This window comes from Agromyces sp. Marseille-P2726, from assembly GCF_902809835.1.
Classification (GTDB): Bacteria; Actinomycetota; Actinomycetes; order Actinomycetales; family Microbacteriaceae; genus Agromyces.
In genome coordinates this window covers 114,507-170,178 of record NZ_CADDWM010000010.1, presented here as the reverse complement: position 1 = coordinate 170,178, position 55,672 = coordinate 114,507, and the positions used below count along the sequence as shown (strand labels likewise).

Sequence of the window (55,672 nt, the reverse complement as noted above, 5' to 3'; positions counted from 1 at the left end):
ACATGACCTGCCGGCCGCCGCGGTACACGATCACGCCGCCCTGCTTCGTGACGCGGTAGTCGAACGGGTCGCTGAGCAGGCGTCCTCGTTCGTCGGATGCCTCGTTGCGTCCGCTCATCGTCAGAGCAGGCTCTTCGTGTGCCACACCGTCTTGGTCTCGGTGAAGGCGCTGATCCGCCCCAGCGAGGGCGCCGCGGCATCCGCCCCCGACTCGGGACGCAGCACGCGCTTCAGCGTGTCGGCCGCGTCGATCTCGAGTCCGATCCAGTCGAGATCGCCGGCGCCCACGAGGTCGATGGCATTGACGTCGGAGTGGCTCGCGAGCCACGGCGCGATCTCGGCCGGCGAGCCCGTGAGCACGTTCACGACGCCCTTGGGCACATCGCTCGTGGCGAGCACCTCGGCGAGGCTGATCGCCGACAGCGGGTACCGCTCGCTCGCCACGACGACGACCGAGTTGCCGGCCACGAGCGGCGGTGCCATCGCCGAGACGATGCCGACGAGCGACGAGTCCTGCGGCGCGATGATCGCCACGACGCCGGTGGGCTCGGGCACCGAGATGTTGAAGTACGGACCCGCGACGGGGTTGGCGTTGCCGGCCACCTGGGCGAACTTGTCGGTCCACCCGGCGTACCAGACCCAGCGATCGATGGACTCGTCGACCTGCGCGGATGCGGCGGCGCGCGAGACGCCCTCGGCGTCCTCGATCGCGGCGACGAACTGCGCGCGACGGCCCTCGAGGAGCTCGGCGATGCGGTAGAGCACCTGGCCGCGGTTGTACGCGGTGGCGCCGCCCCAGCCGCCGACGGCGCCGCGAGCCGCGACGATCGCGTCGCGAGCATCTTTGCGTGACGCCTTCGCCACGTTGGCCAGGAACCCGCCGTCGGCCTTCATCACCTCGTACGTGCGGCCCGACTCGCTGCGCGGGAAGGCGCCGTTGATGAACAGCTTGTACGTCTTGGGTACCGCGAGGCGGCTCACTTCTTCGATCCCTTCGTCGCGCGCTTGGTAACCCGGCGCGTCGGCGTCGCTTCCTTGGTCTCGAGACGGCGCTGCGCGCCACCTCGACCCGCGGACAACGCCGCCTGGCCGATCGGGGCCGGCGAAAGGTAGGCCGCGAGTCCGTGGCGACCGCCCTCGCGGCCGTAGCCCGACTCCTTGTAGCCGCCGAACGGGCTCGACGGGTCGAACCGGTTGAACGTGTTGGCCCACACCACGCCGGCGCGGAGCTTGTCGGCAACGGCGAGGATGCGGCTGCCCTTGTCGGTCCAGATCCCCGCCGAGAGCCCGTACGGAGTGTTGTTCGCCTTGGCGATCGCCTCGGCGGGCGTGCGGAACGTGAGCACCGACAGCACCGGACCGAAGATCTCCTCGCGAGCGATGCGACTCGAGGTCTGCACGTTCGTGAAGATCGTCGGGGCGTACCAGAACCCGTTCTCGGGGATCTCGCACGGCACGCTCCACCGCTCGGCGCCCTCTTCGACGCCCACGTCGGAGAGCATCCGGATTCGCTCGAGCTGCTCCTTGGAGTTGATCGCCCCGATGTCGGTGTTCTTGTCGAGCGGGTCGCCGAGGCGCAGCGTCGACAGGCGCAGCTTCAGGCGCTCGACGACCTCGTCGTGGATGTTCTCCTGCACGAGCAGGCGCGAGCCCGCGCAGCACACGTGGCCCTGGTTGAAGAAGATGCCGTTCACGATGCCCTCGATGGCCTGGTCGATGGGCGCATCATCGAACACGATGTTCGCGGCCTTGCCGCCGAGCTCGAGCGTGGCCTTCTTGTCGGTGCCGGCGATCTGCTTCGCGATCGCGCGACCGACGGCGGTCGATCCGGTGAACGCCACCTTGTCGACGCCCTCGTGGGCGACGAGGGTCGCCCCGGTGTCGCCCGCCCCGGTGATGATGTTCACCACCCCTGGCGGGAGGTCGGCCTGCTGGATGATCTCGGCGAAGATGAGCGCCGTGAGCGGGGTGGTCTCGGCCGGCTTCAGCACCACCGTGTTGCCGGCGGCCAGCGCCGGGGCGATCTTCCACGCGAGCATCAGCAGCGGGAAATTCCACGGGATCACCTGCGCGGCGACGCCGAGCGAGCGGGGGTCGGCGCCGAGGCCGGCGTAGTCGAGCTTGTCGGCCCAGCCCGCGTAGTAGAAGAACCACGCGGCGACGAGCGGGACGTCGACGTCGCGGGACTCCTTGATGGGCTTGCCGTTGTCGAGCGACTCGGCCACGGCCAGCTCGCGGGAGCGCTCCTGCACGAGGCGGGCGATGCGGAAGAGGTACTTGCCCCGGTCACGGCCGCTCATCTTCGACCAGGTGCGGTCGTAGGCGCGACGGGCTGCCGCGACGGCCGCATCGACATCGGCCGCGTTCGCGTTCGCGATGGTCGCGATGTGCTCCTCGCTCGCCGGGGAGATGGTCTGGAACGGAGTGCCGCGACCGTCGACGAACTCGCCGTCGATGAAGAGGCCGTAGGTGTCGCGCAGCGACAGGATCGCCCGCGACTCGGGTGCGGGTGCGTATTCGAGGAAGCTCATGATCTGGTGCTCTCGTCTCAGTCGATCGTCACGTAGTCGGCGCCGGAGTAGTGTCCGGTGGTCATCTTCTGGCGCTGCAGCAGCACGTCGTTGAGCAGGCTCGACGCCCCGAACCGGAAGAGGTGCGGTTGCAGCCACTGCTCGCCCGCGGTCTCGGCCACGGTCACGAGGTACCTGATCGCGTCCTTCGATGCACGGATGCCGCCCGCGGGCTTCACCCCGATGCGGTGACCGGTCATCAGGTGCCAGTCGCGCACGACCTCGAGCATGAGCAGCGTCACGGGAAGCGTTGCGGCGGGCTGCACCTTGCCGGTCGACGTCTTGATGAAGTCGCCGCCGGCGAGGATCGAGAGCCACGACGCCCGGCGCACGTTGTCGTACGTCACGAGCTCACCGGTCTCGAGGATCACCTTGAGACTCGCGCTCGTGCCGTCGGGCCGGCGGCACGCCTCTTTCACGGCCGCGATCTGGTCGAACACGAGCCCGTACCGACCGGCGAGGAACGCTCCTCGATCGATGACCATGTCGATCTCGTCGGCTCCGGCGGCGACCGCGTCGGCGGTGTCGGCGAGCTTGATGTCGAGCGACGACCGTCCGCTCGGGAAGGCGGTGGCGACGGCGGCGACGGAGATGAGCCCGTCGTCGGGGTCGCCATGCGCGCCGCCCAGGGCGTCGACGGCGTCGGGCACCAGGTCGCCGTACACGCACACCGCGGCGACCCGCGGCACCGTGGCATCCGTCGGATCAGGATTCACCGCCTTGGCGACCAGCGAGCGGACCTTGCCGGGCGTGTCAGCGCCTTCGAGCGTCGTGAGGTCGATCAGCGAGATGATCTTGTCGAGTGCCCACATCTTCGAGCTCGTCTTGATCGAGCGCGTGGCGAGGCCCGCCGCCCGCTGCTCGAGGCCGACGGCATCGACACCGGCGATGCCGTGCAGGTAGCGGCGGAGCGTCGCGTCGTCGGGTTCACCGCCGAGCACGGCGAGCGCTCGCTCGCGGGCGGTGACGAGGGAGGTGCCTGCGCTTGTCGGAGCTGGCATGGTCTTGACCTGGCTTTCGTTGTGTGGTGGTGCGTGACGGCGGGCACGTCGGAGCGCGCTCAGCCGTCGAGGAGATGGAGTGCGGTGGCCTCATCGGTGACGAGGACCGAGCAGAGACCGCTGCGGACGACCGCATCGGCGACCGGATGCTTCGACGTGCCCGCGATGACGGCGATCGCGAGCGGCGCCGAACGGAGCTCGTCGAGGGTGAGCCCGACCGTGCGGGCGTCGAGGGCGGGGTCGACGATGTTGCCGTCGGAGTCGATGTAGCGGCCCACCACGTCGCCGACGGCCCCCTTCTGCACGAGCACGTCGACGTCGGCCGTCGAGAGGTATCCGCTCTCGACGTGCACGGAGTTGTGGTCGGCCGCTCCGGCGCTGAACAGGTAGGCGTCGGCCGACCGGGCGAGCTCGATCACGCCGGCGACGACCCGGTCGGATTCGATGGCCTCCTTGGTGGCGAGGCGCTCGAGGATGGCCGGGCTCGGGAGCAGCGTGGCGCTGCCGCCGCCCTTCTGGGCGATGCTGACCGCGGTCGCCGCGGCGGTGCCCGCACGACGGTTGAGGCTCACGCCGCCGTTGATCTGCACGACGTTCACGCCGGTCGCCCAGCCGTTGCGCAAGCGCTGGGAGATCTCGAACAGCGTGCGACCCCAGCTCACGCCGAGCGTGCGCGGCACGGGCCGAAGCGCGGTGAGGTAGTCGGCCGCCGCCTGCGCGGTGCGCTCCTGGAGCTCCTCGGCGGACCGCACGCCGGCCGTCGACACGACGATCGCATCGCTGAGGCGCCGCTCGTCGCGGAGACGCCGTTCGAGCGGCAGGCGCCTGGCCCGAGGATGCAGGATCTCGATGCGGATGAATCCGCGCTGCTTCGCCTGCGCGAGGAGCCGGCCGACCTTCCACCGAGTGAGGCGAAGCGCCTGGCCGATCTCATCCTGCGTCTTGTTCTCTTCGTAGTAGAGCTCGGCCGCCCGGATGGAGAGGAGTTCGTCGGTCTCGTCCACACGTCTCCTTCCGCTCTCCTCCAGCGTAGGCAGCGCGTCCCACATCGGCAACAGTCGCGGGGAATCCTGCTCATATGAGCAGGCAGTGATCGGATGCCGCGCACCTATGCTGGTGCAATGCCCCGCCCCCTCGCGCTCGCGGTCGACTTCGGCGGCACCAAGGTGGAGGCCGCACTCGTCGACGACGACGGCCGGCTCCTCCTCGGATCGCGACATCGCCGCCCGACCGGCGCCGCCGCCACGAACGAGCAACTCGAACGGCACGTCGGCGACGTCGTGATGGCCGCGCGCGAGGCCGTTCCCGCCGATGCGGCCATCGCCGGCATCGGCATCGGTGCGGCCGGCCCCATCGACGTCGAGCACGGCCTCGTCTCACCGCTCAACGTGCCCGCCTGGCGCGACTACCCGCTCGCCGACCTCGTGGCGAGCCTCGTGCCCGATGTCCCGGTCGCGCTCCGCATGGACGGCCTCTGCATCGCCCTCGCGGAGCACTGGGTGGGAGCGGGCCAAGGCGCCGAGAACCTCCTCGGGATGGTCGTCTCGACGGGCGTCGGCGGCGGCCTCCTGCTCGGTGGCCGGGCTGCGCCGAGCCCGACCGGCAACAGCGGGCACATCGGCCACGTCGAGGTGGGCGGGTTCGACGACGCCTGCGCCTGCGGCGGTCGCGGATGCCTCGAAGCGGTCGCGTCGGGCCCGAACACCGTGGCCTGGGCCCGGGCGCAGGGATTCGCCGGTACGACCGGGGAGGATCTCGCCGCAGCCCACGCCGCCGGCGATCCGATCGCGATCGCGGCGGTCGAACGAGCCGGCACCGCGATCGGCCCGGCCGGGGCATCCGCCGCGAACCTCGTCGACCTCGACGTCGCGGCCATCGGCGGCGGGGTCTCGCGCGTCTCCCCCGCGCTGTTCGACCACGCACGCGCGGCGCTCGCGGCGCGCACGGCATTCCCCTTCGTCTCGCGAGTGCGCATCGTGCCGTCAGGGCTGTCCGACGAAGGACCGCTCATCGGGGCGGCGGCACTCGTTCACCGGCCCGAGTCGTCGACCTGAAGCCGGGCGCCGCGAGTCGCACGCTCGTCCTCGAGGTACGGCGGCCGTGCGACGACCGCGCCGCCGGTCGCCGCCGCCACCGCCGATCCGAGGAGGAACACGAGCGGCCACACCCACCCGTCGGTCGCCTCATGCAGCAGGCCGAACGCGAACGGGCCGACCGCGACGATGAGGTAGCCCACGCACTGCACGAACCCCGAGAGCGCGACCGCACCCGAATGCGTGCGGGTCCGCAGGTTGATGAGCACCAGCGCCAGCGGGAACAGCATGGGGCCGATGCCCGCGAGCACCACCCAGAGCCAGGTGACCGCCCCGGGCACGAGGAGGAGGCCGAGGGTGCCGACGACGAGCGTCGTCACCGCGATCGCGATGAGCAGGCGCACCCGCCCGTACCGCGCCGCTACGATCGGCACGATCAGTCCCGCCGGCAGGCCCATGGCGGCGTACAGCGAGAGCAGCGCCCCCGCTTCGGCGGGCGTCGTGCCGGCGATGTCGTGGAGCATCGGCGGCATCCACGCGAACATCGTGTACGTGTTGAAGCCCGATACCGCGAACACCACGGCGAGCGCCCACGCGAGCGGTGACCGCATCGCGTAGCGCAGCAGGCCCGGCTCGGCCTGCTCGGGAAGCGTCGGGGGCGCCTCGCGCTTCGGGTGCACGAGCAGCGTGACCCACGGGACGAGGCAGAGCGCCGCCACGATCGCCCACTGACCGAGGGAGATCCGCCAGCCCGCGGCATCCGCCACCGGCACTGCGACGAGCGCCGGAATGAAGGTGCTCACCGACATGGCGGTGACGTAGATCGACGTGAGCAGGCCGACACGATCGGGGAAGTACCGCTTCACCAGCGGCGGCAGCAGCACGTTGGCAACGCCGATCGCCGCGAACGTGAGCGTCGACGCGACGACGAGCCAGACGGCGTCGCCGGCGAGACCTCGTCCGGCGAGTCCGACGGCCAGCGCGACGATGGACAGGATGAGCGTGACCTCGAGTCCGAGGCGTTTCGCGAACAGCGGTGTAACGATCGCGAACACCGCGAAGCACAGTGGCGGCAGCATCCCGAGGAACCCGACGACGATCGGCGCGAGCGCGATGTCGCGTTCGAGCTCGGTGAGGATCGGCGACAGCGTCGCGACCGCCGTACGCAGGTTGAAGGCCACGAGCACGATGCCGATGAGCGCGAGGGCTCGGCCGGCCCAGAGCGGCCGGCGATCAGTCAACGAGGATCTCGCGTGCGCGCTCGACGTCGTCCTGCATCTGGTCGACCAGGTCGGGGATGCTCGTGAACGCCTCCATGCCACGGAGCCGGTCGACGAACTCCACCTCGACGAGGTGGTCGTACAGGTCGAGCTCCCGGTCGAGCACGTACGCCTCGACCTGCTTCTTGCGGACGCCCTCGAACGTCGGGTTGTCGCCGACGGAGATGGCCGCCGGGTACCGCGCGCCGGCGTCGGTCAGCCAACCCGCGTACACGCCGTCGGCGGGGATGAGGCCCTCGGACTCGGGGCTGAGGTTCGCCGTCGGGAATCCGAGCTCACGGCCGCGCTTCGCACCGTGCACCACGATCCCTGTCACCGTCGGCGTGTGGCCGAGCAGTTCGCCGGCGTGCCGAACGTCGCCCTCGGCGAGCAGCTCGCGGATCCAGGTCGACGAGACGCGCCGTGATCCCTCGGGCGTGACATCGTCGACGACCTCGACGGTGAAGCCGAACTTGTCGCCCAGGTCGCGGAGCAGGGAGACATCCCCCGCGCCCTTCGCGCCGTAGCGGAAGTCGTGTCCGACCAGCACGGCCCTGGCGTCGAGGGTGTCGACCAGGACTCGCTCCACGAACTCGGTCGCGGGCACCGAGGCGAGCGCGCGGTCGAACCGGAGGAGGAGCGTGGCATCGACACCGGTGCTCGCGAGGAGATCGAGCTTCTGGCGGACGCTCACGAGCGATTCGGGGCACTTCTCGGGCGCGAGCAGCTCGAGCGGGTTGCGGTCGAAGGTCACCACCACCGACGAGAGATCGTCGTCGGCGGCGATGTCGTGGATGCGGTCGATGACGGCACGGTGCCCGCGATGGACGCCGTCGAACTTGCCGATCGTGACCGCGGAGGGGCCGTAGCCCTCGGGCACCGCGTCGAGGCCCTTGAAGGTCTTCACGCGGCATCCGCCGCCCGGTCGGGGCGATGCGTCGCCAGCCACCACATGCCGAGCAGCGGCAACACGAGCGGGATGAACAGGTAGCCGCGCCCGAACCACGACCACACGGTGTCGTGCGGGAACAACTGTGGGTACACGATGCTCAGCGTGCCGATCACGAGCACCCCGGCGAACTCGAACAGGATCGTCGCCCAGGCGATGCGGTACCAGCCGCGCCCGGATCGCACGAGGGCGATCGTCGCGACGACGTACACCACTGCGGCGAGTGCGGACAGCGTGTACGCCAGCGGGGCCTCGTCGAACTTCGAGACGATCTGCACGAACGAACGGCCGAGCGCCGCGAGGGCGAGGACGCCGTACACGGCGACGAGCACTCGCCCGATGCCGCTCATCCGCCAGCCGCGCCGGGTCTCGGGCCGGGCACTCCGCACGTCAGTCATGTCGTTCGATTCTCTCAGACGTCGATCAGGCCTGCTGCACGGTCCAGATCTGCAGCATGCGGTACACCATCACGGCCACGGCGAGGGCGGCGACCCCGAGCACGACGGTGCTCCAGCGAGTGCGGTCGAGCAGGCCCCAGAAGATCGCGGCGGGGGGGGTGAGCAGCGCGCTGATGAGGGACACATAGAACTCGAGCACGCTGCCGGTGGCTTCGTTGCCGAAGGCCGGAGCGGCGATTGCGAAGACGAGCTGGACGACGAGCAGAAGCTCGACCAGCGCGAGGGCCCCGTTCGTGAGGTCGTTCGGCACGCGTCGCGCGAACCCGAGCACGAGGCAGAGCAGGCCCGCCGCGACGGCGACCGCGACCTGTACCCACGCGAACCACTCGATCATGCGCCGGCCTCCGTGTCGGGGAATCCGGCCACGACCTTGAGTGTCTCGCCGCGCCGCTCGACGATCGCGACGAGCCGGCCGTCGGGGGCGATGGCGCCCATGGGACCGCCGACGGTCGGTTCGGGCGCGTCGATGCGCTTGCCGTGGCTCAGGTCGCCCGCCTGCTGCGCGGTGACGTCGACGACCGGGAGCGTTCGCCTCGCGGCAGCCGCGGGACTCAGCAGCGATGCCGTGACGTCGAGGTCATCGAGACCGGATGCCTCGTCGACACCGAACGCCCCGATGCGCGTGCGGCGCAGCGAGGTGAGGTGGCCACCCGTGCCGAGGCCTGCGCCGAGATCGCGAGCCAGCGCGCGGACATAGGTACCAGACGAGCACTCGACCCGGACGTCGACGTCGACGAACCCCTCGCCCGCACGCGACGACCGGAGGTCGAACGCCGACACGGTCACGGAGCGAGCGGCCAGCTCGACGGTCTCCCCCTCGCGCACGCGGCGGTAGGCCCGCCGGCCCTCCACCTTCACCGCGCTCACCGAGCTCGGGACCTGGTCGATCACGCCGGTCAGGCTGCTGATGCCGCGGCGGAGCGCCTCATCGTCGAGCCTCGCGAGGGCAGCCGCGGCACCGTCGACCGGAAGCGGCTCGCCCTCGGCGTCGTCGGTCGTCGTGGCCCACCCGAGCCGGATCGTGGCCAGGTACTCCTTGTCGAGCCCGACGAGGAAGTGCAGCAGCCGCGTGGCGCTGTTCACTCCCAGGATGAGCAGCCCCGTGGCCATCGGATCCAGGGTGCCGGCGTGCCCGATCCTGCGGGTGCCGGCGAGGCGGCGCATGCGTGCGACGACGTCATGACTGGTGAGGTGCGGCGGCTTGTCGACGAGGAGGATGCCGCTGTTCACGCCGTACAGGCTAACAGCCGGCTCGACCGGCGCCGCCCGTCCGAAGCCGACGTCGGCCGCGCCTACGCTGAGAGGATGAGGATCGGCATCATCGGCACCGGCGCGCTCGGCGGCACCTTCGCGGCGTTGCTCACGCGAGCGGGTCACGAGGTCGAGGTGACGGCCCGCGGCGCGGGGCTCGCGGCGATCCGTGCCGACGGCATCCGGCTGTCGGGCGGCTACGGCGACGTCGAGGCTCAGGTGGTCGTCGGCGAGACGCTCACGACGAAGCCCGACCTCGTGCTGGTCACGACGAAGGCGCACGATGCCGCTGCCGCCATCGAGGCGAACGCCGCCGTGATCGATGGAGCGACGGTGGTGGTGGTGCAGAACGGCCTCGAGGGCGTCGACACGGCTGCCAGGCTGTTGCCGCACTCGTCGTGCATGGGCCTGCTCTCGATCATCGCGGCCAACTACACCGAGCCCGGCGTCGTGCGGGTGACCACGACCGCCGCAAGCTACCTCGGGCGCGGCGATGGGCCCCCCGATACCGAGTGCGTTCGCGTCGCCGGCATCCTCTCCGAGGCCGTTCCGGTGATCGCGATCGCCGGGTTCCGCGGTGCGCAGTGGACGAAACTCGTGGTCAACATGTTGAACGCCGTGCCGGCGATCGTCGGTCGGAGCGTGCAGGACGTCGTCGACGACCGCCGCCTGCGCCGGGTCGTCGCCGCGTCGATGCGCGAGACCGTGCGCGTCGGAATCGCCCGTGGCGTGCGCTTCGGGCGGCTGCAGGGCCTCGGCAACCTCCGCCTGCGCCTCTTCGCGCGCATGCCGCTCGCGATCGGCCAGGTCCTGCCGTGGCTGATGCGGGTGCGCATGGGTGGCGTGCCGAACCTCGGGTCGACCCAGCAGAGCGTGCGACGCGGCCAGCCGACCGAGGTCGACTTCCTGAACGGGGCCGTCGTGCGCGAGGCATCCGCCGCCGGGCTGACGGCTCCGGTGAACGCGGCCCTCACCGCGCTCGTGCACGAGGTCGAGGCGACCGGATCGCACGTGCCAGCCGCACGAGTGCTGGCGGAGGTGCCGGCCTGACCTGGCCGCACCCTCAGTGGCCGTCAGCCACGCGACGCGGGTGGTCGGGGTCGCTGTTGTCGACGACCGCCGACGCCACGCGGCGCGGATCGCGCTCGCGGTAGGCGATCACGTCGGCGTCGTCCTCGGGTTCGCCGTCGATGGCGATGCGGTAGTCCCAGAGGTTCGCGAGGCGCTCCCGCAGCACGAATCGACCGTCGATAACCAGGATCGCGTCGGCCGGGCCGGTGAGCCATTTCGGCTCGATCCACGCATCGCGCGCCGGGTCGAACACGGCCGTGACGAACGCGGTGGAGCCGCCCATGCGGAACGGCTCGACGAGCACCCGGCGAAGCGCCGACTCGTCGAAGCCGTACCGGTAGTAGCGACTCGCCGTGTCGTCGCCGAACTCGGCCTGCGCGGCGCGCGAACGGTGGAACCGCTCCATGCTGGCACGGAACACGGCGTGCCCCCGCTCGCGGAGCACCGCGGCGAGGTCGTCGGCGAACTCGGTCTTGCCGCTCTGCAACGGGCCGTCGACCGCAACGATCATGCGTCCGCGGCCGGAGTGGGCAAGGATCTCGTCGACGAGCGTGCGGAGGAACGCGACGCGGGGCGTCGTGACGAGTTCCATGCCCCCAGCGTAACCTCGCGGCATCCCGCCGGAACCTGGGCTGGAGGCCGACCTAGGGTGGAGGAATGCCGAGCCAGCCCACCGCCGACCTCGCCAGCGACCTGAACGCCTGGTTCGCGGATGCCGCGCGGCCGCTGCCGTGGCGTGCCGCCGAGGTGTCGCCGTGGGCGGTGCTGGTCAGCGAGTTCATGCTGCAGCAGACCCAGGTCGCGCGCGTCGTGCCGTCCTGGGAGGCGTGGATCGCGCGCTGGCCGACGCCCGCGGCGCTCGCGTCGGAGCCGGCGTCGGAGGCGGTGCGCGCCTGGGGCCGGCTCGGGTATCCCCGGCGAGCCCTGTGGCTGCACCGTGCCGCCGTTGAGATCGTCGAGCGGCACCACGGCGAGGTGCCCGAGGAACTCGACGATCTCCTCGCCCTGCAGGGCGTGGGTCCGTACACGGCGCGGGCGGTGGCCGCATTCGCATTCGGAAGGCGGCATCCGGTGGTCGACACGAACACCCGCCGCGTGCTCGCCCGCGCCGTCGCGGGGCAGGCGCAGCCCGGCCCGCCGTCGACGTCGCGCGACCTCGCGGCGATGTCGGCGGTGCTTCCGGAGTCGGATGCCGCGGCGCGCGTGTTCAACGCAGCCGCGATGGAGCTCGGCGCGACCGTCTGCACCGCACGCACGCCGCGGTGCGCCGCCTGCCCGATCGCGAAGCGGTGCGCGTGGCGTCTGGCCGGATACCCGCCCCACGACGGACCCCGGCGCGCCCGGCAGGCTCGTTACGAGGGCTCCGACCGGCAGGTGCGCGGCCTCGTCATGCGCGAGCTGCGCGGCTCGCATCACCCGGTCGGGCGCGACGAGCTGGCCGGCGCATGGACCGATGCCGCGCAGCTCGAGCGTGCGATCACGAGCCTCCTGGCCGACGGGCTCGTCGTCGTCGACGCCGACGGCGCACTGGCGTTGCCCGACTCCTGACCGCGGTGCCCGAGCGCCGGCGACGGCCGTGCACGAGTGTGTCAGTATGCAGAGGATGACCGTCACGCCGCTGCCGGGGCGCCGTCCGAGCCCCGACGACCTCCTCGTGCTGCTCGCCGTCGCACGAGCGGGCCGGTACACGGCGGCGGCGTCCGAGCTGGGGCTCAACCACACGACGATCGCCAGGCGGATCGGGTCGCTCGAGGATGCGCTGGGCGGTCGGGTGCTCGCTCGTGGCGCCGCCGGGTGGGTGCTCACCCCGCTGGGTGAGCACGCGATCATGGCTGCCGAGGGTGTCGAGCGGGCGCTGGGATCGCTGGCGCCCGAGGCGCCGCGACTGTCGGGCGTCGTACGACTGTCGGCGACCGATGGATTCAGCGGGTTCATCGCGGCACCCGCGATCGTCGCCGTGCGCCGGGAGCATCCCGACGTCTCGCTCGAGATCGTCGCCGCCACGCGACGTGCGGCCCAGCAGCGGGTCGGCGTCGACCTCGAGGTGGTCGTGGGTCGCCCCCACGTGAAGCGCGGCGAGACCACCCACCTCGCGGACTACGCGCTCGGAATCTACGCGAGTCGCGAGTTCCTCGACCGCAACGGGGCGCCCGACTCCCCTGCCGCACTCGAGGGCGCTCCACTCGTGTACTTCATCGAGTCGATGCTGCAGGTCGACGCCCTCGACGATGCGCGCCGCGCGACGCCCGAGATGGTCGACGCCGTGTCGAGCACGAACGTGTACGTGCACGTCGACGCGACGCGCGCCGGCGCCGGGTTCGGGCTGCTGCCCGCGTTCCTCGCCGACCGGCACGACGACCTCGTGCGCCTCTTCCCCGAGGAGATCGACACGCGCCTGCCGTACTGGCTCGTCTCGCGACCCGAGGCGCTACGCCAGCCCACCGTGCTCGCGTTCATCGAGGCGATGCGGGCGCGCATCGCCGCCGTCGAAGACGACCTGCTCGGCCGTCGTTCCCGTGGCTCGGCGCCTGGCAGTACGCCCGGATGATCGGCGCCGCCGGTCGGAGGTGCGGTCGCGGCATCGATGGGACGAGGTGGTGCTCGAAGGATCGCCGGACCCCGCACGTCGGGGTCCGGCCGGAATGCTCGTGCGGGGGTGGGCAGAGGTCGCTACGGTCGAGACGACAGGAGGGAGACACCATGGAACTGTTCGACATCGACGACACCCGGCGCATGAGCCGCGAGGAGGCCGCCGCCACGCTCCGCACCCTCGCCGACGCCATGGCGAAGAACAACTCGGTCGAGTTCTATCGGGCGGGGCGACGCATCACCGTCCGCATCCCCGACGAGGTCGACCTCAAGGTGGAGGTGGAGGTCGGCGACGAGGGCGACAACGAGCTGGAGGTCGAACTGACCTGGTGACGACGACTGGCCTACCCGACACGCGGCCTTGCTTGGCTCGCTGGTGAGCGGATGCCTCAGCGGGGGCCGCCGAGCTCCGCGTCGTCGGAGAGGTCGGATGCGTCGTCGTCGAGCTCGTCGACGTCGTCGTCCTCCTCGTCGAGGTCGCGTGGCTTGACGTACGGGTCGGCGTCTCCGGCATACGTCGCGTTCGAGGCGAGCATGCTCGTCTCAGCATCGCGAGTGCGCGCCTCGCGCAGGAGCGACTCGATGTGCTCCGCGTTCTCGGGGATCGCGTCGAGGATGAACTCGATCGAGGGCGTCAGGCGCGCGGTGATGTTGCGACCGACTTCGCTGCGAAGCATGCCGGTGGCGGCCTTCAGTGCGAGCGCCGAGTCGCGCCGTTCCTGCTCGCTGCCGTACACGGTGTAGAAGATGCTCGCGTGCTGCAGGTCGCCCGTGACGCGGACGTCGGTGATCGTCACGAACCCGAGGCGCGGGTCGCGCAGTCCCTTGTCGAGCCTGCGCGCGACGATCTCCTTGATGCGGTCGGCCAGCTTCCTGGCCCGTGCCGGATCCGCCATGTTGTCCTCCCTCTCCCCCAGATCGAGTAAGCGAGAAGCGTTGCTCGACCCGCGGGGCTTCGGATCTTCCCTTCGGGTGAATCGGGGTGAAGGGGCCCCCGCTCTTCACCCGAAGGGAAGATCCGGAGGCCCCGTCCACGGGGAAACTAGACGCGAGGCTTCTCGCGCAGCTCGATCGTCTCGATCTCGTCGCCGACCTGGATGTCGTTGTACTTGCCGAGGCCGATACCCGCCTCGAAGTCGGTGCGGACCTCGGTGACATCGTCCTTGAATCGGCGAAGCGACTCGATGGCGAGGTTGTCGCCGACGACGACGCCATCGCGGATGACGCGAGCCTTGGCGTTGCGGGTGATCGTTCCCGAACGCACCACCACACCGGCGATGTTGCCGAACTTGGAGGAACGGAACACCTCGCGGATCTCGGCGACACCCGACTGCACCTCTTCGAACTCGGGCTTCAGCATGCCCTTCAGCGAGTTCTCGATGTCGTCGATGGCGTTGTAGATGACCGAGTAGAAGCGCACGTCGACGCCCTCGCGGGCGGCGCGTTCGCGCGCCTTCACATCGGGACGCACGTTGAACCCGATGACGATCGCGTCGTCGATCGTGGCGAGGTCGATGTCGCTCTCGGTGATGGCGCCCACACCGCGGTGGAGGATGCGCAGCTGCACCGACTCGTCGACCTCGATCTTCATGAGCGACTCCTCGAGCGCCTCCACGGCACCCGACACGTCGCCCTTGATGATGAGGTTGAGCGCCTCGACCTTGCCCTCTTCGAGCGCACGGGTGAAGTCCTCGAGCGAGATGCGCTTGCGAGCCTTCGCAAGCTGGGCGTTGCGCTCGGCCGCTTCGCGCTTCTCGGCGATCTGGCGGGCCGTGCGGTCCTCCTCGGTGACGAGGAAGGTGTCACCCGCGCGCGGAACGCTCGAGAGGCCCTGCACCTGCACCGGACGCGACGGGAGCGCCTCGGTCACGGGTGCGCCGTTCTCGTCGGCCATCGCGCGCACACGCCCGTAGGCCGTGCCCGTGACGATCGCATCGCCGACACGGAGCGTGCCCGACTGGATGAGCACCGTCGCCACCGCACCGCGGCCCTTGTCGAGCTTCGCCTCGATGGCGACACCGCGGGCGTCCTTGTCGGGGTTCGCTCGCAGGTCGAGCCCGGCGTCGGCGGTGAGGAGCACCGCGTCGAGCAGCTCCTGGATGCCGATGCCCTCGCGCGCCGAGACGTCGACGAACATGACGTCGCCGCCGTACTCCTCGGCCACGAGGCCGAACTCGGTGAGCTGCTGGCGCACCTTCGCCGGGTTCGCCTCGGGCTTGTCGATCTTGTTCACCGCGACCACGATCGGCACGTCGGCCGACTGGGCGTGGTTCAGCGCCTCGATCGTCTGCGGCATGATGCCGTCGTCGGCCGCGACCACGAGGATCGCGATGTCGGTCACCTGGGCACCACGGGCACGCATGGCGGTGAACGCCTCGTGACCGGGGGTGTCGATGAAGGTGATCGCGCGATCGGTGCCCTCGTGCTCGGTGTGCACCTGGTACGCGCCGATGTGCTGGGTGATGCCGCCGGCCTCGGCCGCGACGACGTTCGCGTTGCGGATCGCGTCGAGGAGGCGCGTCTTACCGTGGTCGACGTGGCCCATGACGGTGACGACGGGCGGACGTGCCACGAGGTCTGCATCGGACTCGTCCTCGAGCTCCTGGTCGAGGTCGATGTCGAAGCCCTCGAGGAGCTCCTTGTCTTCGTCTTCGGGCGAGACGACCTGGATCTTGTAGCCCAGCTCGGCGCCGAGTACCTCGAACGTCGCCTCGTCGAGCGACTCGGTGGCCGTCGCCATCTCACCGAGGTGGAACAGGACGGTGACGAGCGAGCCGGGGTTGGCATCGATCTTGTCGGCGAAGTCGGAGATGGATGCACCACGGCGGAGTCGGATGACGGTGTTGCCATCGCCGCGGGGAACGCTCACGCCGCCGAGCGACGGCGCCTCCCGCATCTCGAATTCCTGCCGCTTCGTGCGCTTCGACTTGCGGGCCTTGCTCTTGCCGCCGCCACGACCGAACGCGCCGGCCGTGCCGCCGCCCGGACCGCGACCGCGGCCGCCGCCGCCCGCCGGACGCGGGCCGCCGAAACCGCCACCGGGACGCTGGAACCCCCCGCCGCCGGGGCGCCCGGCGCCTGCGCCGCCGCCGCCCGGACGCTGGAAGCCGCCGCCACCGGGACGGCCTGCGCCGCCGGGACGTGGTGCGCCGGGACGCGGGGAACCAGGACGCGGCGCCTGCGGACGCGGGATGTTGCCGGGCGTCGGTCGCTGGCCCATGCCCTGCGAGCTCGAGAAGGGGTTGTTACCCGGGCGCGGCTGGGCGGGGCGCTGGCCCATGCCCTGCGAGCTGGAGAACGGGTTGTTGCCGGGGCGCGGGCCACCGGGCCGCGGAGCCGGACGCGGAATCGCGGCTCCGGGCTTCGGGGCGGGCTTCGCGACATCCGATGCGGCGGGAGCCGCGGGAGCCTCGGCCGGCTTGGCCGCGGCGGCCTGCGCCGCCTTCTCTTCGGCCTGGGCCTGGCGCTCGGCCACGCTCAGCGGGGCGTCGGCGGGCTTGGGAGCCTCGGCCGGAGCGGCGGGAGCCTGCTCGGCGGGCTTGGGCGCGGGCTTGGGACCGGGCTTCGCCGCGGCCTTCGCAGCGGGCTTCTCGGCCGTGGCCGTCGCCGCCTTGGCACCGGCCCCGTCGGCCTCGAGCGCGGCCCTCAGCCGACGGGCGACGGGAGGTTCGATGGACGACGAAGGTCCCTTGACGTATTCGCCCATCTCCTTGAGCTTCTCAAGGGCGATCTTGCTGTCGACACCGAGTTCGGATGCGATCTCGTGTACGCGTGGTTTGGCAGCCACTTCTCTCCTGTTCCGGGCCCTCCCCGAAACAGGGGGACCATCAATGGCGGACGGGTCTCATTTCGAGCCGCTCATGAGTTGTCCATTAGCCGTTCAGCCTGTTCTCTACGTTGCTGGTGTCCACCTCGCCGCGGATGCGGAGCGCGCGTCCGAAGGCGCGTCGCCGCACGGCGAGTCGGTAGCACTCGAGCGTCGGATGCAGCCACGCACCTCTGCCCGGAAGCACAGCCGAGGCATCGGCCACGACGTGGGAACTCTGGGAGACGACCCTCAGAAGCGAGGACCGCGGGGCGCGCGAACGGCATCCGATGCACGTTCTGACGGGTTCCATCCTACACCTCCGGGCTGTGGCCCCGGTCGCCGCAGGTCGAGGACTCAGTTGGACTCGAGGATCGAGTCGGGCTGGATGTCGATCTTCGCACCGGTGAGCTTCGCCGCGAGGCGCGCGTTCTGGCCCTCCTTGCCGATCGCGAGCGACAGCTGGTAGTCGGGCACGAGGGCGCGTACCGCGCGCGTCGACTCGTCGATGACGTACGCGCTCGTCACCTTGGCGGGCGACAGGGCGCTCGCGACGAAGGTCGCGAGATCGTCGTTCCAGTCGACGATGTCGATCTTCTCGTTGCCGAGCTCGGCGGTGACGGCTCGGACACGCTGGCCGAGCTCGCCGATGGCTGCGCCCTTGGCGTTCACGCCCGGCTGGTTCGCGCGCACGGCGATCTTCGTGCGGTGACCGGCCTCGCGGGCGAGCGACACGATCTCGACGACGCCCGACGCGATCTCGGGGACCTCGAGTGCGAACAGCTTGCGGACCAGCGCCGGATGGGTGCGGGAGACGGTGATCGACGGGCCCTTCTGACCCTTCGAGACGCTCGTGACGTACACGCGGATGCGCTGACCGTGCGGGTACTCCTCGCCGGGCACCTGCTCCTCGGGCGGCAGGATCGCCTCGACGCTGCCGAGGTCGATGTGCACCATGCGCGGGTTCGGCCCCTGCTGGATGATGCCGGCCACGATGTCGCCCTCGCGCCCACGGAACTCGCCGAGCACGGCGTCGTCGGCGAGATCGCGCAGGCGCTGGTTGATGACCTGCTTGGCGGCGAAGGCGGCGATGCGCCCGAAGTCGCTGGGGCTGTCCTCGACCTCGCCGATGACGTTGCCCTCTTCATCGAGCTCGGGCACGTACACCGACACGTGACCGGTCTTGCGGTCGAGGTGTGCACGGGCACCCGAGGGGTTCGCGTGACCGTGCTGACCGGGATTGGTGTGCTTCAAGTAGGCCATGAGGATCGCCTGCTCGATGATCTCCACCAGTTCATCGAACGGGATCTCCTTCTCGCGCTCCATCATGCGAAGCACGCTGAGGTCGATGTCCATCGCCGGCCTCCTCTATTCAGCTCTCAGTGCCGCTTCCCCTCGTGCGGACGACTCTCTACCGTACCGGATTTCCCCACCGGATCGCCGCGTCGGCGCGGCGATCAGGGCGACGGATGCCGCGGCATCCCCGCCGCCATAGTGCCGCAGACCGGGCCCGCGCAAGGGGGCGGCATCTGCGAGCGCTCGTCGCTAGCGTGTGCGGCATGAGCTCGGACACCGTCAGATCAACCGCCGGTGCAGCCCGGGATTCGCGAGCGCTCCGTACGCTCGCCAGGGTCGGCTACGCCGTGCTGGGAGTCGTGCACGTCGTCATCGGCGCCATCGCCATCTCGGTGGCGATCGGCGGGGGCGGCGGTCGCGCCGACCAGAGCGGAGCGATGGAGCAGATCGCGCGCGTTCCCTTCGGCGTCGTCGTGCTCTGGGTGATCGTGCTGGGACTCGCGGCCCTCGGGATCTGGAAGATCGTCGAGGCGTTCCTCGAGCGGGACTCCGACGCGAAGAAACGGTGGGGCCATCGCGTGACGAAGGTCGGTACGGCGATCGCCTACTTCGCGATCGCGGCCACGGCCCTCGTCTACGCGCTCGGCGGCAGGTCGGACTCGTCGCAGTCGACGACGTCGCTCAGCGCGAGTGTGCTCGCGGCGCCGGGAGGCGTCGTACTGCTCGTCCTCGTCGGCCTCGTCGTCCTCGGCGTGGGCGTCGCGTTCTTCGTGCGAGGGATCCGGAAGGACTTCGAGCAGCACCTGTCGCTTCCCGCCGGCAAGGCGGGCGACGGCATCCGCGTGCTCGGCACGGCCGGATACGTGGCCAAGGGCATCGCGGTCGCCGTCGTGGGCGTGCTGTTCGCCTTGGCGGCGCTCACGCACGATCCCGACAAGGCGGGCGGGCTCGACGCGGCGCTGAAGACCCTCGCCGAGCTGCCCTTCGGCCAGGTCATCCTCTGGCTCGTCGGAGCCGGCCTGATCCTCTACGGCCTCTTCTGCTTCGCGCGCGCCCGGTACGAGCGACTCTGACGGTCAGCCCTGCAGGGCGGCGACCACGCCGTCGATGGGGACCGTGGTGCGCTCGCCCGTGGCACGATCCCAGATCTCGACGTCGCCGTCGGCCACGCCCCTGCCGGCGATCACGATCTTCGGCACGCCGATCAGCTCGGCGTCGCCGAACTTCACGCCCGGCGAGACCTTGGGGCGGTCGTCGTAGAGCACATCGAGTCCTGATGCCTCGAGCTCGGCCGAGATCCGCTCGGCCGCCTCGAACACCGCGTCGTCCTTCCCGGTCGCCACCACGTGCACGTCGAACGGCGCGACGGCCGCCGGCCACACGAGGCCCTTCTCGTCGTGGTGCCCCTCGGCGATGATCGCGAGGATACGCGTGACGCCGATGCCGTACGACCCCATGGTGACGGTGACGAGCTTGCCGTTCTCATCCAGCACCTTCAGGCCCAGCGCGTCGGCGTACTTGCGGCCGAGCTGGAAGACGTGGCCGATCTCGACGCCGCGCGCGAGGTGAACCGGCCCCGAGCCGTCTGGCGCGGGATCGCCCTCGCGCACGTCGGCGGCCTCGACGACCCCGTCGGCGGTGAAGTCGCGCCCGGCGACGAGGCCGAACACGTGCTTCTCGTCGAGGTTCGCTCCGGTGATCCACTCGGTGCCGTCGACGACGCGAGGGTCGACGAAGTATCGGATGCCGGTGGCTGACTCCTCGCCCAGCACCGCACCGTCGGGCGACCACGGGCCGATGTAGCCCTTCACGAGGCCGGGGTGCTTCGCGAAGTCGGCCTCGGTGGCCGCCTCCACGTCGTCGGCGGCGAACGCGACGCCGACCCGCTTCGGCTCGATCTCGCGGTCGCCGGGGATGCCCACGACGACGACTTCGCGGGTGCCGTCGAGGTGGGTGAGTGCCAGCACCACGTTCTTCAGGGTGTCGGCGGCGGTCCAGGCGCGGCCGTCGGGCCGCGGGTACTCGGCGTTCGCAAGGTCGACGAGGGTCGCGATCGTCGGGGTGTTCGGGGAGTCGAGCACTGCGGGCTCCGGCAGTCCGTCGAACGGCACGGGGTCGGGTGCGACCGTCGTGAAGGCCTCGACATTCGCGGCGTACCCGCCTGCCGACCGCACGAACGTGTCCTCCCCGACGGGGCTCGGGTGCAGGAACTCCTCGCTCTTCGAGCCGCCCATCGCCCCGGCATCCGCCTTGACGATGACGTAGTCGAGCCCGAGCCGCGCGAAGATGCGCTCGTACGCGTCGCGCTGCGCCTGGTAGCTCGCGTCGAGCCCGGCGTCGGAGACGTCGAACGAGTAGGCGTCCTTCATCGTGAACTCGCGGCCACGCAGGAGCCCCGCGCGGGGACGTGCCTCGTCGCGGTACTTGTCCTGGATCTGGTAGATCATGAGCGGCAGGTCCTTGTACGAGGAGTACAGGTCCTTCACGAGCAGCGTGAAGGCCTCCTCGTGCGTCGGTGCCAGCAGGTAGTCGGCGTCCTTGCGGTCCTTCAGCCGGAACAGGTTGTCGCCGTACTCCGTCCAACGGTTGGTCGCCTCGTACGGCTCGCGTGGCAGCAGCGCCGGGAAGTGCACCTCGTGTGCGCCGGCGGCCGCCATCTCCTCGCGGATGACCTGCTCGATCTTCGCCTTCACGCGCAGGCCGATCGGCAGCCATGCGAACACTCCGGGAGCCTGACGGCGGATGTAGCCCGCTCGCACGAGCAAGCGGTGGCTGGCCACCTCGGCGTCGGCGGGGTCTTCGCGAAGCGTACGGAGGAAGTAGTTGGAGAGGCGTGTGGGCACCCGACGATTCTATTCGGGAGCCCGCCCTCGGCTCGTCCGTGCCGCGGCGCAGCGTCGGCCCCGGTCAGACGCCCACGTCGTCGTCCTCTTCGTCCTCCATGGCGAAGTGGTCGAGCTCGCGCTCGGTCTCCTCCGCGGCGTCGTCGGTGCCCTCGTGCAGTGTGCCCATGCCGTCGGGATCCCCCGCCTCGTCGGGGTACTCGTACTCGCTGCCGTCCCTGCTCATCGCGGTCCCCTCTCGCGAACGGATGCCGCGATCACGGGCATCCCGTGCGGCTCACACTACTCGCCCCGGAGCCTGTCAACCCCGTGCAGGGAGGCGGAGGGCGGTGCGACCGTGGACATGGACACGGAGGAGCGAATCATGAGCGACCCTGCACCCATCGTCTCGCCCGATGACGGCACCGAGAAGGATGCCGCCGAACGCGGCGCGACGGAGCGTCCCCGCCGAGACGGCCTCCCGCGGGATCCCGACGCCACCGAGCACCTCGATGTCGACGTGACCGACGCGGGCGACTGACGGCGGCGAGCCGCCGCGGCTACGAGGTGAGCACCTCGGGCGAGCCGACCGGGGCATCCGCGCCCATCTCGTCGGCGATGCGATTCGCCTCGGCGAGCAGCGTCTCGACGATCTCGGATTCGGGCACCGTCTTGATGACCTCGCCCTTCACGAAGATCTGGCCCTTGCCGTTGCCGGATGCCACGCCGAGGTCGGCCTCGCGGGCCTCACCGGGCCCGTTGACGACGCAGCCCATGACGGCGACGCGCAGCGGCACGGTCATGCCCTCGAGCCCCGCGGTGACGTCGTCGGCGAGCTTGTACACGTCGACCTGGGCGCGACCGCACGACGGACACGAGACGATCTCGAGCTTGCGCTCGCGAAGGTTCAGCGACTGGAGGATCTGCAGGCCGACCTTGATCTCCTCGACGGGCGGCGCACTCAGCGACACCCGGATGGTGTCGCCGATGCCCTCGCCGAGCAGGATGCCGAACGCCGTGGCGCTCTGGATCGTGCCCTGGAACGCCGGCCCCGCCTCGGTGACGCCGAGGTGCAACGGCCAGTCGCCCCGCTCCGCCAGCATGCGGTAGGCCTTCACCATCACGATCGGGTCGTTGTGCTTCACCGAGATCTTGAAGTCGTGGAAGTCGTGCTCCTCGAAGAGGCTCGCCTCCCACACGGCGGACTCGACGAGGGCCTCGGCGGTCGCCTTGCCGTGCTTCTCGAGCAGCCGCGGGTCGAGCGAGCCGGCGTTCACGCCGATTCGCAGCGAGACACCCGCCGCGCGCGCCCGTTCGGCGATCTCGCCGACCCGGTCGTCGAACTTGCGGATGTTGCCGGGGTTCACGCGCACCGCCGCGCAGCCGGCGTCGATCGCGGCGAAAACGTAGTTCGGCTGGAAGTGGATGTCGGCGATGACCGGGATCTGGCTCTTCTTCGCGATGATGGGCAGCGCCTCGGCGTCGTCGCGGCTCGGCACCGCGACCCGCACGATGTCGCAGCCCGACGCAGTGAGTTCGGCGATCTGCTGCAGGGTGGCGTTGATGTTCGTCGTGGGGGTGGTGGTCATCGACTGCACGCTCACCGGGGCGTCGCCACCGACGAGGACCTTGCCCACCTTGATCTGCCGGGACTTGCGTCGCGGAGCCAGCGTTTCGGGGATTTTCGGCATTCCGAGATTCACAGCAGGCACCCCGCCAGTCTACGGCGCCAGCCTGACGCTTGGCCGAGTGGGCGTCGGAGCGGACGCTGCCCCTCAGCGACGGGCGTCCTCGTCCTCCCTCGAGCGGTCGGCGTCGCCTTGGTGCTCCAGGCGGATCCTCCGGCCCAACTCGATGTCCTCCCGCTCCTTCTTCGCCGCCTTGTCGCTCTTGCGGGTGTCGCGAGGCGGGAGCTGGATGTCCTCCTCCGCCTCGATCCCCGCCTGGAGCTGGCGCCCCCGCTCGAGCTCGGCGTCGAACTCTGCGCCGAACAGGAGCGCGCAGTTCGCGAGCCAGAGCCAGAGCAGGAAGACGATCGCCCCGGCGAACGAGCCGTACGTGCGGTCGTAGTTCGAGAAGTTCGCGACGTAGAGGGCGAACCCGGCCGAGACGATGACGAGCACGACGATCGCGATGATCGCCCCGAGGCTGATCCACCGGAACTTCGGCTGCTTCGCGTTCGGGGTCGCGTAGTACAGGATCGCGATGGCGAGGATCACGGCCAGCGCCAGCAGCGGCCACTTCGCGATCTCCCAGATCACCGTGACGGCCTCCCCGAGGCCGAGCGCATCGCCGATGGCCTCGGTGATCGGACCCGACACCACGAGGATCACGGCGATGATGACGATGAGCACGAGCGTGATGATCGTCACGATCAACTGCATGGGGCGCAGCTTCCAGAACGGCCGCCCCTCATCGATCTCGTAGATCTGGTTCATGGCGCGACTGAACGCGCCGACGTAGCCCGACGCCGACCAGATCGCGATGACGAGGCCGGTGACGAAGCCGAACCCTGCGGCCGGCGAGGTGCTGAAGTCCTCGATCGGACCCCGGATGACATCGAGCGCCGCGCCCGGCGCCACCTGCTCCACGATGCCGAAGATCTGGTCGATCGCACGCTGCCCCTGCCCGACGAGCGCCAGCAGCGACATGATGGCGAGGAGTCCGGGGAAGAGTGCGAGCACGCCGTAGTAGGTCAGCGAGGCGGCACGATCGGGACACTGGTCATCGATGAACTCGCGGAAGCTCTTGCGGAAGACATAGCCCCACGAGCGCTTCGTCACCTCTCGGGGCGAGTCGGGCTTGCGGGCGTCGTCGGGATCGGGTGCGTCCGCCAGCTGCCGGCTGGACCCCTTCTCGTTCTCGGCCACGGTGTCCTCCTCGATCGACGGATGCCGCGAGGTGGGCGCCGTGCGAACGTGATCGGCGCCCACCTCACCGGGCGTGCGTCAGCCCGTGCAATCCAGTGTTCGAGGACGCTCGACCGGGCGGTAGACCCTCGCGTGGCGGCGAACCGAGCGCTATAGTGCGGGAGCCGCGCCTCGCCTTCAGGTGCTCCGGGTCGTCAGCGCCTGACGGCCCGGAGGTATGCGACGACGGCTGCGACCCGGCGGTGCGTGTCGGCCTCCCGAGCGACGCCGAGCTTGCCGAAGATGGATGTCGCGTGCTTCTCCACCGCCGACAGCGAGATGTGCAGGGCTCGCCCGATGGCGGGATTGCTGTGCCCATCGGCCATCAGTTCGAGCACCTGGCGCTCCCGCGGCGAGAGGGCCTCGAGGCGGTCGTCGGACGCCTCGTGCGCGCGCAATCGCCGATGCGCCTCCAGGTCGGCCGGGTGGAGCGTCGTCGGCCTGCTCCCCGCGATCAGGCCGACCGGCAGGAGCGGCGCAGACACGAGGAAGAGCGCGGTGCCCGCACCCGCTGCCGACGCCGGCACGATCGACCCGAGCATGAGGACGACCGCAAACGCCCCGAGCGCGCCGAGCGGGAGTGTCAGGCGACCACGCAGCTCTCGATCTCCCCGAACCAGGCGCACGACCGCGATGCCCATCGCAACGGCCGGCATCAGGAAGACGACTCCGGCCCCGGCGGCGAGTTCTGCCGGGAGCACCGCTGCGATCGGCCCGAGCTGGAGCATCGCGCCGGTGGCATCCGTCGCACTCAGGACGGTCGGAGTGGGTCCAGCGAACGCGGTGACGACCGGAACGAGCGACGCGGCCGCGGCGAGGATCCAGGCCCAGCGCGGACCGGGCCCCGCCGGGTACCCGGCCGCCAGCGGCAGGAGCAGTGCGAGGCCGCCGACGAAGAGGACTTGCGAGGTCACGTGCCACACGACGGATCCGGGCCCCTCGTGCAGGGCGAGGGCGGACAGCGCAAGGGCGGACAGGTGCAACGAGCCGATGCCCACCAGGAGCGCGCACGTGAACGAGGCCGCCCTCCACAGTGGACCGAGGAGTCCGGCGATGACGAACAACGCCGGCACGAGCAGCGCGGTGACCGCATCCGCGACGGGCACCACGCCCGAGGCGACGGTCCAGGTCGTCGTCAGGAGGGCGACGGCTCCGCCGACGAACGTCAGCGGGGATGGGTGGCGTTGCATGCCCTCAGTATCCCGTCACGACCGCGGTGCCCGGCGATGCGACCGCACCCCGGCCTGGAATTGCGGTCGACCACACCCCATCTCGGACGATCCTGCGGTCCTCCGCATGCCACCCGGCTCCCGTTCAGTCGTAGCGTCGCGATCGGGCGCTCCTTCCGGTGTCGCCGACCGCAATCGATCAGGAGGACCACATGACCACCGCCATGCCGACCGAATCGGACGTCCGCGACGTGAGCGAGCGGCTCCCCGTTCGCGTGCGCATCGGGCAGGGTGTGCTCACGGCCGTGCTCATCGCATGCGCGCTCGTCGCACTCAGCACGATGTTCGTCGACGACCCGTTCGAACCCGCCGCCGTCGTGCTCATCGCGTCCTTCGGCACCCTCGCTGCGGCGCTGGGCCTCGCCGCCGTGTGGGGCGGGGTGCGTTCGAGGACCGTTCGGCTCGGGCTCTGGGCGCTCCCCCTCTTCTTCGTGTGGCACGTCGCCGCACTCGGCACCTGGATCCCCGACGCGGTGCTCGCGGTCGTCGCGGCATCCGGCGTCGTGCTGGTGACCGGCCCGACGGGTTCGCGGCCGAATCACGAGCCGAGCTGACGGGAGGCGCCGCTGGGGATCTTCTGGGGCCGGCTCAGGCGGCCGCCCGCTCGCCGGCGTCGACGAGCGCCAGGAGCGCCTCACGGAACTCATCGGGGCGCTCGAGGTGCGGCGAATGCCCGCAGCCCTCGAGCGCGAGCTCGGTGACGTCGCCGCCGGCGGCCGCGTACCGGTCGAGCACCGCCCGCGTCTGCTGGATCATCGGTTGCGGAGGCGCCACGTCATCGCCCGGCCAGCCGGGGATGATGCCGGCCTTGCCGAGCTGGTTGAGATCGAAGAACGAGGCATCGCCGACGATCGCGTCGAGCGCACCGTGGACCCACAGGATCGGGGGCTTGCGTTCGACGTCGACGATCGCCGTCGTGTCGAACACGGTGGGTGCGAGGGTGTTCAGGATGCCGCGGCCGCCGGGGGCGAACCCCGGCCAGTTCTCCGACGGCGTCGAGTCGCCGGGATAGTTGTCGACGCCGGTCTTGGTGGAGAGCATCGACTCGACCCAGATGTCCTCGTGCTCGGACTCGTATCCGGGTGCGACGTACGTCGCCCGGAAGACGGCTCGCGGCGATCCGGCCTCGTCGCTGCGGTCGCCGCGCTCGATGCGGGCCACGAAGTCGGGATTCGCTCCCCCACCGCCTGTGCCCGCGGCATCCGGAGTCAGCAGCGAGCCGTCGAGTGCCGTGCCGCCGAAGCCGTACGGCGACACGGGTGCGACGAGCGTGAGACTGGCCACGAGGTCGGGCCGGTCGAGCAGGAGCTGCATGGTGACGCCTCCGCCGAGGCTCCAGCCGACGAGGTGCACGGCACCGAGGCCGAGCGCGTCGATCACGGAGGCCACGTCGTCGGACCAGTCCCGAACGCCTCGGGTCGCGTCGATCGGCAGCGTCTCGCTGTCGCCGTACCCGCGGAGGTCGACGGCGAGCGCGCGGACGTCGGCGGGGAGCGCGAGCATCAGCGGCTGCCAGAACAGCGACGACGACACGTTCCCGTGCACGAACAGCACGGTGGGCGCACCTGCGGCAGGGTCATCCACCGCGCGCGCCAGTACGTTGGCGGTGAGCCTCGGCGTCTCGACGCGTCTGGTGGTGATGCCGTCGAAGATCGTGTCGACCATGGGTACTCCTCGAGGTTGTTCCGGGCTATTCGGCCGCGGAGGTCTGCAGCTCGGCGACCGACGAGGTGTCGAGCGGCGGTTCGGTGGCGGCGACGACCTCGTCGATGGTGACGCCGGGGGCGACCTCGACCAGCTTGAGGCCGTCGGGGGTGACGTCGATCACGGCGAGGTCGGTGATGATCCGGTCGACGACGCCCTTGCCGGTCAGCGGCAGGGAGCACTCGTTCACGATCTTCGCGGAGCCGTCTTTCGCGACGTGCTCCATCAGCACGATCTTGCGGCGGGCGCCGTGCACGAGGTCCATCGCACCGCCCGGGCCCTTGACCATCTTGCCGGGGATCATCCAGTTGGCCAGGTCGCCCGCGGCCGATACCTGCATGGCGCCGAGGATCGCCGCGTCGACCTTGCCGCCACGGATCATGCCGAAGCTGGTGGCCGAGTCGAAGTACGCCGCGCCGGGCAGCACGGTCACCGTCTCCTTGCCGGCGTTGATGAGGTCGGGGTCGACCTCGTCCTCGGTCGGGTAGGGGCCCACGCCGAGGATGCCGTTCTCGGACTGCAGCACGACCGTGACGCCGTCGGGCACGTAGTTCGGCACGAGCGTGGGCAGCCCGATGCCGAGGTTCACGTACGATCCGTCGGCGAGCTCCTTCGCCGCCCGGGCGGCCATCTCGAGTCTGGTCAGTGCCATCTCAGTTCCCCTCTCGCACGGTGCGGCGTTCGATCCGCTTCTCGATGTCGGGCCCGACCACGACGACCCGGTCGACGAAGATGCCGGGCAGGTGCACGGCGTCGGGGTCCAGCTGCCCGGGCTCGACGAGCTCCTCGACCTGCGCGATGCAGACCCGGCCGGCCATCGCCGCGAGCGGCGAGAAGTTGCGGGCCGACTTGTCGAACACCAGGTTGCCGTGCCGGTCGCCGCGCAGCGCATGGACGAGCGCGAAGTCGGTCGTGATCGCCTCCTCGAGGACGAACTCACGCGGCTCGCCCTGCACGTCGAACGTCTGCACCGGCTTGACGGGGCTCGCGACCGCGATCGTGCCGTCGGCGTGGTACCGGCGCGGCAGTCCGCCCTCGGCGACCTGGGTGCCGACACCGGTCTGCGTGAAGAACGCCGCGATGCCGCTGCCGCCTGCGCGGAGCTTCTCGGCGAGCGTGCCCTGCGGCGTGAGCTCGAGCTCGAGCTCACCCGCCAGGTACTGGCGCTCGAACTCCTTGTTCTCGCCCACGTACGACGACGTCATCTTCGCGATGCGCTGCTTCGCCAGCAGCACCCCCAAGCCCCAGTCGTCGACGCCGCAGTTGTTCGACACGATCGACAGCCCGTCGACGCCCGCATCGAGCAACGCCTGGATCAGCACCATCGGGATGCCGCAGAGGCCGAAGCCGCCCACGGCGAGGCTGGCTCCGGAGGGGATGTCGGCAACCGCCTCCTGGGCGGATCCGACCACCTTGTCGAGTGTCACGATGCACCTTCCTGTATCTCAGCGTCCGCCAGACGGCGGTGGAGCGTGGGCACCAGGTGTCGCACGCCCTCGGCCGTCATGACGATCGTGTAGTGGTTGACGTCGGGCACCTCGTGCACGACGAGCTGCGGCATCCGCTGGGCCCATTCGACGACCCCCTCAGGGTAGAGGGGAGCGGCGTCGAGCAGGCCGCGCGGCGCGCGGAAGAAGTCGACCGGGCCGGGCAGGCCCACGAGCGCCTCGACATAGCCGTCGGCGCCATCGAGCTGCACCGAGTTCTCGGCGACGGCGGCAGCGTTGGCGGAGCTGCGCAGCGTCGGTTCCTCGCCGTCGACGTCGTACTCGACGTACGACTCGATGGCGTCGGTCCAGTACGGACCCAGGGCCGGGTGCCTGCGCCAGAAGTCGACGTACGCCGCGCGATCGGGGAACGTCATCGAGAGTCGCTCCAGGGCCGGTCCGAGCAGCGTCTTCGGCAGGCCCCCGGGCGCGACGCCCTCGGGGTTCGGCACCGGCAGCCCGCCGTCGACGAGGAAGAGCCCGGCGAGGCGGTCGGGATGGCGCTCGGCGAACCGAACCGAGACGAACGCCCCCATCGAGTGGCCGACGACGAACGCCCGGTCGACGCCCTGCGCGTCGAGCGTCGCGGCGAGGTCGTCGGCGTGCTGCTCGAGGCCGTAGGGCGCCGGCAACGTGTTGCTGCGTCCGCGCCCGCGGAGGTCGACCCCGATCACGCGACGGTCATGCATCTCGCCGGCGAACGCGTCCCACGCGCGGTGGGTCGCCGTGATCCCGTGCACTGCCAGCACCGGAGTACCCGGGGCATCGGCTCTCCACTGGGCGCCGGCGAGGAAGCCGCCCGCGACGGGCGCCCTGAAGGTCGAGTAGCTCACCGTGCGCTCCATCCGCCATCCATGACATAACTTGCCCCCGTCGCCATGCCCGCTTCGGGCGATGCGAGCCACACGGCCAGGCTCGCGACCTCGGCCGGCTCGACGAGCCGCTTGATCGCCGACTCGGTGAGCATGACCTTCGGGAGCACCTCTTCCTCGGAGATCCCGTGCAGGCGGGCCTGGTCGGCGACCTGCTTCTCGACGAGCGGCGTGCGCACGTATCCGGGGTTGATGCAGTTCGACGTCACCCCGTGCGGACCACCCTCGAGCGCCGTCACCTTCGAGAGGCCCTCCAGCCCGTGCTTCGCGGCCACGTAGGCCGACTTGTACGGCGACGCCCGGATGCCGTGCACACTCGAGATGTTGATCACCCGGCCGAACCCCCGCTCGTACATGCCGGGCAGCACGGCGCGGATGAGGAGGAAGGGCGACTCGAGCATGAGCCGGAGGATGAGCGAGAACCGATCGGGCTCGAACTGCTCGATCGGACGGACGTGCTGGATCCCAGCGTTGTTCACCAGGATGTCGGCGTCGAGCGAGAGCTCGGCCAGCGCCGGGGTGTCGCCGAGGTCCACCTGCCACGCCTCCCCCCCGATCCCCCCGGCGCCGCGCTCTGCGGCCTCACCGTTGAGGTCGGCGATGACCACGGGGGCGCCCGCCGCGGCGAACGCGCGCGCACACGCCTCGCCGATGCCACTCGCGCCCCCGGTGACGACGGCGCGTCGTCGGGACAGATCCGTCACGATTCCTCCTTCTCCCGCGCACCACTGCGCGGGGCTCCTGCCAGTTCGGGTCGACCGAGGGCGCCGGCGACGAAGCGCATCATCTCGTCGAGCACGTGCTGCGGCACCTCGCGAGTGCCGCTCGCGGTCGGATCGGCGTCGTCGCCGGGCGCCGCATCGGGGTCGCTCCAGAGCACCCACCGCATGCCGATCATCTCGCCGATGCCCATGAGCGCCCAGGCGGCCACCGTCGGATCGATGTCGTTGATCTCGCCGTCGAGCGCGGCCGCGCGGAGACCGTCGATATAGCCCTCGACGATGCGCGTGTAGTGGAGTCGCAGGGCGTCGGGCGACACGAGCTCGGCTTCGCGCACGACGCGGTAGAGCGCCGGATGCTCCGCCGTGAAGCGGAAGAAGGCCGCGAACCCCTCGCGCTCGGCCTCGAGCCGGCTCGTGGCGCCGCGAGCGCCCTCGCTCATGGCCTGCCGCACCCGATGGTTCAGATCTTCGACGAGCTCGTTGAAGATGTCGAGCTTCGTGTCGAAGTACAGGTAGAAGGTGCCCTGTCCGACACCGGCGGCGTCGGTGATGCGCGACACGGATGCCTCGTGGTAGCCGTGCGCCGCGAACACCTGCTCGGCCGCGAGCAGCAGCCGACGGCGGGTCTCCTCACCGCGGGCGGTGCGGGGCCGCGCGCTCATCGGAGCCCCCCGTCGACCCGCGCCGCTGCGTCGCTCGCGGAGGCCGCGATCGCGGCGGACCGCTCGGCGAGCACCCGGCGTTGCACCTTCCCCGCGGTCGAGCGGGGCAGCTCGTCGACGAAATGCACCTCGCGCGGCACCTTGAATCGCGCCAGCGAGGCCGCGGCGAACTCGATGAGCTCTGCGGCATCCGTCGCCCGACCGCGATGCGCGACGACCCAGGCCGATCCGGCCTCGCCCCAGCGGGTGTCGGGAACCCCCACGACCGCAACGTCGGCGACGGCCGGATGCCCCATCAGCACCGCCTCGACCTCAGCGGGTGCGACCCCCTCACCGCCCGAGATGTAGATGTCCTTGATGCGGTCGACGATGGTGTAGAAGCCGTCGGCATCGCGGCGCACGAGGTCGCCCGTGCGCAGCCAACCGTCGACGAGGGCTGCACCGGTGGCACCCGGGTCGCGGAAATACCCGGCGAAGACGGCCGGCCCGCTCACGAGGAGCTCGCCCTCCGCTTCGCCGTCGAGGTGCTCGCCCGTCACCGGGTCCGCGACGGCGACATCGACGTGCGGGTAGGGCTTGCCCGCGGATCCGGCGCGCCGGCGCGCGTCCTCGTCGGGCAGGCAGAGCACGTTCGGGGATGCCTCGGTGAGGCCGTAGCCCTGCGTCAGGGCGACGTCGCGAGCATGCCAGGTGCGCAGGAGCGCAGGCGGCATCGGCGCGCCGCCCACGATCGCGTGCTGGAGGCTCGACAGGTCGGCGGCCTGGAAATCGGGATGCTGCGCCAGGAACAGGTAGTGGGACGGCACGCCCATCATGGTCGTGATGCGGCGCTCCTGGATCAGGTGCAGCACCCGTCCGGGGTCGAAGGTGCGCTCGAGCACCACGGTGGCACCCGTCCACCACGCCAGGAGCGGCTGGATGTTCCAACCCCCGACATGGAACTGCGGCAGCACCGCCAGCACCGAGTCGTTCGCGGTCAGCTCGCAGATGCGCGAGAACGACAGGTTCGTCCAGAAGCAGTTGGCGTGGGTGAGCACCGCGCCCTTGGGCCGGGCGGTCGTGCCCGAGGTGAAGATGATGAGCAGCGCGTCGTCGTCGGCGACGTCGGGCCGGCCGGCGGCCGGCGCACGCGAAGCATCATGGGCGGGAGCGGGTACCTCGGACTCCACCCCGTGCGCACCGAGCGGCGCCGTCGGAATGCGACGGGCGAGCCGCGACAGCGTCGCCTTCGCGAGTGTCTGGAACTCGCCCTCGACAAGCACCAGGGCCGGCTCGGCGATCTCGAGCTGTTCCGCGAGTTCCCGTGGTGCGAGTCGCCACGAGAGGGGAACGAGCACCAGGCCGGCCTTCGCGCAGGCGAAGAACAGCACGACGTGGTCGGCGCTGTTGCCGGTGATCGTCGCGATGCGGTCGCCGGTCGCGTAACCGGCCGCCCGCAGCGAGCGGGCCAGGCGTTCGGCGCGTGCATCGAGCTCCCGGTACGTGACCACCACGCCGCGATCGTCGATCGCGATGCGCTCGGGCGTCGCACGCGCGCGATCGCGCGTCCAGCGTCCGAGGGTGTGCAGACCGTCAGGCATCCGCGACCTCCGCCGATTCGGCCGGGTGCTGCTTCCGGCCCGATCGGATGCGTTGCGGAATCCCCGCGATCCCCCCGGGCAGGAACAGCACCACGAGGATGAAGAGCGTTCCAAGGATGAACAGCGGCTCGGACAGTGGAACACGGAGCACGGCGGGCAGACCGGCGATGAAGTCGGAACCCGCGAGCGCCGTGAGGCGCTGGTCGAGCAGTGTGTAGACGATACCTCCCACAACGGCGCCCCAGCGATACCCCACTCCGCCGAGCACGACGATCACGAGGATCGTGAGGGTGAAGTCGGCCGTCGCGACCCGCGGGGAGGCGCCCGACTGCAGCAGCAGGTACCCCATGCCGGCGACCGCCGCCAGGGTCGACGCGACGACGAAGATGAGGAACTTCACCCGGTAGGGGCGGATGCCGATGACGCGCACGCGCAGCTCGTTCTCACGCGTCGCCTCGGCGACGTGCCCGGCGCGGCTGCGCTCGACCCAGAGCACGACGAGATAGACGAACACGAGGATGCCGAGCGCCAGCCAGTAGAGGTTGCGCGTGTTGAGCACGCCGACGAGCGCGTCGGGCACGTTCGTGATGTCGAGGGACAGGCCCTCCTCGCCGCCGGTGGCGCCACCGGGATTGCGCCGGATGAGCACTGAACCCGCCTGCGCGAACGCGAGCGTCACCATCGCGAACGAGATGCCGGTCACGCGCAGGGCGAGCGACCCGACGGTCGCCGCGAGCAGGATGCCGAACACGAGCGTGACGACGATCGCGCCGAGGAAGATGAGCTCGCTCGGCCACTCCGCCGGTGCGAAGTACTCGAGCGCCATGCCGAGCCCGTAGGCGCCGGCGGCGAAGAACAGCGCGTGCCCGAACGAGAGGAGCCCGGCGAGGCCGAACATCATGCGGTAGCTCAGCGCGAGCGCCGCGATGAGCATCGCGTACGCGAGCAACTGCAGCGTGCCCGGCGTGTACGTCGGTCCGGGCAGCACGCCGGGGATGTCGATGGCGAGCAGCGGCAGGATCGCGAGCACGACGACGAGCGCGATGCCGCCGATGAGCAGCACGAGCGGTCGACGAGCGGATGCCGCGACGCCGCCCTTCGTTCTGGGCGACGAGCCGTCGGTGCCCTGAGCCTGTCGGAGAGTCGATTCGGATGCGGCATCCGACACCTGCGGTGCGGTGCCCTGAGTCTGTTGCTGGGTCATGCGACCTTCCCCATCAGTCCGCGCGGGCGGATGAGCAGCACCGCGGCGAGGGCGATGACGACGACGAGGTCGCCGGTACCGCCGAGGTAGAAGTTGGCGAACTGCTGGAGCACCGCCACGAGCACCGACGCGATCGCCGCACCGGTCAGCGAGCCCAGCCCGCCGATGACGGTCACGATGAACGCGAAGATGAGCAGCAGCGAACCGAGGTGCGCCGAGACGTAGCCGTAGTACACCGAGGCGAGCACGCCGCCGAGTCCGGCCGCTGCGCCGCCGATCGCGAACACGAGCGTGAACGAGCGGCGCACGTCGATGCCGAGCGCCGTCACCATCGAGCGGTTCTCGACGCCGGCGCGGATGATCAGCCCGTAGCGGGTGCGCTGCAGGAACAGCACGATGGCGCCGAGCACGACCGCCGCGCAGGCGATGAGGAGGAACCGGTCGTTCGGGATCCTCGCGCCGAGGATCTCGGTGGTCTGGGTGAGCCACTCGGGCTTCGCGGTGTAGATCGGGTCGGTGCCCCAGATGCCCTCGAAGAGGGCCACCGAGGCGAGTGCGAGTCCGACCGTGATGAGGGCCTGCTCGATGTGCCGCTCGTAGAGCCGGCGGATCAGGAAGTATTCGGTGGCCGCGGCGACGACGGCGCCGACGATCATGCCGACGAGGGCGGAGACCAGGAGCCCCCACCAGGTGCCGTCGGAAACCCGGCGTCCGACCTCCCAGCCGATGAACGCGGCGATCGTCAGGAACGCGCCGTGGGCGAAGTTCAGCACGCCCATGAGCCCGTAGATGAGCGAAAGGCCACTGGCGACCAGGAAGTAGAGGGCGCCGAGCCCGAGGCCCGTGATGACGAGGAGGAGCACGGTGCTCATCGGAGTTCCTCCGAGGGTTCGGCGCCCTCTACTTCCTGGTCGGCAGTGGCCTTTCGCTCATCTACGGGCTCATGGGCGGCACCCCGAGGTACCGCTGGACGCGGTCCTCGTCGTCGAGCAGGTCGGCGGCGGATCCGGTGAAGACCACTCGGCCGCCCGAGAGCACGACGACGCGCTCGGCGAGCCTGCGGATGACGTGCAGGTTCTGCTCGACGAGGAGGATCGGCACCGTCTTGGCCGCCTCGGCCAGGGCCACGCCGACCTCATCGACGATCTTCGGCGCGAGCCCCTTCGTGGGTTCGTCGACGAGCAGCAGGCGATTCTCGTTGACGAGTGCGCGGGCGAGGGAGAGCATCTGCTGCTGGCCGCCCGAGAGGGTGCCCGCGCGCTGGGCGCGGCGAGCGTGGATGTCGGGGAACAGCCGCTCGATGAACTCGCGGCGCGGCGTGTCGTCGCGCTCGGCGAGCCGGAGGTTCTCGCCGACGCTCAACGAGCCGAACACCTCGCGGTCCTCGGGCACGTAGCCGACGCCCCGCTGCACGATGCGGTGGGTGGGCAGCCGATCGATGCGGTCGCCGCCGAGGCGCACCTCGCCGGTGCGGTCGATGAGGCCGAGGATCGACTTGATCGTCTACGTCTTGCCGACGCCGTTGCGCCCGAGGAGCGCGGTCACGCCCGAGGCGGGGACCTCGAACGACACGTCCTCGACGACCTGCTGGCCGGCGATGCGACCGTACAGGCCCTCGACGACGAGGATGGGCTCTGCGGCGCTCATACCGTCTCTCCCAGGTAGGCGGATTGCACGGTGGGATTCGCCATCACGGCCTCCGGTGTGTCGACCGCGAGGAGCTCCCCGTGGTGCATGACCGCGACGCGGTCGACGAGGCCGAGCACGACCTCCATGTGGTGTTCGACCATGAGTACCGTACGCCCGCCGCGGTGGAGCCCGCGGATGACCTCGGTGATCGCGGGCACGTCGCCCGACCCGACGCCGGCCATGGGCTCGTCGAGGAGCACGACCTTCGGCTCCATCGCGATGAGCATCGCGATCTCGACCTTGCGCTTCTCCCCGTGGGCGAGGCCCGACGAGATGGCGTCGGCTCTGTGCTCCAGCCCGACCTCGGCGAGTGCCTCGCGCGCACGCCGCGTCGCGGCATCCGTTCGCCTCGGAATCCGGAACACGGATGTCGCGCCACCGGCGTGCGCCTGGGCGGCGAGGCGGACGTTCTCGAGCACCGACAGCCCGGGGAAGAGGCTGGACGTCTGGAACGTGCGACCGAGGCCCGCCGTGGAGCGCCGGTGGATCGGCTCGTTCGTGACATCGCGCCCGTCGAGCCGGACCTGGCCCTCGGTGGGACGCACGACGCCCGAGATGACGTTGAACAGCGTCGTCTTGCCCGCACCGTTCGGCCCGATCACCCCGAGCATCTCGCCGGACGGCACCTCGAGCGACACGTCGTGGAGGATCCGTGCGCCGCCGATGCGGAGTCCGACGTGCTCGAGGGAGAGCACTGCGTGGTCGGTCATGTCTGCCTTACTGCGTTGGAAGGAAGGGGGTTGAGCTCCGGCGGGTGGCCGTCTCGTGGACGACCACCCGCCGGGGTCGGTCGCTAGCCGGCGACCGGTGGCGCGACGGTCTCGGCGTCGACCTCTTCGATCAGCTCGGGAACCCAGTTGCCGCCGTCCTGGACGAGCGTCGCCTGGTACATCGGCTGGATCATCGCGTGGTCCTCCTCGCGGACCGTGATCTCGCCCTTGACGGAATCGAAGGTCCAGCCTTCGAGGGCGGCGATCATGCCGTCGACGGTGTCGTCGCCCTCGCGGATCGCCTGCACGATCATCTGTGCGGCCACGAAGCCGTCGGGCGAGAACAGGTCGGCCTGGGCCCCGTTGGCCTCGAGGTGCTCGATCATCGCCTTCTCGGCGTCAGTGCCCGCGGCACCGCCGAAGTAGTGGTTCAGGAACGAGATCTTGTCGGATGCCTCACCGTACGCGCCGTAGGTGGCGACGTCGCCGAGGCCCGTCACGACCGGTACGGCGTCGAACACGCCCTGCTGCGAGAGGGCACTCCACATGGCGCTCGACGAGGCACCGGCCCACGCGACGAACACGAGGTCGGGCGACGCGGTGAGCAGCTGCTGCGCGAACGGGGTGAACTCCGTGGCGTCTTCAGCCACGAGCACGCCCTCGACGTTGGCGCCCTGGCCGCCCAGCACGGCCCGGACGCCGGCGAGGTTGCCCTGGCCGAATGCCGTGTCCTGCGCGAAGACGACGACCTTCTTGCCGGCCGGGTCGCCGATGAAGGTACCCGCTGTGGCGACATCCTGATAGGTCTGGCGGCCCGAGCGGAAGGTGTACTCGTTGACGCCGGTGATCGCGTCGGTCGCCGCCGGGCCCGAGATGTAGAGGACCTTGTTCTGCGCCGCCTGCTCGGCGAGGGCGGTCGCGATGCCCGACACGACGGTGCCCGCGATGATCTGCGTGCCCTGGCCGATGACGTCCTTCGCGAGCGACACGGCGGTGTCGGGGTTGCCCTGGTCGTCGAGCCACTCGATCTCGAGCTCGCGGCCGTCGACCGTGCCCGTGCCGTCGGTCGCGTAGTCGAGACCTGCCTCGAAGCCGGCGGTGTACGCCTCGCCGTAGGCCGCGAGCGGGCCGGTCTGGGAGGTGATCATGGCGATCTGCACCGGAGCGGCCGAGTCGGTCTGCTCGGCGTCGCCACCGGCGGCCGTGTTCGGAGCGCAGCCGACCAGGGCGATGGTCGCGGCGGCGATGACTGCCGTCGCGAGATACTTCTTCGTAACCCGCATGTGTATGCCTCTCAACTGTGATGGCTGGACGAACCTGACAGCTGGTTCAGGTCTCAGGAAAGTACAATATGGTGGAAGTGCATCGCTCGCAACCCGCACGAAGGAGTCCAGGAGACATGAGCATCCCCGAGGTCGTCATCATCGCAGGGGCACGTACCCCGTTCGCTCGTATCAACGGCAACCTGGCGAGCAAGACGGCAGTCGAACTCGGTACCGCCGCCATTCGGGGCGCACTCGAGCGGGCAGGCGTCTCCCCCGACGACGTCGATGCCGTCATCATGGGCCAGGTGCTGCAGGCGGGCGCCGGCCAGAACCCCGCCAAGCAGTCGGCCGTCGCGGCGGGCATCCCGTGGCGGGTTCCCGCGACGACGGTCAACAAGGTGTGCCTGTCGGGTCTCGTCGCCATCACGGATGCCGCACGCATGATCCGTCTCGGCGAGGCATCCGTCGTCGTAGCCGGCGGCCAGGAATCGATGACCAAGGCCCCGCTCCTGCTCCCCGGATCCCGGTCGGGATGGAAGTACGGCAGCGTCGAGATGGTCGACCACGCCGCCAACGACGGACTCACGGACGCGTTCGACCAGGAGTCGATGGGGGCGTCCACCGAGCGGTTCAACGAGCGCTACGGGCTGACGCGCCCCGAGCAGGACGAGATCGCGGCCGAGTCGCACCGTCGAGCCGGCGCTGCGCAGGCCGGCGGCGTCTTCGATGACGAGATCATCGCCGTCGAGGTGCCGCAGCGCAAGGGCGACGCGATCTCGGTCGACACCGACGAGGGCGTGCGCCCCGACTCCACCGTGGAGGTGCTCGCGAAGCTGCGCCCCTCGTTCGCCGAGGGCGGCGACATCACGGCCGGCAACTCCTCTCCGCTCTCCGACGGCGCGGCGGCGGTCGTCGTCGCGAGCCGCGAGTGGGCCGAGGAGCGCGGGCTCCCCTGGCTCGCGCGCGTCGGTGCTTCCGGCCAGGTCGCCGGTCCCGACAACTCGCTGCACTCGCAGCCGTCGAACGCCATCGCAGCCGCACTCGAGCGGGCCGGCGAATCCGCCGGCGACCTCGACGTCGTCGAGATCAACGAGGCGTTCGCGGCGGTGTCGCTGCAGTCGATGCGCGACCTCGAGCTCGACCATGCGAAGGTCAACATGCACGGCGGTGCGATCGCGCTCGGTCACCCGATCGGCGCCTCGGGCGCACGACTCGCGCTCCACGCGGCGCTCGAGCTCTCCCGCCGAGGCGGCGGCAAGGCGGCCGTGGCGCTCTGCGGGGGCGGCGGGCAGGGTGAGGCGCTGCTGCTGTCACGCTGAGCTCGTGGGAGGATGCGGCGCATGACGACCCCGTCGCATCCTCCGCTCGATCACCGGCTGCGCCGCATGGTCGGACGCGACCCGAACGAATCGCACCGTACCGCGACCCCGCTCGAACTGCTGTACGACCTCACGTTCGTCGTGGCGTTCAGCCAGGCCGGCACCCAGGCCGCGCACCTGCTCGAACTCGGGCACTGGGGCTCGGCGCTGATCGGCTTCTCCTTCGCCGTCCTCGCGATCTGCGTCGCGTGGATCAACTACTCGTGGCTGGCCTCGGCGTTCGACAACGACGACACGTTCTTCCGTCTCGCGACGATGGTGCAGATGGTCGGCGTGCTCGTGCTCGCCCTCGGTCTCCCGCCCGCGTTCGAATCGATCGACGAGGGCGCCCACCTCGACAACGGGGTGATGGTCGCCGGCTACGTGATCATGCGCGTCGCGACCGTCGCCCTCTGGCTGCGGATCGCCCGCCAGGATCCCGAGCACCGACGGACCGCCCTCACCTACGCGATCGTGATCGGCATCATCCAGGTCGGCTGGGTGGTCGTCATCTTCATCAACCCCCCGCTGGCCGTCATGCTGGGGATCATCGTGTTCCTCGGAACGCTCGAGCTCGTCGGTCCGTACGTGATCGAGCGCAGGGTGGGCGGCACGCCGTGGCACGCTCATCACATCGCCGAGCGATACGGCCTTCTCGTGATCATCACCCTGGGCGAGGTCGTGCTCGGCACCATCCTCGCGATCTCGGCCGTGGTCGAGGAGCAGGGGTGGTCCGTCGAGGCGGGGCTCGTGGCGTTCGGCGGCACCGCGCTCGCCTTCGGGCTGTGGTGGGTCTACTTCACGCTCCCCTCCGGCAAGGTGCTGCAGCGGTTCCGTCGAAGGGGATTCGTGTGGGGCTATGGGCACTTCTTCATCTTCGGCTCGCTGGCGGCGACCGGGGCGGGGCTGCATGTCGCGGCCTTCGAGATCGAAGGCGTCGCGCGCATCGACACCGTCGAGGCGATCCTCACGGTCGTGGTGCCGGTCGGCGTGTTCCTGGTGACCCTGTTCACCCTGTACTCGCTCCTGCTCCGGCAGCTCGACCCGTTCCACATCCTGCTCTTCGCCGGCGGCGTCCTCCTGCTCGCCATCGCGGTGTGGGCGGTGGCTGCAGGCGCCACCATGGGGGTGGGGATCGTCCTGACGGCCCTGGCCCCCGTCGTCGTCATCGTGGGCTACGAGACCATCGGTCACCTGCATCAGGCCGCCGCCCTCGAGCGGGCACTGGCCGAGTGAGCGAGCTGGCCGGGTGAGCGGGCGGATGCCGCGGCACCCGCCCGCCGCCACGGCCCCGCCTCACTGGTTCGGCCGGTTCGCGCGCAGCACCTCGAGGCGGGCGCGGTACTCGGTCTCGTCGATGTCGCCCTTCGCGTAGCGCTCCGAGAGCGTCGCCTCGGCGCTCGCGACGGGGCCTCGCATCCACGGCGGACCGTAGCCCTCCGCGCCGTACTGCGCCCAGTACCGGCGCCGGTTGCGGCTGAACAGGAAGACGATCAACGCGATCACGAGGATCCAGAAGATCGGGATGAGGAAGAAGAGCCATCCGTAGCCGGCCGCCCAGGGGCCGGCGTGGGTGACCGTCGCGGTGGTGAGGGAGGTGAGCATGAGGTGCATCCTTCCGGTCGTGCGGCCCGCCGATCGAGCCGTCGCGACCATGCTCCCGTCGGCGCGGCATCCGCGAATCCGCCGGGCGGTGACACCCGCACTGCTCCCGTCGGAGCAGCCGGCGCTCGGGCGCCTACTCGCGCCAGCCCGGAGCGACGAGCCCCGACTCGTAGGCCACGACGACCAGGTGCACCCGATCGCGGGCCTGCAGCTTCGTCATGATCCGCGACACATGGGTCTTCGCCGTGAGCGGGCTCAGCACGAGCTCGGCCGCGATCTCGTCGTTGGTGAGCCCGTGACCGACGAGCCGAAGCACCTCGCGCTCACGCTCGGTGAGGGACCGGAGCCGCCCCTCGTCGGGCGCGTCCCGGAGACCGACCGCCATGCGCTCGAGCAGGCGCTTCGTGACGCCCGGCGAAAGGAGCGCCTCGCCGTTCGCGACCGCGCGCACGGCACGGATCAGGTCGACCGGTTCGGTGTCCTTCACGAGGAATCCGCTCGCGCCGGCGCGCACCGCTCGGGCGACGTACTCGTCGAGCTCGAATGTCGTGACGATGACCACGTGCACCCCCGCGAGCTTCGGATCGGCCGCGATCTGCTCCGTCGCCCACAGGCCGTCGCCGGCCGGCATCCGGATGTCCATCAACACGACGTCGACCGGCGTGCGGCGCAGCAGCGCCAGGAGCGCTTCACCGGTCGACGCCTCCCCGACCACCTCGACGTCGTCCTCCGCGTCGAGGAGGGCGCGGAACCCCGCCCGAACGAGGAGCTGGTCGTCGGCGAGGGCGACGCGAATCATGCGGTCGCCCGCCAGGGAAGACGTGCGGTGACGCGCGTGCCGCCGTGGGGTGAGCGGCCGATCTCGACGGACCCTCCGAGCAGAGCCGCACGCTCGCGCATCCCGAGGATGCCGCCGCCCTCGGGAGCGTCCGACATCCCGCGCCCGTCATCGTCGACCGTGACGAGCAGCTCCTCGTCCAGCCGCTCGACCGAGACCACCGCCCGAGTCGCTCCGCCGTGGCGTACGACGTTCGTGAGCGCCTCCTGCACGATGCGATACGCGGCGAACTGCGCGGGCCTGCCGGGCACGGCGCCGCCGAGCCGGTCGACGAGCTCCGCCTCGAATCCCGGCGCGCGAACACCCGCGACGAGGCGCGGCATCTCCGCGAGCTCCGCCTGCGGCGCGAGCGGCACATCGCCCTCGTTGCGGATGACCCCGAGCACGCTGCGCACCTCCTCGAGTGCGGTCTTCGAGGTCGCCTTGATGCTGCCGAGCGCTGATCGCGCCTGTTCGGGATCACGGTCCATGAGATGGAGTCCCACGCTGGCCTGCACGTTGATCTGCGACAGGGCGTGACCGATGACGTCGTGCAGTTCCCGGGCGATCCGCACGCGCTCGCGAGCCTCCGCCGTTCGACGGCGGCGAAGCGCCTCGGCCCGGTACTGGGCGACCCGTTCACGGCGCGTTCGCACGAACACCCCGACGCCGAAGCACGCGGCGAGGAGCACGGTCGTGAGGGCGATGCGGAACGGATGCCAATCGAGGCCGACCACCGACCCGAGCGCGATCGCTCCGACCCAGGCCACCACCACCGAGACGACGGCCCAGACGAGTGCGCCGCGGACGACCGCGAGCACGATGGCGAACGCGAGCGCGACGTAGGGCGGACCGAAGTCGGGCGTGAACAGCACGTCCATGAGGGCCGTGGCGGAGACGAACGCGACCGTCGGGCCGGGATGGCGCCGGGACGCGAGCAACGCCAGCGGCCCCGCGAGCGCGAGCGCCACGTGCGCCGCACCCGCGGCCCACCCGACGCGGAGCCACAGCGAGATGCCGATGGCCGCGGGCACCTGCACGAGGAGGCTGATGACGACGGGAGCCCAGAGCGTGAACGCCGGCGGCAGCCGGAATCGCTCGGGTCGTCCGTCCCATTCGGGTCGTCCGTCCCATGGTGGCACGGGCATTCCCCGATCGTAGCGCCGCGACATCCGTGCCGGATCGGTCCGGCGGACGCTCACGCCGTACTCCCGCAGGAGTACCTCAGAGCAGCGTCACCGGCTTCACGATGTCGGCGTAGATGAGCAGGGCGCTCATGCTGCCGAGGATCACGACCACGCCCAGCGTGATGGGCATGAGCTTCGCGAGATCGACGGGCCCGGGATCGGGGCGTCGGAAGAGCTTGGCGAATCCGCGGCGGATCGCCTCCCACAGGGCTCCGGCGATGTGACCGCCGTCGAGCGGGAGCAGCGGGATCAGGTTGAAGACGAAGAGCGCGACATTCAGCGATGCCAGAATGCCGACGAGTCCGGCCGCCTTCGAGGCGAGCGGGATCTCGTCGATGCTGGCGATCTCGCCGCCGAGCCGCCCGACGCCGACCACCGACAGCGGCCCGTTCGGATCCCGTTCGTCGGGACCGAACGCGGCGTTCCACACATCAACCATGCGCTGGGGCAGGTTCACGATGATCCCGGCCACCCCTGCGACGTTCTCGCCGACCATGGGGAGCACGGCCGTCGCGGGTTGCCGGACCGTCTCCGAGGCGGGCGCGATGCCGACGAAGCCGACCTTCACCGTGACCGGTTCGCCCGCGGCATCCGTCTCGACGACGCCGTTCTCGTCGACCGCGAACCGCTCGCTGAGCGCCGGCGTCACCGTCACCTCGGTCTCGGCGCCGTCGCGCTCGACCAGCATGGCGATCGGCTCATCGGGGTGCTCGCGGATGATTGCGCTCGATTCCGCCCACGTCCGGATCGGAGTGCCGTCGACGGAGACGATGCGGTCACCGGCACGCAGGCCCGCCTCGGCGCCGGGTGCGGCCGGATCGCCCGGCTCGCACGTCTGCCGCTCGCTGGTGGCGGGCAAGACGCACTCGTTGACGGAGGCGATCGTGGTGGAGGGCTGGGCGATGCCGAAGCCCATGAGCAGGACGCCGAAGAGCACGACGGCGAGCACGAGGTTCATCAGCGGGCCGCCGAGCATCACGATGATCCGCTTCCACACTGGAAGCCGGTAGAAGGCGCGGTGTTCGTCGCCGGGAGTGATCGACTCGCTGCTGGAGTCGCGGGCGTCCTGGACGAGTCCGCGGAAGAAGCCCGTCGAGTCGGCCTTCGCGCGTTCGCCCTTCGCGGGCGGGAACATGCCGATCATCGAGATGTAGCCGCCGAGCGGGATGGCCTTCACGCCGTACTCGGTCTCGCCGCCGCGCCGTGACCAGATCGTCGGCCCGAAGCCGATCATGTACTGCGTCACCTTGACCTTGAAGAGCTTGGCCGGCACGAGGTGCCCGATCTCGTGCAGGCCGATCGACACGGCGAGGCCGATCGCGATGATGACGACGCCGATCACGAAGGCGAGCACGGATTCCACCCGACGAGCGTACTGCGGGTGGCTTTGCGTCGGCTGTGGGCAGTCCCGCCGTGGCGAACCGCTGCGTGATCACCCCATGCGGCGCGTGATCCGGTCGTTCGCGGCTCGGCGGGCGGCGCGCTCGGCGGCGGCGAGCGATTCGACGCTGAGTGCGTCGCCGGATGCCTCGTGCGACTCGACCACGGCATGCACGGTGTCGACGATGTCGAGGAACGCGATGCGGCCCTCGTGGAACGCCGCCACGGCCTCCTCGTTCGCCGCATTGAAGACGGCGGGATACTCGCCGCCGGCGCGGCCGACCTGCTTCGCGAGCGCCACAGCCGGGAACGCGACCGAGTCGAGCGGTTCGAACGTCCAGCTCGCCGCCTTCGACCAGTCGAGCGGCGTTCCGGCGGCCGCGACGCGGTGGGGCCAGTCGAGTCCGAGCGAGATCGGCAGCCGCATGTCGGGCGGCGACGCCTGCGCGATCGTCGAGCCGTCGACGAACTCCACCATCGAGTGCACGATCGACTGCGGATGCACCACGACCTCGATGCGGTCGTACGCGACGTCGAAGAGCAGGTGCGCCTCGATCACCTCGAGCCCCTTGTTGACGAGCGTGGCCGAGTTCGTGGTGACGGCGAGCCCCATGTCCCAGGTCGGGTGCGCGAGCGCCTCGGCCGGCGTGACCCCGGCGAGCTGTTCTCGCGTGCGACCGCGGAAGGGACCCCCGGATGCGGTGAGCACGAGGCGACGCACCTCGTCGTCGGTGCCCGCTCGGAGCGCCTGCGCGATCGCGGAGTGCTCCGAGTCCACCGGCACGATCTGGCCGGGCGCGGCGAGCCGGGTGACGAGGTCGCCGCCCACGATGAGCGATTCCTTGTTCGCGAGCGCGAGGGTGCTGCCACGTCGCAGCGCCGCCAGCGTCGGCGCGAGACCGACCGACCCCGTGATCCCGTTGAGCACCACGTCGGCGTCGGCATCGCGAACGAGTTGCACCGCCTCGTCGATGCCGACGGCGGTGTGCTCGACCGAGAACTCCGCCGCCTGCTCCGCCAGCAGCACGCGATTGGAGCCGACCGCGAGCCCGACGACGTCGAAGCGCCGCGGATTGGCTCGGATCACGTCGAGCGCCTGGGTGCCGATCGAACCCGAGGAACCGAGGATGATGACGCTGCGCACGGTCCCACCCTACGGGGCACCGGTCCCACTCCACGGGGCGCGGGTGTCGCTCCCGCCTGCGCCGTCGCTCAACCGATGACGGCGACGGATGCCACGCGGTCGCCCGGTACCGGCACGTCGTGGAACCGAACCCGCTGCCACACCGAATCGAACTCGGGTGCGCTCCGGGCGATGCGCCCCTCGCCGCCGTCGGCACCCGGGATCGTCAACGCGAGTCGAGACGGCTCGAGGAAGTCGGAGTGCCCCACCGCGCGAAGGAAGGCGGTCTTGCGAGCCCAGAGCGCCGCCCGCACGAGCGGACGCCGGGTCGGATCGAGTTCGTCGAGCGCATCGCGTTCGCTCGCGTGGAAGGCCGCCTCGTCGATGACGACACCCGGGTCGAGGGTCGCGGGTTCCATGCCCACTCCGAGCGGATGCCGCGTCGTCGCCGCGGCGAGCACCGCATCGCCGCACACCGCGACGTCGGCGTACCAGGGCGCGCCCGACGGCGTCAGCGGATAGCCGATGGCGACGCGGCCATGACGCGCCCCGCACACGGCGCAGGCGTGCACGAGTTCCACGTCGTCGGCAGGGACGCCCGACACCTCGCCGACGAGTCCGCGCAGGGTCGCGCCGGCCGACGGCGGGCGCCGGCTGCCCGTGACCATGAGCACGCGGATCCCGGCCTCCGCGAGCTCGACCAGCTGGCCGTCGGTCGACACGTCCATGCGGCCATGGTATGCCGAGCCGGGAATACCGCCGCGCCTATCGTCGGAGGGTGAGCGAGATCGAAACCGACGCGGCGCGAGCACCCGTTCGGCAGGGTCCGATCTACCGCATCGTCCGCGGCATCCTGCGACCGCTCGTCCACCTCGTCTACCGCCCGGTGATCACCGGCGCCGAGCGGGTGCCGAAGCACGGCCCGGTCATCTTCGCCAGCAACCACCTGTCGTTCGTCGACAGCATCGTGATCCCGCTCGCATCGCCGCGGCCCGTGCAGTTCCTGGCCAAGTCGCACTACTTCACGGGCACGGGCATCTCGGGCTGGCTCTCCCGCACGTTCTTCGGCGCCATCGGCGCCGTGAGCGTCGAGCGGGGCGCGGGCGCGCAGGCCCAGACGGCGCTCGACCAGGGCCGTCGCATCCTCGAATCGGGCGCCGCCTTCGCCCTCTACCCCGAGGGCACGAGGTCGCTCGACGGCCGTCTCTACCGTGGGCGCACCGGCGTCGCATGGCTGGCGCTCGAGACGGGCGCCACGGTCGTGCCGGTCGGCCTCGTCGGCACGCAGGAGATCCAGCCGGTCGGCGCGAAGCTGCCGCGCGTGCGGCCGGTGACGGTGCGCTTCGGTGCGCCCATCGACCTCTCGCGGCACGGTCCGGCGTCGTCGGGCCGGGCGCGGCGGGCGGCCACGGACGAGATCATGGCGGCCATCCAGGAGCTCACCGGCCAGGAGCCGGCGAATCGCTACAACGAGGCCCCGCCGCAGGGGGCGCTCGCGAAGCTCGCCGACCGCGTCGTGCCGCGAGAGCGCGTGTAGACCCGATTCCCAGCCGCGGTTCGAGCACGCCCGGTATCGTCGTCGCCGATGAGCATCACCAAGGTCGCCGGAGCCGCCGCAGCCGCTCTCGCGGCGCTCGCCCTGGCCGCCTGCTCGGCGCCGGGCGAGGCGACGCCGTCGCCCACCCCCGCAGCGACGGCCGAGGCCCAGGAACGGCCGACCTCGGAGTTCGATCCGGGCTTCATCGTCAGCGACGACGCGTTCTTCGACAGCTCGGCCATGGACGAGGACGACATCCAGGCCTTCCTCGAGTCGGTGCCGTGTCGGCCCGATGAGGATGTGCGGTGCCTCGCCGACCACCGCCAGACGACCACGACCCAACCTGCCGAGGGCGACGGCCACTGCTCCGAGTACCGTGGCGGCATCCGGGAGCGTGCCAGCCGGATCATCGCGAAGGTGTCGGTCGCGTGCGGGATCAGCCCGCAGACCCTGCTCGTGCTGCTGCAGAAGGAGCAGTCGCTGCTCACGCGACCGACGGTGTCGGGGTACGAGCGTGCGACCGGCTACGGATGCCCCGACACCGCCGACTGCGACACGAAGTACTTCGGCTTCTTCAACCAGGTGTACAACGCCGCCTGGCAGTTCCGGCAGTACACGGAGCAACCCGACCGCCGCTTCCACGTCGGCACCGTCGACGTCGGGTACCACCCCGATGCCGCCTGTGGCGCCTCCCCCGTCGAGATCCGCAACCAGGCCACCGCGAACCTCTACAACTACACGCCGTACCAGCCGAGCGATGCGACGCTCGCCGACCCCGACTCGGGCGACGCCTGCTCGGCCTTCGGCAACCTCAACTTCTGGCGCATCTGGCATCGCTGGTTCGGCGACCCCGAGGCCGAGCGGCTCCCCTCGTTCTTCCCGCCCTGCTCGCGGCTCGTCGGCGGTGAGGCGTGCCCACCCGCCACGGTGCCGTCGGTCGGCTGATCCCGGCCGGAGTCAGTCGGCGACGACGGCGACCGGCTTGTGATGCACCGGGAACGCGACCGATGCCGCGATGAAGCACTTGTCGGATGCCTCGGCGTGGATCTCGTCGGCGAGCGCCAGCATCGTGGCGTCCGCCACCACCACCCTGGGCCGGAGCGTCGCCTCGATGAAGGCGCCGCCACCGCGTCCGTCCTCGACCATGGTTCCCGTCGCGGCATCGGTGTACCCGCGCACGATCACGCCGTGCCGAGTCGCGACATGCAGGTACGAGAGCATGTGGCACTGGCTGAGCGCGGCGAGCAGCAGCTCCTCGGGATTCCATCGTTCGCGGTCGCCGTGGAACACGCGATCGCTCGAGCCGTCGAGATCGTGCGTCTTCCCCGGAGCCCGCACGACGTGCTGGCGTCCGTACGCCCGGTAGTCCGCCGTTCCCTCCCCACGATCGCCGAGCCATTCGACCTCGACCTCGTACCGGTGTTCGCCGAGCATGCCGTCGCCTCCGATCAGTGGGTCGCGTCATCCGATTCTGCACGGTCGGCGGCCTCGGCGGCCATGCCCCACCGGGATAGGCTTAGCCCATCATGACTGACACCCAGATCCCTGCAGAGACCGCGTCCGCGCCCGTGTATTCCGTGCCGCAAGAACGCCGGATCGTGACTGCCGTCCCGGGTCCGAAGTCCGAGGAACTGCATGCCCGGCGATCGAAGGTCGTCTCCTCGGGCGTGTCCTCCGCCCTGCCCGTGTACATCGAGCGCGCGAACGGGGCGATCCTCGTCGATGTCGACGGCAACCAGTTCATCGACTTCGGCGCGGGCATCGGCGTGACCACCATCGGCCACACCGAGCAGCGCGTCGTCGCCGCGGCCGCCGACCAGCTGCAGGACGTCATCCACACGCTGTTCACCATCACGCCGTACGAGGAGTACGTGCGCGTCGCCGAGCTCCTCGCCACCCACACCCCCGGCCGCTTCGAGAAGAAGTCCGTGCTCGTCAACTCGGGTGCCGAGGCCGTCGAGAACGGGGTGAAGATCGCACGCAAGTTCACCGGTCGTCGGGCGGTCGCGGTACTCGACCACGCCTATCACGGCCGAACGAACCTGACCATGGCCATGAACTACAAGGCCCATCCGTACGCCACGGGCTACGGCCCCTTCGCGGGCGACGTCTACCACGCGCCGAGCTCGTATCCCTACCGCGATGGCCTGTCGGGCCAGGATGCCGCGGCGCGAACGATCGCCTACCTCGAGAAGGTCGTCGGGGCGAGCGATCTCGCCTGCCTCGTCGTCGAGCCGATCCAGGGCGAGGGCGGGTTCATGGTTCCCGCCGACGGTTTTCTGCCGACCCTGCAGTCGTGGTGCACCGAGAACGGCGTCGTGATGATCGCCGACGAGATCCAGAGCGGTATGGCCCGCACAGGCCGGTACTTCGCGAGCGAGCACTTCGAGTGGGTTCCCGACCTGGTGCTTTCCGCGAAGGGCATCGCCGGGGGTCTGCCGCTCGCCGCCGTCACGGGCCGGGCGGAGATCATGGACGCGTCGCACCCCGGCGGACTGGGCGGCACGTTCGGGGGCAACCCGGTGGCATGTGCCGCGGCGGTCGCGGTCTTCGAATCGATCGAGTCGAACGGGCTGCTCGCCGAGGCCGACCGCATCGGGTCGAGCCTGAAGGCCGGCCTCGAGCGGTTGAAGCAGCGCTACGACGTCATCGGCGACATCCGCGGCAGAGGCGCGATGATCGCGATCGAGCTCGTGCAGCCGGGCACGGGCGACAGTACCAAGGTGCCGAACCCCGACGCCGTCTCGCGCCTCGTCGCCCACGCGGCGCAGCACGGCGTGCTCTTCCTGAGCGCGGGCACGTGGGGCAACGTGCTGCGCTTCCTCCCGAGCCTCGCCGTGAGCGACTCCCTCATCGACGACGCACTGCACGTGCTCGACGACGGCTTGGCGTCGCTCGGGTAGCGCGGTGCCCGGCACATTCTCCGTCACCGACGCCGTCGAACTCGCCGTGGTCGAGCGCAGTGGTTTCATCGAGTCCAGGCACGCCGGTTCTGCCGTCGTGCTCTCCCCCGAGGGCGAGGTCGTGCGTGCCCTCGGCGACATCCGCACCCCCACGTTCCCGAGGTCGTGCCTGAAGCCGTTCCAGGCGGTGGCCGTGATGACGTCGGGGGTGACGCTTCGCGGTGAGGACGCCGCGATCGCGACGGCGAGCCACTCGGGCACGGCGGCGCACGTCGCCCTCGTGCGCGGCCTGCTCGACCGGGCGTCGCTCCCCGCCTCCGCTCTCGGCTGCCCTCCGGCGGCGCCGACCGACCAGGCGGCACGCGAGGAGCTCCTGCGCCGTGGCGGGTCGCGCGAACGCGTGTACATGAACTGCTCCGGCAAGCATGCGGCGATGCTCTTGGCCTGCGTCGCGAACGGCTGGCCGCTCGACGGCTACCTCGACCCCGCGCATCCGCTGCAGAAGCGCATCCTCGACGTGGTCGAGCGGTTCACCGGCGAGCGACCAGCGGCCACCGCGGTCGACGGATGCGGCGCCCCCGTGCACGCCGTCAGCCTGTACGCGCTGGCGAGAGGCGTGCAGAAGATCACGACCGCTGCTTCCGCGTCGCCGTTCGCGCTGTTCCGCGAAGCCGCGGCGCTCACCGATGCCGTGCGCGAGCACGCTTGGGCGGTGGGCGGGCCGGGCCAGCCCGACTCCGTCGCGATCGAACGCCTGGGCGTGTTCGCCAAGGTCGGCGCCGAGGGGGTCATGGTGATGACCGCGCCCGACGGCACGACGACGGCGCTGAAGGTGCTCGACGGCTCCTCGCGAGCGTCGACCATCATCGCGCTCCGGCTGCTCGCCGGTGCCGGCGCAGTCGATGACGCCGCGGTCGACGAAGTGCAGACCGAGCTCGACCTCTGGGTCATGGGCGGCGAGCGCCGGGTCGGCGAGATCCGCGCCTCGGTCTGACCGCGGTGGTGAGCGGATGCCGCGGCAAACGTCGTGCTGCGGCACCCGCCCCCGTGCTCGGTTCGGGTCAGCCGAGCTTCGCGAGCCGTTTGGCTCGTGCCGCGCGCGAGACCTGCGCGACGATCACCAGGATCAGCGCGAAGAGGAACACCGCGGACGCGATGACGTTCGCCTCGGCCGGAATCCCGCGGGACGCGGAGATGTAGATGTACTTGGGGAAGGTCGAGACCGAGCCCGAGTTGAAGTTCGTGATGATGAAGTCGTCGAAGCTCAGCGCGAAGGACAGCAGCGCCGCCGCCAGGATGCCCGGGGTGAGCAGCGGGAAGGTGATCCGCCAGAACACCTGGGCGGGAGAGCCGTACAGGTCGCGACCGGCCTCCTCGAGGGCTGGGTCGAGGCTCGCAACGCGCGCCTTCACCGTGACCACGACGAAGCTGATGCAGAACATCGTGTGCGCCAGGATGATCGTCGTCATGTCCTTCGGAACACCGACCGCCAGGAACTGAGCGGCGAGACCCGCACCCAGCACGACCTCGGGCGTGGCCATCGGCAGGAACAGCAGCAGGCTGATCGAGGAGCGCGCGCGGAACCGGTACCGCACCAACGCGATGGCGATCATCGTGCCGAGTGCCGTCGCGACGACGGTGGCCACGAGGCCGATGACGATGCTGTTCCCGAAGGCCTCGCAGACGGCGCCGCCCTCGACGTTGCACACGTTCAGCCACTTGTCGAGGGTGAATCCGCGCCACGCGATGTTCGACTTGATCGAGTCGTTGAAGGAGAACACGAACGTGTAGGCGATGGGGATCAGCAGGAACACGAACGCGATGACCGCGTAGGCGGGCAGGAGCCAGTCGCCGAGTCCGATGCGCCGATCGCGAGGGCGCCTCGGAGGTCGGCGGTCCTCGAGTTGTTCGCCCTCGGCGAGTCCGCCGAGGACGGCGGCGGCCTGGACTTCGCCACTCACAGCAGGTCCTCCGTTCCGGAGCGCTTCACGTAGACACCGACGAACACGAGGATCACGGCCATGAGGATGATCGAGAGCGCCGCGGCCGCAGGATAGTTCTGCAGCACGAGGAAGTTGGCCTCGATCACGTTGCCCATCATCTGCGTGTCGGGCCCACCGAGGAAGTCGCGACTCGCGTTGATGTAGTCGCCCGCAGCCGGGATGAACGTGAGCAGCGTTCCGGCGACGATGCCCGGCATGGAGAGCGGGATCGTGATCTTGCGGAACACCGTGAAGGCGTTCGCGTAGAGATCGCTGCCGGCCTCGAGGTACCGGGTGTCGAGGCGCTCGAGCGTCGAGTACAGCGGCAGAGTCATGAAGGGGATGAAGTTGTAGGTGAGGCCGAAGATCACGGCGAACGGCGTGCCGGTGAAGTGGCCGTCGGGCGCCATGAGCGACAGCGCCTTCAGCGAGGTGATGATGAAGGACTCGTCGGAGAGGATCTGCTTCCACGCCAGCGTACGCAGGAGGAAGCTGATGAAGAACGGGGCGATCACGAGCACGAGCATCAGGCTCTGCAGGAGCGGCCAGCGTCGTGCCTTGACCCCGATGAAGTAGGCCAGCGGGTAGCTGAACAGCAGCGCCAGCACCGTCGCCACGAGCGCATAGCCGAACGAGCGCAGGATGTGCGGGAGGTACGCCTCCACGACCGCCACGTAGTTCTGCCAGTTGAACGCGTAGTCGTACTGGCCGATGTCGCCGAACTCGCTCGGCGCCTGCAGGGAGGTCAGCACGAGCGACACGAGCGGCGTCAGGAAGAACAGGACGAGGTAGAGGATGCCCGGCAGGAGCAGGAACAGCGCGATACGGCTCCTGCGCTTCGGTGCCTGCGGCAATGCCTCCGCCGTCGCGAACGCTGCGAAGGCCATCGTCAGTTCTCCTCGAGCTCCGTGACGAGCGCTTCGCGCTGTTGCACGGCGATGGAGCGCGTGGAGGCGTCGGCCGGGAATCGGCCGGCCTCGGCGGGATCGTCGTCGAGGCCGAAGCCGTGCTCGACGTCCCAGCTGACCCACACCTCGTCACCGACGGCGGCCGCCGGGCCCATGCCGACGTTCTGCGCGAACACGAGGACGGTTCCGAGTCCGGGCGTCTCGATGATGTACTGCGTGCTGACGCCCGAGAACGAGACGTCGATGATCCGACCCGGGCCGAGAAGGTTGCGATCGGGGGTCGCCGTGGGTTCCTCGAGGTGGAGCACAACCTTCTCGGGTCGCACGCCGACGGTGACCTCGCCCTGGTGGCGCTGCGCTCGTGCGGTCGGCACGACGATGCGGGAACCGCCCGCTTCGACGGTGATGGCGGCGCCGGTCGTCGCCACCACCGCGCCCGTGAACAGGTTCGACTGGCCGAGGAAGTTGGCGACGAACGTGGTGCGCGGCAGCTCGTAGAGCACCTCGGGCGCGCCCATCTGCTCGATGGCGCCCTTGTTCATGACGGCGACGGTGTCGGCCATGGTCATGGCCTCCTCCTGGTCGTGCGTGACATGGAGGAACGTGAGGCCCACCTCCTCCTGAATGCTCTTCAGCTCGAGCTGCATCTGCCGGCGCAGCTTCAGGTCGAGTGCACCGAGCGGCTCGTCGAGCAGCAGGAGCGCGGGCCGGTTGACGATCGCACGAGCGAGCGCCACCCGCTGCTGCTGCCCGCCCGAGAGCTGCTGCGGCCGCCGTTGCGCGAGGTGATCCAGTTCGACGAGTCGGAGCGCCTCGTGCGCCTTGCCGAGCGGGTCGCCGATACGACGGCGCTTCAGCCCGAACGCGACGTTCTCGAGCACCGTCATGTGCGGGAAGAGCGCGTAGCTCTGGAACACGGTGTTGACCGGTCGCTGGTGCGACTTCGTCGCGGTGACGTCTTTGCCGCCGATGAGGATGCGACCCTGCGTGGGTTCCTCGAGGCCTGCGACGAGGCGCAACGTCGTGGTCTTGCCGCAGCCCGAAGGGCCGAGGAGGGCGAAGAACGAACCGGCGGGGATCGTGAGGTCGAGGGACTCGATCGCCGTGAATCCGGGGAACCGCTTCTGGATCCCGACGAGTTCGAGATCGGCGCCGCGCTCGGCGAACTCTCGTACGACCATGGTCACGCGCCCAGCAGGATGCTCTGGAACTCGGCCTGGTACTTCTGCTCCTCCGCTCCGCTCAGCGAACGGAAGATGTGCGCCGTCGAGAGCGTCTGCTCGTTCGGGAAGATGAGCTGGTTCTCGGCGAGTTCGGGATCGATCGCGATCGCGGCCTCCTTGGCACCGACGACGGGGGTGATGAAGTTCACCCAGGCGGCGACCTCGGCGGCGACCTCGGGCTCGTAGTAGTAGTTGATGAGCGTTTCGGCGTTGGTCTTGCGCGGCGAGCCGATGGGGACCAGGAAGTTGTCGTTCCAGAGGGTGCCGCCTGCCGAGGGGATCGCGAACTCCCACTTGTCGCCCGCCTCGGCGTTGAGGACCGTGATGTCGCCGGACCACACGATCGCCGCGAGCGTGTCTTCGCTCTTGAGGTCCTCCAGGTACGAGTTGCCCTTGATGTTCCGCACCTGGCCGCTCTCGACCTGCTCCCGCAGGATCTCGATCGACGCCGAGTACTCCTCATCGCCCCAGTCGCCCGAGATGTCGACACCGTTGTCGAGCATGATGCAGCCCATGGTGTCGCGCATCTCGGAGAGCACGCCGACGCGGCCCTTGAGCGACGAATCCCAGAGGTCGGACACGCTCTCGAGGCCTCCGGGAATGGCCTCCTTGTTCCAGGCGATGCCGGCGAAGCCGCCCTGCCACGGGATCGAGTGGGCGCGCCCCGGGTCGAAGTCGGGCTCGCGCAACGACGGGGTGAGGTTCGAGAGGTTCGGGATGTTGTCGTGGTCGAGTTCCTGCGTGTACCCGAGGCGGATCCAGCGCGAGACCATCCAGTCGGTGAGGCACACGGTATCGGCGCCGATGTCCTGGCCGAGGGCGAGCTGGTCCTTGACCTTGCCGTAGTACGTGTTGTTGTCGTCGACCGCGACCTCGTAGTTGACGGAGATGCCCGTCTCTTCGGTGAACGCGACCAGGGTCGGGTAGTTGCCGGCGTCGTCTTCGTCGATGTAGGCCGCCCAGTTCGCCCAATTGAGCGTCTTGTCACTCGAGGACTTGTCGGCCGCCGCGCTCGGTCGCGCCTCACCGCTCCCGGTCGAACAGGCGGCCAGAGCCAGCGCCGACGCCCCGGCACCGGCGCCGGCGAGCAGCGCACGGCGGTTCAACTGGGCCCTGCGCGCGGAAGCGATCAGCGAACGGATCATCGGGTCTTCGGGAAGGGGTCGAGCGGTCACGGGGAACTCCATTCGGAACGCAGACACGTGCTGGGGGTGCGTAGATCCTGCCACACGGCGAGCCGAGATTCACGAGATCATGACCGAATCGTTAATTTTCTGCCGGATGCGGTGCGGATTCAGTTTCGAGTCGCGGCTGGCGCCTCGGTTTCAGTCGTATCGGGACTCATCCACCAAGCACGTCGAACGGGTCCATGCCGCGGGATCACCCAGCACTGTGCGACGGGGTCGTCGAGCAGCGGAGGCAACCCGAGGTCCGACCCGAGGACGCGATACTCACGTGAACCGCCGTGCACCACGATCGTCGCGTCCTCCCTGAGCTGCGCCGCGAGGGGCCAGCTCGCCGCCCATGCGTCGGCGTCCCCGACGACCACGAGTCGATCGTCGTCATGGCTTCGGGAGGCGGCGAGCACTGCTCGTGCCGCGGCTTCACCGGTCGGCTCCAGCACGATGGGGTCCACGCCCGCGCGGAGTGCTCCCAGCGTCGCGGCATCCGTCTTGGGTGATCGTGAGACGACGAGGACCACGCGGGCCGTGTCGGCGAGGTCGAACGCCGGTATCACGGCGGCGGTGTGCCCAGCGGGCGGCGGAGCGGCGACGATCTGCAACCGCCGGCCTCGCCACTGGCCGGACCCGACCGGGTCGCCGGCTCGCCACAGCTCGCCGACGCCGCCGGAGTGCAGGAGATCCGAGCGCGTGGGCTGCCGCAGCAGCAGCGTCGTGCCGAACGCCTCGCGAACGCCCGACGGAAGTCGATGTGGCTGTGCGACCGCCGCCGCCACCGCGAAGCCGCAGGCCCGGCCCTCGCGAAGCACGGATTCGAGCAGGGACATCGCGGCGACCCGGTAGTCGTCTGGCCAGTCGCGGAAGCGAATGTCGAGATCATCGATCAGCATCACGCCGCGAGCCGTTCGGGTCCTGACCTGGTCGAGCAGGTCGTGCAGGGCGTCCCATTGCGAACTGCGCGGTCCGTGGAGCTGGACGACCGGGTCCGCCCTCGTGTCGCGTGCCGCCGCCCAGGCCACCGCCGCGAGTGCGGTGGCGCGACCGCTGCCCGACGAACCCGCGACGAGGAGGTGCCCCTCGACGGCCGGCGTCCAAGCGGCGAGCCCGTGCCGCTGCCGCTCGGGCTCATCGACGAGCCCGATGCCCCAGGTTCCGGCGGGCGCAGGCTCGGCGGCGTCGAACTCGACGAGCCGTGCGGGATCGAGTCGGTCGGGCAGCGGATCCGCCCACGGACGTCTCGCCACCGGGACGCCGGTGTTCGCCCTTCGAATCCTGTCGAGCGACGACGGGCCCGCCCTTGCGGACTGGAACGCCACGGGAAGTCCGTCACC

General features: G+C 70.3%; 57 protein-coding genes and 1 pseudogene (2 of these 58 only partly in view). 14 read left to right on the top strand and 44 right to left on the bottom strand.

All coding sequences use genetic code 11. The annotated features are described in order from the left end of the window. The 5 genes in view from HUS56_RS03895 to HUS56_RS03875 are tightly spaced (at most 59 nt apart) and all read right to left on the bottom strand, a layout consistent with a single transcriptional unit that may run on beyond the window. On the bottom strand, positions 1–118 hold the 5' portion of the coding sequence (locus tag HUS56_RS03895) for a hypothetical protein (protein ID WP_173922073.1). 116 nt of this gene lie to the left of the window's left edge; the window shows 118 of its 234 coding nt (coding positions 1–118); it begins with the start codon at positions 116–118; the stop codon falls past the left edge of the window. A gap of 2 nt (positions 119–120) precedes the next feature. Then, positions 121–981: an aldehyde dehydrogenase gene (locus HUS56_RS03890; protein WP_173922072.1), complete on the bottom strand. Its 861-nt coding sequence runs from the start codon at positions 979–981 to the stop codon at positions 121–123. Beyond that, positions 978–2,531, bottom strand: coding sequence for an aldehyde dehydrogenase family protein (locus HUS56_RS03885; RefSeq protein WP_173922071.1), 1,554 nt, complete (start codon positions 2,529–2,531; stop codon positions 978–980). The genes HUS56_RS03890 and HUS56_RS03885 overlap by 4 nt, the downstream gene beginning before the upstream one ends. A 17-nt stretch (positions 2,532–2,548) precedes the next feature. Beyond that, positions 2,549–3,571, bottom strand: coding sequence for a deoxyribose-phosphate aldolase (gene deoC / locus HUS56_RS03880; RefSeq protein ID WP_173922070.1), 1,023 nt, complete (start codon positions 3,569–3,571; stop codon positions 2,549–2,551). 59 nt (positions 3,572–3,630) lie between these two features. Next, positions 3,631–4,575, bottom strand: a complete 945-nt coding sequence (locus HUS56_RS03875; RefSeq protein ID WP_173922069.1) for a sugar-binding transcriptional regulator — start codon at positions 4,573–4,575, stop codon at positions 3,631–3,633. Between the two features lie 117 nt (positions 4,576–4,692). Between HUS56_RS03875 and HUS56_RS03870 the strand changes: the two genes are divergently transcribed. After that, positions 4,693–5,625 (top strand): ROK family protein, encoded by a 933-nt coding sequence (locus tag HUS56_RS03870; RefSeq protein ID WP_173922068.1) that lies wholly within the window; start codon positions 4,693–4,695, stop codon positions 5,623–5,625. On the opposite strand, the gene HUS56_RS03865 is transcribed toward HUS56_RS03870, so the two are convergent. The 5 genes from HUS56_RS03865 to truB are packed head-to-tail and all read right to left on the bottom strand — an operon-like array spanning position 5,601 to position 9,500. Next, positions 5,601–6,845 (bottom strand): CynX/NimT family MFS transporter, encoded by a 1,245-nt coding sequence (locus HUS56_RS03865; protein WP_173922067.1) that lies wholly within the window; start codon positions 6,843–6,845, stop codon positions 5,601–5,603. The genes HUS56_RS03870 and HUS56_RS03865 overlap by 25 nt on opposite strands. Further along, positions 6,838–7,770: a bifunctional riboflavin kinase/FAD synthetase gene (locus tag HUS56_RS03860; protein WP_173922066.1), complete on the bottom strand. Its 933-nt coding sequence runs from the start codon at positions 7,768–7,770 to the stop codon at positions 6,838–6,840. The genes HUS56_RS03865 and HUS56_RS03860 overlap by 8 nt, the downstream gene beginning before the upstream one ends. Further along, the gene (locus HUS56_RS03855; RefSeq protein ID WP_254431273.1) at positions 7,767–8,210 is read right to left on the bottom strand and encodes a hypothetical protein; all 444 of its coding nucleotides are present in this window, start codon (positions 8,208–8,210) and stop codon (positions 7,767–7,769) included. Before HUS56_RS03855 ends, HUS56_RS03860 begins: the two co-directional genes overlap by 4 nt. A 25-nt stretch (positions 8,211–8,235) precedes the next feature. Further along, on the bottom strand, positions 8,236–8,604 hold the full coding sequence (locus HUS56_RS03850) for a hypothetical protein (RefSeq protein ID WP_173922065.1): 369 nt from the start codon (positions 8,602–8,604) through the stop codon (positions 8,236–8,238). After that, a complete protein-coding gene (gene truB, locus HUS56_RS03845) occupies positions 8,601–9,500 on the bottom strand; it encodes a tRNA pseudouridine(55) synthase TruB (RefSeq protein WP_371808292.1) in 900 nt (299 codons plus the stop codon). Before truB ends, HUS56_RS03850 begins: the two co-directional genes overlap by 4 nt. A 75-nt stretch (positions 9,501–9,575) precedes the next feature. Between truB and HUS56_RS03840 the strand changes: the two genes are divergently transcribed. Further along, positions 9,576–10,571 carry a ketopantoate reductase family protein gene (locus tag HUS56_RS03840; protein WP_173922064.1) on the top strand — a complete coding sequence of 332 codons (996 nt, stop codon included), beginning with the start codon at positions 9,576–9,578 and terminating at the stop codon, positions 10,569–10,571. A 13-nt stretch (positions 10,572–10,584) separates the two neighbouring features. On the opposite strand, the gene HUS56_RS03835 is transcribed toward HUS56_RS03840, so the two are convergent. Continuing rightward, positions 10,585–11,184: a hypothetical protein gene (locus HUS56_RS03835; RefSeq protein ID WP_173922063.1), complete on the bottom strand. Its 600-nt coding sequence runs from the start codon at positions 11,182–11,184 to the stop codon at positions 10,585–10,587. A 65-nt stretch (positions 11,185–11,249) separates the two neighbouring features. Between HUS56_RS03835 and HUS56_RS03830 the strand changes: the two genes are divergently transcribed. The 3 genes from HUS56_RS03830 (at position 11,250) to HUS56_RS03820 (ending at position 13,514) form a co-directional block, all read left to right on the top strand. Then, complete coding sequence (locus HUS56_RS03830) at positions 11,250–12,140, top strand: A/G-specific adenine glycosylase (RefSeq protein ID WP_173922062.1); 891 nt, start codon at positions 11,250–11,252, stop codon at positions 12,138–12,140. A gap of 55 nt (positions 12,141–12,195) precedes the next feature. Further along, positions 12,196–13,140, top strand: a complete 945-nt coding sequence (locus HUS56_RS03825; protein WP_173922061.1) for a LysR family transcriptional regulator — start codon at positions 12,196–12,198, stop codon at positions 13,138–13,140. A gap of 152 nt (positions 13,141–13,292) precedes the next feature. Further along, entirely contained in the window at positions 13,293–13,514 is a 222-nt protein-coding gene (locus HUS56_RS03820; RefSeq protein WP_173922060.1) for an amphi-Trp domain-containing protein, read from the top strand. Positions 13,515–13,570: 56 nt separating this feature from the next. Here the strand turns inward: HUS56_RS03820 and rbfA are convergent, their stop codons facing one another. From rbfA to nusA, 4 genes are all read right to left on the bottom strand, one after another. After that, the gene (gene rbfA / locus HUS56_RS03815) at positions 13,571–14,077 is read right to left on the bottom strand and encodes a 30S ribosome-binding factor RbfA (protein ID WP_173922059.1); all 507 of its coding nucleotides are present in this window, start codon (positions 14,075–14,077) and stop codon (positions 13,571–13,573) included. Positions 14,078–14,223: 146 nt separating this feature from the next. Then, positions 14,224–16,968, bottom strand: coding sequence for a translation initiation factor IF-2 (infB, locus tag HUS56_RS03810; protein WP_173922058.1), 2,745 nt, complete (start codon positions 16,966–16,968; stop codon positions 14,224–14,226). 85 nt (positions 16,969–17,053) lie between these two features. Further along, positions 17,054–17,299 carry a YlxR family protein gene (locus HUS56_RS03805; protein WP_173922057.1) on the bottom strand — a complete coding sequence of 82 codons (246 nt, stop codon included), beginning with the start codon at positions 17,297–17,299 and terminating at the stop codon, positions 17,054–17,056. 44 nt (positions 17,300–17,343) lie between these two features. After that, positions 17,344–18,342: a transcription termination factor NusA gene (gene nusA / locus HUS56_RS03800; RefSeq protein ID WP_173922056.1), complete on the bottom strand. Its 999-nt coding sequence runs from the start codon at positions 18,340–18,342 to the stop codon at positions 17,344–17,346. A 203-nt stretch (positions 18,343–18,545) separates the two neighbouring features. On the opposite strand from nusA, the gene HUS56_RS03795 reads away from it, so the two are divergent. Then, positions 18,546–19,355: a DUF1206 domain-containing protein gene (locus tag HUS56_RS03795; protein WP_173922055.1), complete on the top strand. Its 810-nt coding sequence runs from the start codon at positions 18,546–18,548 to the stop codon at positions 19,353–19,355. 3 nt (positions 19,356–19,358) lie between these two features. Here the strand turns inward: HUS56_RS03795 and HUS56_RS03790 are convergent, their stop codons facing one another. Continuing rightward, positions 19,359–21,125 carry a proline--tRNA ligase gene (locus HUS56_RS03790; protein ID WP_173922054.1) on the bottom strand — a complete coding sequence of 589 codons (1,767 nt, stop codon included), beginning with the start codon at positions 21,123–21,125 and terminating at the stop codon, positions 19,359–19,361. Between the two features lie 64 nt (positions 21,126–21,189). Continuing rightward, the gene (locus tag HUS56_RS03785) at positions 21,190–21,351 is read right to left on the bottom strand and encodes a hypothetical protein (RefSeq protein WP_173922053.1); all 162 of its coding nucleotides are present in this window, start codon (positions 21,349–21,351) and stop codon (positions 21,190–21,192) included. Between the two features lie 138 nt (positions 21,352–21,489). Here HUS56_RS03785 and HUS56_RS03780 point away from each other — a divergent pair, with 138 nt between their 5' ends. Then, a complete protein-coding gene (locus tag HUS56_RS03780; RefSeq protein WP_173922052.1) occupies positions 21,490–21,645 on the top strand; it encodes a hypothetical protein in 156 nt (51 codons plus the stop codon). Positions 21,646–21,664: 19 nt separating this feature from the next. Here the strand turns inward: HUS56_RS03780 and ispG are convergent, their stop codons facing one another. The 3 genes from ispG to HUS56_RS17225 form a co-directional block, all read right to left on the bottom strand. Further along, positions 21,665–22,795 (bottom strand): flavodoxin-dependent (E)-4-hydroxy-3-methylbut-2-enyl-diphosphate synthase, encoded by a 1,131-nt coding sequence (ispG, locus tag HUS56_RS03775; RefSeq protein ID WP_173922172.1) that lies wholly within the window; start codon positions 22,793–22,795, stop codon positions 21,665–21,667. 84 nt (positions 22,796–22,879) lie between these two features. Then, positions 22,880–23,974 (bottom strand): YihY/virulence factor BrkB family protein, encoded by a 1,095-nt coding sequence (locus tag HUS56_RS03770; protein WP_173922051.1) that lies wholly within the window; start codon positions 23,972–23,974, stop codon positions 22,880–22,882. A 194-nt stretch (positions 23,975–24,168) separates the two neighbouring features. Next, a complete protein-coding gene (locus HUS56_RS17225; protein WP_254431272.1) occupies positions 24,169–25,203 on the bottom strand; it encodes a LuxR C-terminal-related transcriptional regulator in 1,035 nt (344 codons plus the stop codon). A gap of 191 nt (positions 25,204–25,394) precedes the next feature. On the opposite strand from HUS56_RS17225, the gene HUS56_RS03760 reads away from it, so the two are divergent. Then, on the top strand, positions 25,395–25,796 hold the full coding sequence (locus HUS56_RS03760) for a hypothetical protein (RefSeq protein ID WP_173922050.1): 402 nt from the start codon (positions 25,395–25,397) through the stop codon (positions 25,794–25,796). A gap of 34 nt (positions 25,797–25,830) precedes the next feature. Here HUS56_RS03760 and HUS56_RS03755 read toward each other — a convergent pair whose 3' ends face one another. From HUS56_RS03755 to HUS56_RS03700, 12 genes and pseudogenes are all read right to left on the bottom strand, one after another. After that, on the bottom strand, positions 25,831–26,907 hold the full coding sequence (locus HUS56_RS03755) for an alpha/beta hydrolase (RefSeq protein ID WP_173922049.1): 1,077 nt from the start codon (positions 26,905–26,907) through the stop codon (positions 25,831–25,833). 25 nt (positions 26,908–26,932) lie between these two features. Beyond that, positions 26,933–27,598: a CoA transferase subunit B gene (locus tag HUS56_RS03750; protein WP_173922048.1), complete on the bottom strand. Its 666-nt coding sequence runs from the start codon at positions 27,596–27,598 to the stop codon at positions 26,933–26,935. Position 27,599: 1 nt separating this feature from the next. Next, positions 27,600–28,373, bottom strand: coding sequence for a CoA transferase subunit A (locus tag HUS56_RS03745; RefSeq protein ID WP_173922047.1), 774 nt, complete (start codon positions 28,371–28,373; stop codon positions 27,600–27,602). Then, the gene (locus HUS56_RS03740; protein ID WP_173922046.1) at positions 28,370–29,278 is read right to left on the bottom strand and encodes an alpha/beta fold hydrolase; all 909 of its coding nucleotides are present in this window, start codon (positions 29,276–29,278) and stop codon (positions 28,370–28,372) included. Before HUS56_RS03740 ends, HUS56_RS03745 begins: the two co-directional genes overlap by 4 nt. After that, entirely contained in the window at positions 29,263–30,009 is a 747-nt protein-coding gene (locus HUS56_RS03735; protein WP_173922045.1) for a 3-hydroxybutyrate dehydrogenase, read from the bottom strand. Before HUS56_RS03735 ends, HUS56_RS03740 begins: the two co-directional genes overlap by 16 nt. Continuing rightward, positions 30,006–30,689 (bottom strand): TetR/AcrR family transcriptional regulator, encoded by a 684-nt coding sequence (locus tag HUS56_RS03730; RefSeq protein WP_173922044.1) that lies wholly within the window; start codon positions 30,687–30,689, stop codon positions 30,006–30,008. Before HUS56_RS03730 ends, HUS56_RS03735 begins: the two co-directional genes overlap by 4 nt. Further along, positions 30,686–32,269 carry a class I adenylate-forming enzyme family protein gene (locus HUS56_RS03725; RefSeq protein WP_173922043.1) on the bottom strand — a complete coding sequence of 528 codons (1,584 nt, stop codon included), beginning with the start codon at positions 32,267–32,269 and terminating at the stop codon, positions 30,686–30,688. The genes HUS56_RS03730 and HUS56_RS03725 overlap by 4 nt, the downstream gene beginning before the upstream one ends. After that, a complete protein-coding gene (locus HUS56_RS03720) occupies positions 32,262–33,473 on the bottom strand; it encodes a branched-chain amino acid ABC transporter permease (RefSeq protein WP_173922042.1) in 1,212 nt (403 codons plus the stop codon). The genes HUS56_RS03725 and HUS56_RS03720 overlap by 8 nt, the downstream gene beginning before the upstream one ends. Continuing rightward, the gene (locus HUS56_RS03715) at positions 33,470–34,345 is read right to left on the bottom strand and encodes a branched-chain amino acid ABC transporter permease (RefSeq protein WP_173922041.1); all 876 of its coding nucleotides are present in this window, start codon (positions 34,343–34,345) and stop codon (positions 33,470–33,472) included. The genes HUS56_RS03720 and HUS56_RS03715 overlap by 4 nt, the downstream gene beginning before the upstream one ends. 61 nt (positions 34,346–34,406) lie before the next feature. Further along, positions 34,407–35,120, bottom strand: a pseudogene (locus tag HUS56_RS03710) (ABC transporter ATP-binding protein). Continuing rightward, complete coding sequence (locus HUS56_RS03705; protein WP_173922040.1) at positions 35,117–35,872, bottom strand: ABC transporter ATP-binding protein; 756 nt, start codon at positions 35,870–35,872, stop codon at positions 35,117–35,119. Before HUS56_RS03705 ends, HUS56_RS03710 begins: the two are co-directional and overlap by 4 nt. Before the next feature lie 83 nt (positions 35,873–35,955). Further along, positions 35,956–37,155, bottom strand: coding sequence for a substrate-binding domain-containing protein (locus HUS56_RS03700; protein WP_173922039.1), 1,200 nt, complete (start codon positions 37,153–37,155; stop codon positions 35,956–35,958). Positions 37,156–37,271: 116 nt separating this feature from the next. Between HUS56_RS03700 and HUS56_RS03695 the strand changes: the two genes are divergently transcribed. Together HUS56_RS03695 and HUS56_RS03690 are read left to right on the top strand one after the other, a co-directional pair. Then, complete coding sequence (locus HUS56_RS03695) at positions 37,272–38,456, top strand: acetyl-CoA C-acetyltransferase (protein WP_173922038.1); 1,185 nt, start codon at positions 37,272–37,274, stop codon at positions 38,454–38,456. Positions 38,457–38,477: 21 nt separating this feature from the next. Then, positions 38,478–39,731, top strand: coding sequence for a low temperature requirement protein A (locus tag HUS56_RS03690; RefSeq protein ID WP_173922037.1), 1,254 nt, complete (start codon positions 38,478–38,480; stop codon positions 39,729–39,731). Between the two features lie 60 nt (positions 39,732–39,791). On the opposite strand, the gene HUS56_RS03685 is transcribed toward HUS56_RS03690, so the two are convergent. The 6 genes from HUS56_RS03685 to HUS56_RS03660 form a co-directional block, all read right to left on the bottom strand. Continuing rightward, positions 39,792–40,100 (bottom strand): SHOCT domain-containing protein, encoded by a 309-nt coding sequence (locus HUS56_RS03685; RefSeq protein WP_173922036.1) that lies wholly within the window; start codon positions 40,098–40,100, stop codon positions 39,792–39,794. A 133-nt stretch (positions 40,101–40,233) separates the two neighbouring features. Beyond that, a complete protein-coding gene (locus HUS56_RS03680; protein ID WP_173922035.1) occupies positions 40,234–40,899 on the bottom strand; it encodes a response regulator transcription factor in 666 nt (221 codons plus the stop codon). Then, positions 40,896–42,065, bottom strand: a complete 1,170-nt coding sequence (locus HUS56_RS03675) for a sensor histidine kinase (protein ID WP_173922034.1) — start codon at positions 42,063–42,065, stop codon at positions 40,896–40,898. The genes HUS56_RS03680 and HUS56_RS03675 overlap by 4 nt, the downstream gene beginning before the upstream one ends. 76 nt (positions 42,066–42,141) lie before the next feature. Beyond that, the gene (locus HUS56_RS03670) at positions 42,142–43,467 is read right to left on the bottom strand and encodes an RIP metalloprotease (protein WP_254431271.1); all 1,326 of its coding nucleotides are present in this window, start codon (positions 43,465–43,467) and stop codon (positions 42,142–42,144) included. 69 nt (positions 43,468–43,536) lie between these two features. Beyond that, a complete protein-coding gene (gene dxr, locus HUS56_RS03665) occupies positions 43,537–44,628 on the bottom strand; it encodes a 1-deoxy-D-xylulose-5-phosphate reductoisomerase (protein WP_173922033.1) in 1,092 nt (363 codons plus the stop codon). A 68-nt stretch (positions 44,629–44,696) separates the two neighbouring features. Further along, on the bottom strand, positions 44,697–45,335 hold the full coding sequence (locus HUS56_RS03660) for a 4'-phosphopantetheinyl transferase family protein (RefSeq protein WP_173922032.1): 639 nt from the start codon (positions 45,333–45,335) through the stop codon (positions 44,697–44,699). A gap of 50 nt (positions 45,336–45,385) precedes the next feature. Here HUS56_RS03660 and HUS56_RS03655 point away from each other — a divergent pair, with 50 nt between their 5' ends. Continuing rightward, on the top strand, positions 45,386–46,144 hold the full coding sequence (locus HUS56_RS03655) for a lysophospholipid acyltransferase family protein (protein ID WP_371808291.1): 759 nt from the start codon (positions 45,386–45,388) through the stop codon (positions 46,142–46,144). A gap of 48 nt (positions 46,145–46,192) precedes the next feature. After that, positions 46,193–47,089, top strand: coding sequence for a hypothetical protein (locus HUS56_RS03650; RefSeq protein WP_173922030.1), 897 nt, complete (start codon positions 46,193–46,195; stop codon positions 47,087–47,089). Positions 47,090–47,101: 12 nt separating this feature from the next. Here the strand turns inward: HUS56_RS03650 and HUS56_RS03645 are convergent, their stop codons facing one another. Further along, positions 47,102–47,578 carry an OsmC family protein gene (locus tag HUS56_RS03645; RefSeq protein WP_173922029.1) on the bottom strand — a complete coding sequence of 159 codons (477 nt, stop codon included), beginning with the start codon at positions 47,576–47,578 and terminating at the stop codon, positions 47,102–47,104. Positions 47,579–47,670: 92 nt separating this feature from the next. Between HUS56_RS03645 and gabT the strand changes: the two genes are divergently transcribed. Next, positions 47,671–49,047, top strand: coding sequence for a 4-aminobutyrate--2-oxoglutarate transaminase (gabT, locus tag HUS56_RS03640; protein ID WP_173922028.1), 1,377 nt, complete (start codon positions 47,671–47,673; stop codon positions 49,045–49,047). A 4-nt stretch (positions 49,048–49,051) separates the two neighbouring features. Beyond that, a complete protein-coding gene (locus HUS56_RS03635) occupies positions 49,052–50,041 on the top strand; it encodes an asparaginase (protein WP_173922027.1) in 990 nt (329 codons plus the stop codon). Positions 50,042–50,108: 67 nt separating this feature from the next. On the opposite strand, the gene HUS56_RS03630 is transcribed toward HUS56_RS03635, so the two are convergent. The 5 genes from HUS56_RS03630 to HUS56_RS03610 form a co-directional block, all read right to left on the bottom strand. Continuing rightward, positions 50,109–50,909, bottom strand: coding sequence for an ABC transporter permease (locus HUS56_RS03630; protein ID WP_173922169.1), 801 nt, complete (start codon positions 50,907–50,909; stop codon positions 50,109–50,111). A 95-nt stretch (positions 50,910–51,004) separates the two neighbouring features. Next, on the bottom strand, positions 51,005–51,916 hold the full coding sequence (locus tag HUS56_RS03625) for an ABC transporter permease (RefSeq protein ID WP_173922026.1): 912 nt from the start codon (positions 51,914–51,916) through the stop codon (positions 51,005–51,007). A gap of 2 nt (positions 51,917–51,918) precedes the next feature. Beyond that, complete coding sequence (locus HUS56_RS03620) at positions 51,919–53,118, bottom strand: ABC transporter ATP-binding protein (RefSeq protein ID WP_173922168.1); 1,200 nt, start codon at positions 53,116–53,118, stop codon at positions 51,919–51,921. Positions 53,119–53,120: 2 nt separating this feature from the next. After that, positions 53,121–54,347 (bottom strand): spermidine/putrescine ABC transporter substrate-binding protein, encoded by a 1,227-nt coding sequence (locus tag HUS56_RS03615; RefSeq protein WP_173922167.1) that lies wholly within the window; start codon positions 54,345–54,347, stop codon positions 53,121–53,123. A 107-nt stretch (positions 54,348–54,454) separates the two neighbouring features. Next, positions 54,455–55,672: the 3' portion of an FtsK/SpoIIIE domain-containing protein gene (locus HUS56_RS03610; RefSeq protein ID WP_173922025.1), read on the bottom strand. It continues 1,686 nt past the right edge of the window; the window shows 1,218 of its 2,904 coding nt (coding positions 1,687–2,904); its start codon lies beyond the right edge, outside the window; it ends in the stop codon at positions 54,455–54,457.

Bases quoted from the DNA above. Each gene is read 5' to 3' on its own strand.
- HUS56_RS03685 (WP_173922036.1), bottom strand. From the start codon at position 40,100: ATGCTCACCTCCCTCACCACCGCGACGGTCACCCACGCCGGCCCCTGG.
- HUS56_RS17225 (WP_254431272.1), bottom strand. From the start codon at position 25,203: ATGCAACGCCACCCATCCCCGCTGACGTTCGTCGGCGGAGCCGTCGCC.
- HUS56_RS03795 (WP_173922055.1), top strand. From the start codon at position 18,546: ATGAGCTCGGACACCGTCAGATCAACCGCCGGTGCAGCCCGGGATTCG.
- deoC (WP_173922070.1), bottom strand. From the start codon at position 3,571: ATGCCAGCTCCGACAAGCGCAGGCACCTCCCTCGTCACCGCCCGCGAG.
- HUS56_RS03830 (WP_173922062.1), top strand. From the start codon at position 11,250: ATGCCGAGCCAGCCCACCGCCGACCTCGCCAGCGACCTGAACGCCTGG.
- HUS56_RS03615 (WP_173922167.1), bottom strand. From the start codon at position 54,347: ATGGAGTTCCCCGTGACCGCTCGACCCCTTCCCGAAGACCCGATGATC.
- HUS56_RS03650 (WP_173922030.1), top strand. From the start codon at position 46,193: ATGAGCATCACCAAGGTCGCCGGAGCCGCCGCAGCCGCTCTCGCGGCG.
- HUS56_RS03755 (WP_173922049.1), bottom strand. From the start codon at position 26,907: ATGGTCGACACGATCTTCGACGGCATCACCACCAGACGCGTCGAGACG.
- ispG (WP_173922172.1), bottom strand. From the start codon at position 22,795: ATGCCGAAAATCCCCGAAACGCTGGCTCCGCGACGCAAGTCCCGGCAG.
- rbfA (WP_173922059.1), bottom strand. From the start codon at position 14,077: ATGGCGGATCCGGCACGGGCCAGGAAGCTGGCCGACCGCATCAAGGAG.
- HUS56_RS03785 (WP_173922053.1), bottom strand. From the start codon at position 21,351: ATGAGCAGGGACGGCAGCGAGTACGAGTACCCCGACGAGGCGGGGGAT.
- HUS56_RS03820 (WP_173922060.1), top strand. From the start codon at position 13,293: ATGGAACTGTTCGACATCGACGACACCCGGCGCATGAGCCGCGAGGAG.
- HUS56_RS03660 (WP_173922032.1), bottom strand. From the start codon at position 45,335: ATGGACGTGTCGACCGACGGCCAGCTGGTCGAGCTCGCGGAGGCCGGG.
- HUS56_RS03705 (WP_173922040.1), bottom strand. From the start codon at position 35,872: ATGACCGACCACGCAGTGCTCTCCCTCGAGCACGTCGGACTCCGCATC.
- HUS56_RS03645 (WP_173922029.1), bottom strand. From the start codon at position 47,578: ATGCTCGGCGAACACCGGTACGAGGTCGAGGTCGAATGGCTCGGCGAT.
- HUS56_RS03720 (WP_173922042.1), bottom strand. From the start codon at position 33,473: ATGACCCAGCAACAGACTCAGGGCACCGCACCGCAGGTGTCGGATGCC.
- HUS56_RS03870 (WP_173922068.1), top strand. From the start codon at position 4,693: ATGCCCCGCCCCCTCGCGCTCGCGGTCGACTTCGGCGGCACCAAGGTG.
- HUS56_RS03850 (WP_173922065.1), bottom strand. From the start codon at position 8,604: ATGATCGAGTGGTTCGCGTGGGTACAGGTCGCGGTCGCCGTCGCGGCG.
- HUS56_RS03780 (WP_173922052.1), top strand. From the start codon at position 21,490: ATGAGCGACCCTGCACCCATCGTCTCGCCCGATGACGGCACCGAGAAG.
- HUS56_RS03840 (WP_173922064.1), top strand. From the start codon at position 9,576: ATGAGGATCGGCATCATCGGCACCGGCGCGCTCGGCGGCACCTTCGCG.
- HUS56_RS03825 (WP_173922061.1), top strand. From the start codon at position 12,196: ATGACCGTCACGCCGCTGCCGGGGCGCCGTCCGAGCCCCGACGACCTC.
- HUS56_RS03715 (WP_173922041.1), bottom strand. From the start codon at position 34,345: ATGAGCACCGTGCTCCTCCTCGTCATCACGGGCCTCGGGCTCGGCGCC.
- HUS56_RS03855 (WP_254431273.1), bottom strand. From the start codon at position 8,210: ATGACTGACGTGCGGAGTGCCCGGCCCGAGACCCGGCGCGGCTGGCGG.
- HUS56_RS03740 (WP_173922046.1), bottom strand. From the start codon at position 29,278: ATGGAGCGCACGGTGAGCTACTCGACCTTCAGGGCGCCCGTCGCGGGC.
- HUS56_RS03625 (WP_173922026.1), bottom strand. From the start codon at position 51,916: ATGGCCTTCGCAGCGTTCGCGACGGCGGAGGCATTGCCGCAGGCACCG.
- HUS56_RS03805 (WP_173922057.1), bottom strand. From the start codon at position 17,299: ATGGAACCCGTCAGAACGTGCATCGGATGCCGTTCGCGCGCCCCGCGG.
- HUS56_RS03750 (WP_173922048.1), bottom strand. From the start codon at position 27,598: ATGGCACTGACCAGACTCGAGATGGCCGCCCGGGCGGCGAAGGAGCTC.
- HUS56_RS03885 (WP_173922071.1), bottom strand. From the start codon at position 2,531: ATGAGCTTCCTCGAATACGCACCCGCACCCGAGTCGCGGGCGATCCTG.
- HUS56_RS03690 (WP_173922037.1), top strand. From the start codon at position 38,478: ATGACGACCCCGTCGCATCCTCCGCTCGATCACCGGCTGCGCCGCATG.
- HUS56_RS03835 (WP_173922063.1), bottom strand. From the start codon at position 11,184: ATGGAACTCGTCACGACGCCCCGCGTCGCGTTCCTCCGCACGCTCGTC.
- HUS56_RS03700 (WP_173922039.1), bottom strand. From the start codon at position 37,155: ATGCGGGTTACGAAGAAGTATCTCGCGACGGCAGTCATCGCCGCCGCG.
- HUS56_RS03680 (WP_173922035.1), bottom strand. From the start codon at position 40,899: ATGATTCGCGTCGCCCTCGCCGACGACCAGCTCCTCGTTCGGGCGGGG.
- HUS56_RS03695 (WP_173922038.1), top strand. From the start codon at position 37,272: ATGAGCATCCCCGAGGTCGTCATCATCGCAGGGGCACGTACCCCGTTC.
- HUS56_RS03760 (WP_173922050.1), top strand. From the start codon at position 25,395: ATGACCACCGCCATGCCGACCGAATCGGACGTCCGCGACGTGAGCGAG.
- HUS56_RS03730 (WP_173922044.1), bottom strand. From the start codon at position 30,689: ATGAGCGCGCGGCCCCGCACCGCCCGCGGTGAGGAGACCCGCCGTCGG.
- HUS56_RS03725 (WP_173922043.1), bottom strand. From the start codon at position 32,269: ATGCCTGACGGTCTGCACACCCTCGGACGCTGGACGCGCGATCGCGCG.
- nusA (WP_173922056.1), bottom strand. From the start codon at position 18,342: ATGGACATCGACCTCAGCGTGCTTCGCATGATGGAGCGCGAGAAGGAG.
- HUS56_RS03675 (WP_173922034.1), bottom strand. From the start codon at position 42,065: ATGCCCGTGCCACCATGGGACGGACGACCCGAATGGGACGGACGACCC.
- HUS56_RS03620 (WP_173922168.1), bottom strand. From the start codon at position 53,118: ATGGTCGTACGAGAGTTCGCCGAGCGCGGCGCCGATCTCGAACTCGTC.
- gabT (WP_173922028.1), top strand. From the start codon at position 47,671: ATGACTGACACCCAGATCCCTGCAGAGACCGCGTCCGCGCCCGTGTAT.